General features: G+C 63.1%; 47 protein-coding genes, 1 tRNA gene and 1 pseudogene (1 of these 49 running past the window's edge). 31 read left to right on the top strand and 18 right to left on the bottom strand.

Features of this window, described 5'->3' with window-relative positions:
* Positions 1-111: the start of a hypothetical protein gene (locus J2X70_RS18965; protein ID WP_025874274.1), read on the bottom strand. 171 nt of this gene lie to the left of the window's left edge; 111 of the gene's 282 nt are visible here — the first part of the coding sequence; the start codon lies at positions 109-111; the stop codon falls past the left edge of the window.
* A 178-nt stretch (positions 112-289) separates the two neighbouring features.
* Between J2X70_RS18965 and J2X70_RS18960 the strand changes: the two genes are divergently transcribed.
* Positions 290-625: a Rieske (2Fe-2S) protein gene (locus tag J2X70_RS18960; protein ID WP_049469607.1), complete on the top strand. Its 336-nt coding sequence runs from the start codon at positions 290-292 to the stop codon at positions 623-625.
* Positions 626-1,030: 405 nt separating this feature from the next.
* Here the strand turns inward: J2X70_RS18960 and J2X70_RS18955 are convergent, their stop codons facing one another.
* The 4 genes from J2X70_RS18955 to thiS form a co-directional block, all read right to left on the bottom strand.
* A complete protein-coding gene (locus J2X70_RS18955) occupies positions 1,031-2,878 on the bottom strand; it encodes an SLC13 family permease (RefSeq protein ID WP_025874276.1) in 1,848 nt (615 codons plus the stop codon).
* Positions 2,879-2,905: 27 nt separating this feature from the next.
* Positions 2,906-3,640, bottom strand: coding sequence for a tRNA (guanosine(46)-N7)-methyltransferase TrmB (gene trmB, locus J2X70_RS18950; protein WP_025874277.1), 735 nt, complete (start codon positions 3,638-3,640; stop codon positions 2,906-2,908).
* On the bottom strand, positions 3,640-4,434 hold the full coding sequence (locus J2X70_RS18945; protein ID WP_032975186.1) for a thiazole synthase: 795 nt from the start codon (positions 4,432-4,434) through the stop codon (positions 3,640-3,642). The genes trmB and J2X70_RS18945 overlap by 1 nt, the downstream gene beginning before the upstream one ends.
* Before the next feature lie 132 nt (positions 4,435-4,566).
* Entirely contained in the window at positions 4,567-4,767 is a 201-nt protein-coding gene (gene thiS / locus J2X70_RS18940) for a sulfur carrier protein ThiS (RefSeq protein ID WP_093818795.1), read from the bottom strand.
* A gap of 207 nt (positions 4,768-4,974) precedes the next feature.
* Here thiS and J2X70_RS18935 point away from each other — a divergent pair, with 207 nt between their 5' ends.
* Positions 4,975-6,807 carry an autotransporter domain-containing protein gene (locus J2X70_RS18935; RefSeq protein WP_309911688.1) on the top strand — a complete coding sequence of 611 codons (1,833 nt, stop codon included), beginning with the start codon at positions 4,975-4,977 and terminating at the stop codon, positions 6,805-6,807.
* Positions 6,808-6,913: 106 nt separating this feature from the next.
* Positions 6,914-6,987, top strand: a tRNA-Gly gene (locus J2X70_RS18930).
* A 438-nt stretch (positions 6,988-7,425) separates the two neighbouring features.
* Here J2X70_RS18930 and J2X70_RS18925 read toward each other — a convergent pair.
* A complete protein-coding gene (locus J2X70_RS18925) occupies positions 7,426-7,878 on the bottom strand; it encodes a hypothetical protein (protein WP_309911686.1) in 453 nt (150 codons plus the stop codon).
* A gap of 400 nt (positions 7,879-8,278) precedes the next feature.
* Here J2X70_RS18925 and J2X70_RS18920 point away from each other — a divergent pair, with 400 nt between their 5' ends.
* The 7 genes from J2X70_RS18920 (at position 8,279) to J2X70_RS18890 (ending at position 13,816) form a co-directional block, all read left to right on the top strand.
* Entirely contained in the window at positions 8,279-8,527 is a 249-nt protein-coding gene (locus J2X70_RS18920; RefSeq protein WP_032951630.1) for a hypothetical protein, read from the top strand.
* 93 nt (positions 8,528-8,620) lie between these two features.
* Positions 8,621-9,499 carry a 30S ribosomal protein S6--L-glutamate ligase gene (rimK, locus tag J2X70_RS18915; RefSeq protein WP_309911683.1) on the top strand — a complete coding sequence of 293 codons (879 nt, stop codon included), beginning with the start codon at positions 8,621-8,623 and terminating at the stop codon, positions 9,497-9,499.
* Positions 9,500-9,754: 255 nt separating this feature from the next.
* The gene (locus J2X70_RS18910) at positions 9,755-10,231 is read left to right on the top strand and encodes a hypothetical protein (RefSeq protein WP_025874284.1); all 477 of its coding nucleotides are present in this window, start codon (positions 9,755-9,757) and stop codon (positions 10,229-10,231) included.
* An 88-nt stretch (positions 10,232-10,319) separates the two neighbouring features.
* Positions 10,320-10,793 carry a hypothetical protein gene (locus tag J2X70_RS18905; RefSeq protein ID WP_025874285.1) on the top strand — a complete coding sequence of 158 codons (474 nt, stop codon included), beginning with the start codon at positions 10,320-10,322 and terminating at the stop codon, positions 10,791-10,793.
* A gap of 8 nt (positions 10,794-10,801) precedes the next feature.
* Entirely contained in the window at positions 10,802-11,479 is a 678-nt protein-coding gene (locus J2X70_RS18900) for a response regulator transcription factor (protein ID WP_025874286.1), read from the top strand.
* Positions 11,442-12,812, top strand: coding sequence for a HAMP domain-containing sensor histidine kinase (locus J2X70_RS18895; RefSeq protein WP_080150572.1), 1,371 nt, complete (start codon positions 11,442-11,444; stop codon positions 12,810-12,812). Before J2X70_RS18900 ends, J2X70_RS18895 begins: the two co-directional genes overlap by 38 nt.
* 617 nt (positions 12,813-13,429) lie before the next feature.
* Positions 13,430-13,816 (top strand): hypothetical protein, encoded by a 387-nt coding sequence (locus J2X70_RS18890; RefSeq protein WP_059064914.1) that lies wholly within the window; start codon positions 13,430-13,432, stop codon positions 13,814-13,816.
* A 52-nt stretch (positions 13,817-13,868) separates the two neighbouring features.
* Here J2X70_RS18890 and coaE read toward each other — a convergent pair whose 3' ends face one another.
* Genes coaE through J2X70_RS18875 form a run of 3 tightly spaced genes read right to left on the bottom strand, consistent with a single transcriptional unit; the run spans position 13,869 to position 16,622 of the window.
* Positions 13,869-14,480: a dephospho-CoA kinase gene (coaE, locus tag J2X70_RS18885; protein ID WP_080150569.1), complete on the bottom strand. Its 612-nt coding sequence runs from the start codon at positions 14,478-14,480 to the stop codon at positions 13,869-13,871.
* Positions 14,481-14,491: 11 nt separating this feature from the next.
* The gene (locus tag J2X70_RS18880) at positions 14,492-15,355 is read right to left on the bottom strand and encodes an A24 family peptidase (RefSeq protein ID WP_025874291.1); all 864 of its coding nucleotides are present in this window, start codon (positions 15,353-15,355) and stop codon (positions 14,492-14,494) included.
* 7 nt (positions 15,356-15,362) lie between these two features.
* Positions 15,363-16,622 (bottom strand): type II secretion system F family protein, encoded by a 1,260-nt coding sequence (locus J2X70_RS18875; protein ID WP_301865856.1) that lies wholly within the window; start codon positions 16,620-16,622, stop codon positions 15,363-15,365.
* Between the two features lie 351 nt (positions 16,623-16,973).
* On the opposite strand from J2X70_RS18875, the gene J2X70_RS18870 reads away from it, so the two are divergent.
* The 3 genes from J2X70_RS18870 (at position 16,974) to pilB (ending at position 19,900) form a co-directional block, all read left to right on the top strand.
* Complete coding sequence (locus tag J2X70_RS18870; protein ID WP_080150566.1) at positions 16,974-17,396, top strand: pilin; 423 nt, start codon at positions 16,974-16,976, stop codon at positions 17,394-17,396.
* A 149-nt stretch (positions 17,397-17,545) separates the two neighbouring features.
* Positions 17,546-17,953 carry a pilin gene (locus J2X70_RS18865; RefSeq protein WP_080150564.1) on the top strand — a complete coding sequence of 136 codons (408 nt, stop codon included), beginning with the start codon at positions 17,546-17,548 and terminating at the stop codon, positions 17,951-17,953.
* Between the two features lie 219 nt (positions 17,954-18,172).
* Entirely contained in the window at positions 18,173-19,900 is a 1,728-nt protein-coding gene (gene pilB / locus J2X70_RS18860; RefSeq protein WP_309911679.1) for a type IV-A pilus assembly ATPase PilB, read from the top strand.
* A gap of 454 nt (positions 19,901-20,354) precedes the next feature.
* Here the strand turns inward: pilB and J2X70_RS18855 are convergent, their stop codons facing one another.
* Both J2X70_RS18855 and J2X70_RS18850 read right to left on the bottom strand, forming a co-directional pair.
* The gene (locus tag J2X70_RS18855) at positions 20,355-21,728 is read right to left on the bottom strand and encodes a sigma-54 dependent transcriptional regulator (protein ID WP_025874296.1); all 1,374 of its coding nucleotides are present in this window, start codon (positions 21,726-21,728) and stop codon (positions 20,355-20,357) included.
* A gap of 54 nt (positions 21,729-21,782) precedes the next feature.
* Positions 21,783-23,396: an ATP-binding protein gene (locus tag J2X70_RS18850; protein ID WP_099785194.1), complete on the bottom strand. Its 1,614-nt coding sequence runs from the start codon at positions 23,394-23,396 to the stop codon at positions 21,783-21,785.
* Positions 23,397-23,772: 376 nt separating this feature from the next.
* On the opposite strand from J2X70_RS18850, the gene sucC reads away from it, so the two are divergent.
* The 3 genes from sucC to J2X70_RS18835 all read left to right on the top strand — a co-directional run bounded on the left by sucC (position 23,773) and on the right by J2X70_RS18835 (position 27,696).
* Entirely contained in the window at positions 23,773-24,942 is a 1,170-nt protein-coding gene (gene sucC, locus J2X70_RS18845) for an ADP-forming succinate--CoA ligase subunit beta (protein ID WP_025874298.1), read from the top strand.
* A gap of 21 nt (positions 24,943-24,963) precedes the next feature.
* Positions 24,964-25,839, top strand: coding sequence for a succinate--CoA ligase subunit alpha (gene sucD, locus J2X70_RS18840; protein ID WP_017356169.1), 876 nt, complete (start codon positions 24,964-24,966; stop codon positions 25,837-25,839).
* Between the two features lie 222 nt (positions 25,840-26,061).
* Positions 26,062-27,696 (top strand): NAD+ synthase, encoded by a 1,635-nt coding sequence (locus tag J2X70_RS18835; protein ID WP_309911674.1) that lies wholly within the window; start codon positions 26,062-26,064, stop codon positions 27,694-27,696.
* A 110-nt stretch (positions 27,697-27,806) separates the two neighbouring features.
* On the opposite strand, the gene J2X70_RS18830 is transcribed toward J2X70_RS18835, so the two are convergent.
* Together J2X70_RS18830 and J2X70_RS18825 are read right to left on the bottom strand one after the other, a co-directional pair.
* Complete coding sequence (locus J2X70_RS18830; protein ID WP_309911672.1) at positions 27,807-29,006, bottom strand: lipase family protein; 1,200 nt, start codon at positions 29,004-29,006, stop codon at positions 27,807-27,809.
* 492 nt (positions 29,007-29,498) lie between these two features.
* Complete coding sequence (locus tag J2X70_RS18825; protein ID WP_309911670.1) at positions 29,499-31,967, bottom strand: tetratricopeptide repeat protein; 2,469 nt, start codon at positions 31,965-31,967, stop codon at positions 29,499-29,501.
* Positions 31,968-32,350: 383 nt separating this feature from the next.
* Between J2X70_RS18825 and J2X70_RS18820 the strand changes: the two are divergent.
* The 9 genes and pseudogenes from J2X70_RS18820 to J2X70_RS18780 all read left to right on the top strand — a co-directional run.
* Positions 32,351-32,482 (top strand): annotated as a pseudogene (locus tag J2X70_RS18820) (IS3 family transposase); the annotation flags it as partial.
* A gap of 490 nt (positions 32,483-32,972) precedes the next feature.
* Complete coding sequence (locus J2X70_RS18815) at positions 32,973-33,185, top strand: ribbon-helix-helix protein, CopG family (protein WP_309911668.1); 213 nt, start codon at positions 32,973-32,975, stop codon at positions 33,183-33,185.
* 17 nt (positions 33,186-33,202) lie between these two features.
* A complete protein-coding gene (locus J2X70_RS18810) occupies positions 33,203-33,472 on the top strand; it encodes a hypothetical protein (protein WP_309911666.1) in 270 nt (89 codons plus the stop codon).
* A gap of 226 nt (positions 33,473-33,698) precedes the next feature.
* Positions 33,699-35,015 (top strand): hypothetical protein, encoded by a 1,317-nt coding sequence (locus J2X70_RS18805; protein WP_309911664.1) that lies wholly within the window; start codon positions 33,699-33,701, stop codon positions 35,013-35,015.
* Between the two features lie 27 nt (positions 35,016-35,042).
* Positions 35,043-37,400: a sensor histidine kinase gene (locus J2X70_RS18800; protein ID WP_309911662.1), complete on the top strand. Its 2,358-nt coding sequence runs from the start codon at positions 35,043-35,045 to the stop codon at positions 37,398-37,400.
* Positions 37,401-37,411: 11 nt separating this feature from the next.
* A complete protein-coding gene (locus J2X70_RS18795) occupies positions 37,412-38,512 on the top strand; it encodes a hypothetical protein (RefSeq protein ID WP_309911660.1) in 1,101 nt (366 codons plus the stop codon).
* Position 38,513: 1 nt separating this feature from the next.
* Positions 38,514-39,275, top strand: a complete 762-nt coding sequence (locus J2X70_RS18790) for a hypothetical protein (protein WP_309911657.1) — start codon at positions 38,514-38,516, stop codon at positions 39,273-39,275.
* A 284-nt stretch (positions 39,276-39,559) separates the two neighbouring features.
* Entirely contained in the window at positions 39,560-40,078 is a 519-nt protein-coding gene (locus J2X70_RS18785; RefSeq protein WP_309911655.1) for a 3'-5' exoribonuclease, read from the top strand.
* Positions 40,079-41,557: 1,479 nt separating this feature from the next.
* Positions 41,558-42,673 (top strand): IS1595 family transposase, encoded by a 1,116-nt coding sequence (locus J2X70_RS18780; protein WP_309911653.1) that lies wholly within the window; start codon positions 41,558-41,560, stop codon positions 42,671-42,673.
* Between the two features lie 1,172 nt (positions 42,674-43,845).
* Here J2X70_RS18780 and J2X70_RS18775 read toward each other — a convergent pair.
* Positions 43,846-44,730 carry an outer membrane protein assembly factor BamD gene (locus J2X70_RS18775; RefSeq protein WP_025874301.1) on the bottom strand — a complete coding sequence of 295 codons (885 nt, stop codon included), beginning with the start codon at positions 44,728-44,730 and terminating at the stop codon, positions 43,846-43,848.
* Between the two features lie 113 nt (positions 44,731-44,843).
* Between J2X70_RS18775 and rluD the strand changes: the two genes are divergently transcribed.
* From rluD to J2X70_RS18760, 3 genes are read left to right on the top strand one after another with little or no spacing between them, the layout of a single operon-like run.
* Positions 44,844-45,833, top strand: coding sequence for a 23S rRNA pseudouridine(1911/1915/1917) synthase RluD (rluD, locus tag J2X70_RS18770; RefSeq protein WP_309911651.1), 990 nt, complete (start codon positions 44,844-44,846; stop codon positions 45,831-45,833).
* Positions 45,833-46,600: a peptidoglycan editing factor PgeF gene (gene pgeF / locus J2X70_RS18765; protein WP_309911649.1), complete on the top strand. Its 768-nt coding sequence runs from the start codon at positions 45,833-45,835 to the stop codon at positions 46,598-46,600. Before rluD ends, pgeF begins: the two co-directional genes overlap by 1 nt.
* Positions 46,600-47,025: a thiol-disulfide oxidoreductase DCC family protein gene (locus J2X70_RS18760; protein ID WP_059064896.1), complete on the top strand. Its 426-nt coding sequence runs from the start codon at positions 46,600-46,602 to the stop codon at positions 47,023-47,025. The genes pgeF and J2X70_RS18760 overlap by 1 nt, the downstream gene beginning before the upstream one ends.
* A gap of 74 nt (positions 47,026-47,099) precedes the next feature.
* On the opposite strand, the gene otsA is transcribed toward J2X70_RS18760, so the two are convergent.
* The 4 genes from otsA to J2X70_RS18740 form a co-directional block, all read right to left on the bottom strand.
* Positions 47,100-48,464, bottom strand: coding sequence for an alpha,alpha-trehalose-phosphate synthase (UDP-forming) (gene otsA / locus J2X70_RS18755; protein WP_032975160.1), 1,365 nt, complete (start codon positions 48,462-48,464; stop codon positions 47,100-47,102).
* A complete protein-coding gene (locus J2X70_RS18750; RefSeq protein ID WP_080150638.1) occupies positions 48,461-50,242 on the bottom strand; it encodes a glycoside hydrolase family 15 protein in 1,782 nt (593 codons plus the stop codon). Before J2X70_RS18750 ends, otsA begins: the two co-directional genes overlap by 4 nt.
* Positions 50,243-50,280: 38 nt before the next feature.
* Positions 50,281-51,039, bottom strand: a complete 759-nt coding sequence (gene otsB, locus J2X70_RS18745; protein ID WP_025874307.1) for a trehalose-phosphatase — start codon at positions 51,037-51,039, stop codon at positions 50,281-50,283.
* Between the two features lie 166 nt (positions 51,040-51,205).
* The gene (locus tag J2X70_RS18740; protein WP_309911645.1) at positions 51,206-53,638 is read right to left on the bottom strand and encodes a TonB-dependent receptor; all 2,433 of its coding nucleotides are present in this window, start codon (positions 53,636-53,638) and stop codon (positions 51,206-51,208) included.
* A gap of 240 nt (positions 53,639-53,878) precedes the next feature.
* Between J2X70_RS18740 and J2X70_RS18735 the strand changes: the two genes are divergently transcribed.
* The 3 genes from J2X70_RS18735 to J2X70_RS18725 all read left to right on the top strand — a co-directional run bounded on the left by J2X70_RS18735 (position 53,879) and on the right by J2X70_RS18725 (position 57,080).
* On the top strand, positions 53,879-54,355 hold the full coding sequence (locus tag J2X70_RS18735; RefSeq protein ID WP_309911643.1) for a DUF3574 domain-containing protein: 477 nt from the start codon (positions 53,879-53,881) through the stop codon (positions 54,353-54,355).
* A gap of 36 nt (positions 54,356-54,391) precedes the next feature.
* Positions 54,392-55,252, top strand: a complete 861-nt coding sequence (locus J2X70_RS18730; protein ID WP_309911641.1) for an SH3 domain-containing protein — start codon at positions 54,392-54,394, stop codon at positions 55,250-55,252.
* A gap of 109 nt (positions 55,253-55,361) precedes the next feature.
* Positions 55,362-57,080, top strand: a complete 1,719-nt coding sequence (locus tag J2X70_RS18725) for a thiamine pyrophosphate-dependent enzyme (RefSeq protein ID WP_309911639.1) — start codon at positions 55,362-55,364, stop codon at positions 57,078-57,080.
* The last annotated feature ends 591 nt before the right edge of the window (positions 57,081-57,671 follow it).

Below are 57,671 nucleotides of genomic sequence, written 5' to 3'. Positions count from 1 at the left end.
CAGAATCGCCAGGCCGAGCAGGCCCACGGCAACGCGCACCAGCGGATGGCGCGGCTTGCGCGGGGCAAACAGGGTGCGGAACTGGTTGAAGGCGAAATCGCGATTGAACATGGTGGCTCGATAGGCTGGAAATCAGCGAGCCATGAGTATCGGCAGGTGCCACTGTCATTGAGTGAAAAACTCGTTAAATATAGCCTTGGCTTATTACGGATCAATGACTTGTGTTCATGTCGCAGCTAGTCACATGACCAGGCGTGCGACAATGCGCGATTCCGTCCGAGCCTTCGCCATGACTGCCGCTGTTGCCCTGATCACCCTGGATGCCATTGCCGATGGTGCGTTTGCCGAGGTTGAAGCGGTGGTCGATGGCGATGCCGAGTCGCTGCTGCTGTACCGCGACGGTGAACAGGTGCGCGCGTTCCTGAACATCTGCCCGCACGCGGGCCGCCGCCTGGATTGGGCGCCCGGCCAGTTCCTGAAGAGCCGCGAAGGGCATCTGGTCTGCGCCGCCCATGGCGCCTCGTTCGCGCTGGACAGTGGCGACTGCATCGCCGGCCCCTGCAAGGGCGACCGCCTGCGCGCAGTGCCGGTGGATGTGCGGGATGGACAGGTCTACCTGGCCTGAGGCATCGGTGTGCGGACCAACGGTCCGCACCCACCAAGTTCAGTACCCACCAAGTTCAGAACCCACCACATCAGCGAAACATCCAGGAATCCATCCACGCATGGCGTGGATCTACCGTGCCGACTAAGGTCGACACCTACCAACAGCAGCACAGAACGCCGTTTCCACAGCGCGCGGAAATCTGTCGAAGGCGGGGTGGGTCCGGTTGCAGGGGCGTGAGCCGCATGGATGCGGCGACCGAGCTTACATGGATGTACTTGCAGCGTCCCCCGCAACCGGACCCACCCCGCCATCCCAAGGAATGCAGGCTGTTGCCATTGCCGTTGCCGTTGCCGTTGCCGTTGCCGTTGCCGTTGTCGTTGCCTCTGCGGGTGCAGGGCGCAGCCCTGCCAACAAACCCAACCTTCAGAACATCAGGTTGATCATCACCACCACCACACAGGTGTAGATCAGTGACAGCGGGCCGCCGACCCGCCACATCTCGCGTGGGGTGTAGTTGGCCGGGCCGGTGATCATCGAAATCACCGGGTTCGACGCCGTCATCAGGTTGTTGGACGCCGACAGCGCCACGATCAGCGCGAACGCCGTGGGATTGCCGCCGGCCGCCAGCGCCAGGTTCACCGCGATCGGCACCATCACGATGGTCGCGCCCACATGGCTGATCACCAGCGAGAACACCGTGGTCAGCAGCGCCAGCGCCAGTTCCAGCACCCAGATCGGAATGCCGGTGGGCAGCTTGTCGATGGTATGGCCGGCCACCCATGCCGCTGCGCCGCTGGAATCCATCGCCCAGCCGAGCGGAATCAGCCCGGCCATCATGAACACCGTCTTCCAGTTGATCGAGGCATAGGCCTCGTCCATGCGCAGCACGCCGGTCAACAGCATCCCGGCCACGCCGGTCATCAGCGTCAGCGCCACCGGCAGTTTGCTGGTCAGCGCGATCAGGATGGTCAGGGCGAAGATCGCCATGGCAATCTTGAACTTGTGCGGGCGCTGCTCGCCGGTGGGGTAATCGGTGACCACCACGAAGTCGCGGCTCTTGGCGGCCTGCGCGAGGTCGGTCCAGATGCTGTGGAAGACCAGCATGTCGCCGGCGCGCAGCTGCACATCGCGCACATCCTCGCGGATCACCTGCTTGTCGCGGTTGATCGCCAGCAGGCTGATGCCGCGTTCCTTGCGCAGGCGCAGCTCGCCTGCGGTCTTGCCGATGACGCCGGAGGTCGGCGGCACCACCGCCTCGGAAATGCCAGCGCGGCTGGGATTGAACAAGTCGCCCAGGTGTTTCAGGCGCGAGGACATGCGCAGGAACTGGTTCTGCGCGAAATCGTGGATCTGCTGGCGCGGGCCCATCGCGCCGAGCACGCTGCCCACCCAGATGCGCATTTCCGCCGGCGGTGCCAGGCGGGTGTCATTGCCGGTCTTCAGTGCCAGCAGCAGCGGCGCGTCATGCAGGTTCTCGGCCTCGCCCAGGGTCATGCCGACCAGCGGGCTCTCGGCGGTGACCACCAGCTCGAACACGTCGCCTTCGATGCCGTAGGTCTTGGCGAAGTAGCTCTCGGTGCGGGCCGGCGTGGTGCCGTCGTTGACCAGGCTTTCCTCTTCCACCAGCTTGCGGTCGCCGTAGTAGCGGAAATACAGCAGCGAGGCGATCAGCAGGGCGATGCCGATCGGCAGCGGCGCGAACATGCGCAGCGGCTCGATGGTGGCCAGGCCGGAGGGCAGGTTGTTATTGGCCGAGGCCAGCAGATCGTTCAGCAGGATCAGCGGCGAGTTGCCGACCATGGTCAGCGCGCCACCCATCACGATCGCCGCCGAGATCGGCAGCAGCAGGCGTTGCATGGTCAGTCCGGTGCGCGCGGCCAGACGCGAGGCAACCGGCAGGTACAGCGCCATCACCGACGGGTTCTGCATGAAGGACGAGTTCAGGCCGGCGATGGCCGTGGTCATCATCAGCAGCCGCTGCTCCACGCCATGGCCGCGCCGCAGCAGCCAGGCCGCGAGCCGGTTCAAGGCACCGGTGCGGTCCAGGCCCGCGCCGAGGATGGTGGTGGCGATGATGCTCATCACCGCGTTGCCGGAGAAGCCGCCGAAGATCTCCTCCGGCGCGATCAGGCCGGTCACGCCCAGCACCACCAGCACCACCAGCGCGACCACGTCGGCGCGGATGCGCTCGAACAGGAACATCGCCATTGTGAAGCCGACCAGCCCGAGCACGAGCTTCATGTCAGTGGTCAGCGTCAGCGCGGTATCCATGTGGGGCGCGGCGTCCTCAGGCGTTCATCAGGTGCGGTCGTACAACAGGTCCCAGACGCCATGGCCGAGCTTCTGGCCGCGGGTCTCGAAGTGGGTCTGCGGGCGCCAGTCCGGGCGCGGCACGCTGCCACGCGGACCGGCACGGTTGACCAGGCCGGGGGTGGCATCGAGCACGTCCCACATCTGCTCGGCGTAATCCTCCCAGTCGGTGGCACAGTGCAGGCGGCCACCGGGGCGCAGCTTGCGCACCAGCAGCTCGGCAAAACCCGGCTGGATCAGGCGACGCTTGTTGTGGCGCTTCTTGTGCCACGGGTCGGGGAAGTAGATGCGCACTTCGTCCAGCGCGCCATCGGCGATTTCCTTTTCCAGCACTTCCACTGCGTCGTGGTGGTACAGGCGCACGTGGTCGGCGTTGTCGTCGGCCAGCGCGTTCAGCAGGCGGCCCACGCCGGGCGCGTGCACTTCCAGGCCGATGTAGTCGCGGCTGGGGTCCTGCTGCGCGGCGAAGCGCAGCGCGGCGCCGTTGCCGAAGCCGATTTCCAGCACCTTGTGTGCATCGCGGCCGAAGGTGGCGTCCAGATCACGCGGTTCACCGCTGAAATCCAGGCCGAAACGCGGCCAGCGCTCGTCGAACGCGCGCTGCTGGGCCGGGGTGAAACGGCCCTGGCGCAGCACGAAGCTGCGCACTTCACGGCGGCCTTCGTTGACCGTGAACGGCTTGGGCGGTGCCTTCGAACCGGCGCTGTCGAATGGATTGGTCATCAGCCGATCAACCCATCGATCGGCGAGGACGCACTGGCATAGCGCTTGCGCGGAATGCGGCCGGCCAGGAACGCCTCGCGGCCGGCTTCCACGGCCTTGCGCATGGCGCTGGCCATCAACACCGGGTTGCGCGCGCCGGCGATGGCGGTGTTCATCAGCACGCCGTCGCAGCCCAGTTCCATCGCGATCGCCGCATCCGACGCGGTGCCCACGCCGGCGTCGACGATGATCGGCACCTTGGCGTCTTCGATGATCTGCAGCAGGTTGTACTTGTTCTGGATGCCCAGGCCCGAGCCGATCGGCGCGGCCAGCGGCATCACCGCAGCGCAGCCGATCTCTTCCAGGCGCTTGGCCAGGATCGGGTCGTCGGAGGTATAGACCATCACCTCGAAACCGTCCTTGACCAGCTGCTCGGCGGCCTTGAGGGTCTGCACCACGTCCGGGTACAGCGACTTCTGGTCGCCCAGTACTTCCAGCTTGGTCAGGTTGTGGCCGTCCAGCAGTTCGCGGGCCAGGCGGCAGGTGCGCACGGCATCCTCGGCGGTGTAGCAGCCGGCGGTGTTGGGCAGGATGGTGTAACGGTCCGGCGGCAGCACGTCGAGCAGGTTCGGTTCGCCCGGGTTCTGGCCGATGTTGGTACGGCGGATGGCCACGGTGACGATCCGGGCGCCCGCGGCCTCGGTGGCCAGGCGGGTTTCTTCCAGATCCTTGAACTTGCCGGTGCCGGTAAGCAGCCGCGAGCTGTAGGTCTTGCCGGCGATCACCAGCGAATCGGGGGAGACATGAGCGTTCATGACGCGATTATCGCTTATCCGCCCGAAGATGGGGTCGTCACTTCGACGCCGCCGGGCATGGCCCGGCGCTACCGGAACGGATGCGCAGGGTAGCGCCGGGCCATGCCCGGCGAGCGCGGAGCGCGGGATGCCTCAGCCGCCGCCCAGGGCATGCACGATCTCCACCACATCGCCCTCGGCCAGCACATGCTCGGCATGGAGGCTGCGACTGACGATCTCGCCGTTCACCTCCACCGCCACCCGGCGTTGCAGCAACTGCTCGGCCGCAAGCAGGTCCAGGAGGGTCGCCGAAGCGGGCAGGGTGCGGGGTTCGCCATTGAGCTGGATGTTCATGGGGCCATTGTCGCTGATCGCCGGTTCGCATCGGAACCGTTGCAAGTTGTGCGCTACGCCCGCACCGGCAAAGCCCGCCAGGCCTGGCTCGGGCGACAATCCATGCGGCGGCGCAGCGTGAGCAATTGGCGGCGCAGTGAAACCATTCACCGTGCGCCGGCGTACGTGCGTCGGATCCTCAAACGATATCCCCACAGGAGTTTTTACATGCTGCTCAGCAAACGCCCGATCCGCTCCCTCATGGCGGCCGCGATCGCGCTGGCCGCGCTGCCGGCCATGGCAGGCGAATCCCCGTTCACCCGCACCGTGTTCATCGGTGACAGCCTGACCGACAGCGGCTACTTCCGTCCGCTGCTGCCGGCCGACGTGCGTCCGGTCACCGGCCAGTCCACCACCAACCCCGGTTGGGAGTGGGCACAGTGGGTGGCCGATTACTACGGCACCAACGCCAGCCCGAACGGCAACGGCCAGACCGGCGACAACTACGCTGTCGGCGGCGCCCGGGTCGGCACCGACTTCCGCAACCCGCAGCTGGGCAACGTGCTGGTGCCGTCGTTGAAGACGCAGACCGCCAACTACCTGGCCGCCAACGCTGGCAAGGCGGATCCGCGCGCGCTGTACACCGTCTGGGGTGGCGCAAACGACCTGTTCCAGATCACCAACCCGGCCCAGGCGCCAGCAGTCATCGGCTCGGCGGTCACTGACCAGATCGGTATCGTGGCCAGCCTGAAGCAGGCCGGTGCCGAGTACGTGCTGGTTCCGAACCTGCCCGATATCGGCTCCACTCCGGGCTTCATCGATCGCGGCGCTGCCGCGCGCGTGCAGGGGACGGCGCTGTCCAACGCCTACAACAGCGCGCTTTATGGCGGTCTCAAGCAGGCCGGCATCGATTTCATTCCGCTGGACACCTACACGCTGCTGCGCGAAATCATCGCCAGCCCGGGCATGTACGGCTTCAGCAACGTCACCGGCCGGGCCTGCACCGTGCCGTCGTCGCTGACCTGCAGCCCCTTGGCCTATGTGCGTCCGGATGCGGCAAGTACCTACCTGTTCGCCGATGACGTGCACCCGACCACGGCCGCGCACCAGATGCTGGGCCAGTACGCCATCTCGATCCTGGAAGGCCCGCGCCTGCAGCAGGTGCTGAGCCACTCGGCACAGACCATCGGCCGTTCGCGCGCCGACCAGGTCAGCCTGCACCAGGCCGGCCGCCCGGCCGACGGGATGTCCTGGTGGGGCGGCGTGCGCGGTGACATGCAGCGCTACGACCACGCCGATCTGTACGACGGCCTGGCCCCGGCCGGCCTGTTCGGTGTCGACTGGGCACGTGACGGCATGGTCTTCGGCGGCTTCGCCGGCTTTGGCCGCCTGAATGCCGACTTCGGCAACAGCCGTGGCGATTTCACCCAGAAGGACACCACGGCCGGTCTGTTCGCCGGCTGGTACGGCGACCGCATCTGGGTCAATGGCCAGGTCAGCTACACCTGGCTGTCCTATGACGTGAACCGCAAGGTCCAGCTCGGCCCGGCCACCCGCGAACACGGTGGCTCGCCGGACGGCAGCAACCTGACCGCCGCCCTGAACGCCGGTTACGAGTTCGGCACCGAAGGTGGCTTCCGCCACGGCCCGATCGCCTCGGTGATCTGGCAGCAGGTCAAGATCGACGGTTACACCGAAAGCGCCGATGCCGGCACCCTGGCCACCGCGCTGGGTTACGGCAAGCAGGATGTCGATTCCACCGTCGGCCGTATCGGTTGGCAGGCCCGCTTCGACGGCGGAACCGTCAAGCCGTACGTGCAGGTGACCTACGACCACGAGTTCGAAGACACCAAGCAGGCCAGCGCCTGGGTGCAGAGCCTGCCGGACGTCGGCATGTACCGCGTGCCGGGCATGGACTTCGACAAGAACTATGCAACCGCCATCCTGGGCGCGCGCATGGAGCTGTTCGGCCTGCAGAGCAACATCGGCCTGAGCGCCACCACCCTGCAGAAGCGTGCGCAGGACGCGACGCTGTTTGCCAGCTTCAGCGGCAGCTTCTGATGCACACGACGGCAGGCCTGCGGGCCTGCCGTCACCGTCACGGGCAGGCTGCAAGGGCCTGCCCGTTGCGTTTGAACACGTGCCCCGCATAGACTTGTCGGGCAACGCGGGCGTAGCTCAATGGTAGAGCTGTAGCTTCCCAAGCTACTGACGAGGGTTCGATTCCCTTCGCCCGCTCCATGTCTTCCAGCGGTTTGCGCCAGATCGAGGCGCTCCGCAATAACCGAAGCGCTTCGCAATTCACTGCGCCGAAGTGGTTTTGGACTCTCTTTTCTTTCGCGCGTGGATCCCGGTCGTGGTGACTGATGGATGCTCGGCTGGGCCTGCGCCTCGTGAATGTCCGCCGCCTCGCGGGTCTTATCGAATCCTCAGCGCGATGCGCGCCCGTCAAGGGAAGACTCGCTTCATTCGCGATCGGCCGCGAGTTGTGAGTCTTCGCTGCTCGTTCGGCAGGTTCTTGCAGGTCTTCGGTCGGGTGTAGCGAATCACGTGGAAAGATGAGTGGCCTGCCTCAACTTCAGGTGACCTTGTTGGCAACTACACTCAGCGCACCTGCCGTACTGTTTGGAGTTATGCACTGGCGGCAACTCTGGCTGCAGCGGTAATCCGGAGCGCAGGTCACAACCTTGGACGCTCCGGGGGAAGGATTTCATTGATCGTTTTACCCCCGATTCGTGCAATAACGTACTTGAATCCGACAGTTCCGGAGAGGTACTCGTAAAGCTCCGCCTCGATCTCGCCGATCTTTTCGCCGAAACTCTCACTCAGCTCCGTCGCCCCTTTAGGCAAATAGCCTGAATCCAGATCAATCCAGACTATGCCTGTAGACGGCTCAGGAGTGATCCGGACAAGTACATGATCTTCTTGGCCCGGCAGCCGCGTCTGCTGATCCACAAAACGCTGCAGTTCAGGCTCCAGCTGTCGGAAAATCGACATGCTTTCCGCCACAGAGGGAAGTCGCTGTTGCTGCTGAGGCTGTGTTTGTTGCGTGCTTGCATTGGCGGCGAGTGCTACAGAAAGTGCAAGCCCTGCGACGATACAAGCCAATCTCCCACGTTGCGTAACAGGCATCATGCATCTCCTTTGCTGATGGATCCCCTGCATCCGAGGTTATCAACAATGATCGCGTCGTTTGAAGTCAGGTAACTCCCCGTCTATTGCAGGTAATTCCAGTCGGCGAAGGTGAACGGTGGCCTTTCCATGCGTGCAAGATGCTGGGTAGGGGAATGGCCAAGTGCTGTCGCGGCATTGCCCTACGGCGCCCTACGGCGTCGAGCTGGCTGGAGCGCCCTCCTGACCTCGCACACTCAAAAGTCGCTTGGGCGAGCGATTCAGATGGGCCCGCTTCGTTCGCATCGGCTAGATTCTGTCGGGCCTGATTCAGGCCGAGCGCGGGGCGTTCGTTTCCAACAATCCGCATTTCCCGTGCAGGCAGTGCGCGGTAGCGTCCAGACTCCTTTCAAGTGGAAACATGCGCGTGGAAAGCAGGGATGACGTTGTCACACGGCTGCACAGGATCTTCCTTTCGGCCGGCATCGGCTCAGCCAAACAGGTCGAAGCGGTTCGAGCACTCGGGCGTGCCGGTGGCCCGGAGGCGGCGCGGTTGATCGGGCAGATCTATCAGGACGCCTTCAGTGGGTCGGCCATCCAGATGGCCTGCATCGCCGCGCTGGGCGAAGCGGCACGCACCTGTCCGCCGGTGTTGCCAGGCACGGAGTGAGCTGGGCAGCGCGGCTGCGCGCGGGCCGGGCAGCATCATCCAGACGCAACGCTGCCACGCTATGCTTCGCGCCTGCCGACCGATCCCACTGCGATGAAGCTCGCCATCCTGTCCCGCAACACCCGGCTGTACTCCACCCGTCGGCTGGTCGAGGCCGCGCGCGCGCGCGGCCATACCGTGCGCATCCTGGATCCGCTGCGCTGCTACATGCGCATCGCCGCGGACGGCTTTTCCATGCACTACAAGGGCCGGCCGATGACCGGCGTGGATGCGGTCATCCCGCGCATCGGTGCTTCGGTCACCCGCTATGGCACCGCCGTGCTGCGCCAGTTCGAACTGATGGGCGCACGCACGCCCAATCCGTCCGACGCGATCCTGCGCTCGCGCGACAAGCTGCGGGCGCACCAGTTGCTGGCGGCCAAGGGCATCGACATGCCGGTCACCGTCTTCGGTGACAACCCGGATGACACCGTCGACCTGTTGTCCATGCTCGGCCCACCGCCGCATGTGGTAAAGCTCAATGAAGGCACCCAGGGCCGTGGCGTGATCCTCACCGAGAAGGCCAGCGCCTCGCGCGGCATCGTCGAAGCCCTGCGTGGCCTGTATGCCAACTTCCTGATGCAGGAGTTCATCGGCGAGGCCAAGGGCGCCGACCTGCGTTGCTTCGTGGTCGGCGACCAGGTGGTGGCGTCGATGCAGCGCCAGGCGCCGGAGGGGGATTTCCGCTCGAACCTGCATGCCGGCGGCACGGCGGTGGCGTCCAAGGCCAGCCGGGCCGAGCAGCAGGTGGCGGTACGTTCGGCCAAGGCGCTGGGGCTGGGCGTCTGCGGGGTGGACCTGATCCGCTCCGAGCGCGGCCCGCTGGTGCTGGAGGTGAACTCAACCCCGGGTCTGGAAGGGATCGAGGCCGCCTGCGGGGTGGATGTGGCCGCACGCATCATCGAACATGTCGAGAAGGTCAAAAAATCCTGATATTTCAGTGGCTTGAAATTAAATTCAGGCGGGGTTGGCGGGTTTAACACTGCTTTAATCGCCCCGGGCGTAGCCTTCAACGAACCGCAGCTCTGCCTCTCAGCAGGATCGGTATCGGGATACAACTTCAGGCCCAGGCGGGTGCACCGCCTGGGTCTTTTTTATGCCCTGTGTCCCCCTGCCAAGGGGCCCTTGTGGGCAGGTGGGGACACTCGTAGAGTTGGGCCTTCGTTCCGAAGGATCGGGAGGTTGGCGATGTACCGCACCACGATGATCGTGCTGTTGCTGTGCCTGCCTGGCGTTGCACTGGCCAAGCCGGAAAAGGCGGCTGTGCAGATGGACCGCCAGACCCCGGTGGCCGAGCAGGTCCGCCAGGTCGAAAAAGCCCTGCAGCAGGGCGACTACAACGAAATCTCCGCCGAGGATCGCAGTCAGGTCCAGCAGGCACTGGCGCGGATCACCCAGCGGATGGGCGACCGGCAGACCGTCCAGGAGCTGCCGCCGCAGGTGCAGAACGACGTCTTCAACGATCAGGAGCGGGTCAACAGCATCCTGACGCGCGCCCACGACGACAGCCGCCAGATCTGCTCGTACCAGCGCACCACGGGCAGCAACATGCCCAAGAGCCGTTGCATGACCGTGGCCGAACGGCGCCGCATCGAAGAGAAGGGCAAGGCCCTGCTCAACGACCAGCGCACCTACAGCAACTTGAACCCGGACTCCAAGCTTTAAGGCCGCCTGCACCTGCCGGCCAGCACTTGCTGGCAGAGCGGGCATCCGCATACAGTCGGCGTTCACCTCAGACAGGGATTCGTTTGTCATGAAGCATCCAGTGATATCAGCGGTTCTGGTTTCGGCGTTGGCCCTGGTCGCTGCCTCGGCAGGGGCCAAGAGTGCCGAAGAGGTATTCCTGCCGGGCAAGCCGCTGCTGCAGCAGGTAGAGCGCATCGAGATCGAGCTCAACGATGGCGAAACCTATTCCGAGCTGCGTCAGGAAGAGCGCGGCAAGGTCCGCGAGACCCTGGTTCGCATCCGTGCCGCCGCCGAGCAGTACCCGACCAAGGACGCGATGCCTGAATCGGTACGAACTGAGGTCTTCAACGATCAGCAGGTCGTGAACACCGTTTTGACACAGGCGCGTGAAGATAGTCGTCTAATATGCCGACGTGAGAAGACCATTGGTTCCAACATGTCGTCCACGCAATGCATGACCGTCGCCGAGCGTGCTCGGCAGAAGGACAAGGCACAGCGCGACATGGGTCAGGCCCAGCGCGTCGGTAAATTCGTCAATTAGAGGTGACAGTGAGAATCCTGGTAATCGAAGACAACAGCGACATTGCGGCCAATCTGGGCGACTACCTGGAGGACCGGGGCCACACCGTGGACTTCGCTGCCGACGGAGTGACCGGGTTGCATCTGGCTGTCGTGCACGAGTTCGACGCGATTGTCCTGGACCTCAACCTGCCCGGCATGGACGGCATCGAGGTCTGCCGCAAGCTTCGCAATGAAGCGCGCAAGCAGACCCCGGTGCTGATGCTGACCGCGCGCGATTCGCTGGACAACAAGCTGGCCGGCTTCGATTCCGGTGCTGACGACTACCTGATCAAGCCGTTCGCGCTGCAGGAAGTGGAAGTGCGTCTGAACGCTCTGTCGCGTCGCGGCAAGGGCGTGCAGACCCGCGTGCTGGAAACCGGTGACCTGGAATACAACCTGGACACGCTGGAAGTGCGCCGCCAGGGCAAGCTGCTGCAGCTCAACCCGACCGCATTGAAGATCCTGCAGGCGCTGATGGAAGCGGCCCCGGCCGTGGTCACCCGGCAGGAGCTGGAAACCCGTGTCTGGGGCGAAGAGTTGCCGGACTCCGATTCGCTGCGCGTGCACATCCATGGCCTGCGCGCCGTGGTGGACAAGCCCTTTGAAGTGCCGATGATCCAGACCCGCCATGGCATCGGATACCGCATCGCTACGCCGGAAGCCTGATTCTGTGGCAAGCAAGGGGGAGCGCCGGCGCACGCCTTATCGGCGGCGCCTGCGCAGTCGCATCATCGTTTCGTTCGTGTTGTTGGGCTTCTGCCTGACGACACTGTTCGCGTTCGCCACCAACTGGGCCCGCATGCGGGTGGAAAACCAGCTGGTGGAAGACGTGATGAACCGCAACATCAGCGAGTACGTGCGGCGTTATTACGAAAGCCCGGACCGCAACCCCGACCTGCCGGTGCAGCAGATGCGCGCGCGCCTGATCAAGCCGGACAAGTTCGAAGCCCTGCGCGAGGAGGAGCCGGACTGGTACGAGTTCAAGGACGGCCTGTACAACATGGGCGGTGTGGACGAGCGCGGCGAGCGCTATTCCTACAAGCTGGCCGTGCGCAAGACTCCCGATGCCTGGGCGTTCCTGGCCTACGACATGACCGACAGCGTCCGCGGTGGGCAGCAGCTCAACCGCGCGCTGTTCCTGTCGGTGCTGGTATTCAGCCTGCTGTCGCTGGTGCTGGGCTGGTGGTCGGCCTCCAAGGTGATGAAGCCGGTCTCGGATCTGGCCGCGCGCCTGCGTGCGTACCGTGGCGGTACCAGTGAGCCCGAGCCGTTGGCGCCGCGCTTCCCGGATGACGAAGTGGGCCAGTTGGCACAGGCGTTGGATGACTATTCCTCGCGGCTGACCGAAGTGGTGCAGCGCGACCGTGAGTTCAATGCCGATGTCAGCCACGAGCTGCGCACGCCGTTGGCGGTGATCCGTGGCGCCACCGAGCTTCTGCTGACCCGCCCCGGCCTGGACGAAAAGGTGCTGCAGCGCCTGCAGCGCATCCAGCGCGCCGAGCAGCAGTGCAGCGATCTGATCGGCGCGCTGCTGCTGCTGTCGCGCAACGAACGCGGGCAGGGCAGCAGCAATGTAGCCCGGGTGGCCGAACAGCTGCTGGACGCGCACCGCGCCCAGTTGGGTGGCAAGCCGCTGGAGCTGCACCTGGATGGCGAACGCGATCTGGTCATCGATGCCCCCGAAGCGGCGTTGTCGGTGGCGCTGGGCAACTTGATCGGCAATGCGGTGAAGTACTCGCAGGATGGCGAGGTGCGCGTACATGTGGGCACCAACGCTGTGTCGGTGACCGACAGCGGGCCAGGCCTGAGCGAGGAAGATGCCGCCAAGCTGTTCCAGCGCGGCTACCGCGGTACCCATGCCGGCCACTCGCAGGGTGGCGGTATCGGCCTGTCGATCGTCAGTCGCCTGTGCGATCTGTACGGCTGGCAGGTAAGCGTGCGGCCGGGCGGCGCCCGTGGCGTGATCGCAACGCTGACGTTCTCGCCGAAGCCGCTGTAACCCATTCTGGCTGCTGCTTTGGTGGGTGCCGACCTTGGTCGGCACGAATCCATCCGTCGCTGATGCTGCTTTGGTGGGGGCCGGCCTTGGTCGGCACGAATCCTCCGGTCGCCGATGCTGCTTTGGTGGGTGCCGACCTTGGTCGGCGCAAATCCATCCGTCGCCAAAATCTCCCACTCGGCGCGAAATGTCGCATGCAATGCCAATGCAGCTTCCGCGAAGGCGCGGCGTTTCTGGTCCAGTACGACACCTGCGTGATGCATTCCGCGCCCTGCGCGTGTCGCACCGCACGGTTCCGCAGACGGTTGGCCCGCATGGCGTTTTCGCCTCATGACCGCAATGCATGCAGCTGGCGAGATGGCACGGTCGGGGTCATCGCCCCGGCCGGGATTGGCGTCCTGAATAAACCCGACAACTTGAAAGCTCCAGATGCGCTTTGGCCATCGTGGAAAATGCATCGCATGCCTTCTGCTTCGGCGGGCGGTGCGTGGGGACTCGCAAGAGTCCGCTGGAGTCTTTTTCCTTGCTTTCGAGTTGTTGGGTCTCCGGTACGCCAACCCGCACCGTCCGCCACCCCGCATCCGCGGGTGGCCTTGCCGTCTGCGAGGAGCATTGCCATGTCTGCACGCACTACCTATCCGAACCTGCGCCGCCTGGTTGGCGAATCCGCCGATCAGTTGCCGGCCGACATCGCCGAACGCATCGAAGACGTACTGGCCGAACCCAGCGACCTGCTGCCCGCGCTGATGGCACGCATGGATGGCCGCGACAACGCCGATGGCCAGACCCGGCAGGGCACCGGTCTCACGCCCTCGCAGGCGGTAACCCTGGCCAGCCTCAGCCGTACCCTGGCCGGTCTCAATGCGCTGATCCAGATGCTGCACGCCGCCGAAGCGGCACGCGTGCAGGGCAGCGCGGGCCAGCAACTGCCGCCGGATGTAGTGGAAGGTCTGTTGCTGGCCGCCCGCGAACTGGCGCGCTACGCCCGCCAGCAGCTGGAGTAGATCCACGCCATGCGTGGATGCGCGTTCGCGCGGTGCCGATAGACCTGCAGGATTACCCTGCCGCCAACACCAGGTACCGCGCATGCAACCGCTCGACCTGCGCCTGCAGGTCATCCGGATGGCCATCATTGACGACCACATCATCAGCCAGCGCGAGGCGCTGCGCGCGGGTGGCCTGGGCGGCGATCATCTGGTCCGCCAGCGCGGCGTCGATGCCGTCGCGCTGCATCAGCCGGGCGTGCTGCACGGCTTCCGGGGCATCCACCAGCAGCACCCGGTCCAGCCACGGATAGGCCTGGCGACCGCCCACTTCGGTCAGCAGCGGGATCGCCGCCAGCGCATAGGGGCTGGCGGCCTGCTCGCACTGCTGCTGCATCAGCCGGCGGATGGCCGGGTGGGTGATTGCTTCCAGCGCCGTCCGCTCGGCCGGGTCGGCAAAGATGTGGGCACGCAGGCGCGCCCGGTCCAGGGCGCCGTCGGTGAGCAGCATGTCTGCACCGAAGCGCTCGGCAATCAGGGCGAGGGCAGGGCTGCCCACCGCCACCACCGCGCGCGCGGCCAGGTCGGCGTCGGCCACGACAATACCCAGCGCCTCGAAGCGCCGGGTTACCTCACTCTTGCCCGAGGCAATGCCGCCGGTCAGACCCACCACATACTGGCTCATGGGGACTCCCCTCAGCGCAGCCCGCTCATCACCAGATACTGGTTCAGCAGGGGCTCGCCCCACATGAAGAACAGCCAGCCGGCCAGTGCCAGGTAGGGGCCGAACGGAATCGGTGTCGCCCGGTCACGGCCGCGGCTGTACAGCCAGATCGAGCCGATGAGGGCGCCCAGCACCGACGACATCAGGATGATCGGCAGGATGCCCTTCATGCCGCACCACGCGCCCAGCGCGGCCAGCAGCTTGAAGTCGCCGTGGCCCATGCCCTCCTTGCCGGTCAGCTGCTTGAACAGCCACCACACCGACCACAGCGACAGGTAGCCCAGCAGAGCCCCCAGCAGGGCAGGCTTGGCCGGCATGTACAGGTTGTCGATGCTACCGATCAACCCGAGCCACATCAGCGGCAGGGTCAATTGGTCCGGGAGCAGCTGGGTGCGCAGGTCGATGCCGGACAGGGCGATCAGGAAGCAGGTCAGCACGATCGCACCGAAGCCCTGCCAGCCGAAGCCGAACTGCCACACGCAGGCCAGCACCATCACCGCGGTCAGGGCCTCCACCAGCGGGTACTGGATGGAGATGGGCGCCTTGCAGTGGCGGCACTTGCCGCCCTGGATCATCCAGCTGAACAGCGGGATGTTCTCGTACCAGGCCAGCTTGTGCTTGCAGTGCGGGCAGTGCGAAGGCTCAACGACGATGCCCGGCGGGGGCGGCTCGTAGAAGTCCGGCTCCTCCAGAACCTCGCGCGCATCGCGCTTCCACTGCCATTCCAGCCGCTTGGGCAGGCGCAGGATGACGACGTTCAGGAAGCTGCCCAGAAGCAGTCCCAGGCCGGCCGCGGCGGGATAGCCGAGGCCGGGATGCTGGTCGAGAAATGCCATGTATGTTTTATCCGACGACGGCGCCGAGCTTGAAGATGGGAAGGTACATGGCAATCACCATGCCGCCAACAATGGTACCAATGAACACCATGATCATCGGTTCCAGCAGGCTGCTCAGGGCATCCACCGAATTGTTGACTTCCTGCTCGTAGTACTCGGCCACCTTGAACAGCATGGCATCCAGGGCACCAGCCTCTTCGCCGATGCCGGTCATCTGGATGACCATGTGCGGGAACAGGTTGGTCTGTTTCATGGAAACGTTGACCGGGTAGCCGACAGACACGTCATCGCGCATCCGCAGCACCGCCTCTTCATACACCGTGTTGCCGGTAGCGCCCGCCACGATGCCGAGAGCTTCCACCAACGGCACGCCCGCCTTGAACGTAACGGCGGTGGTGCGGGCGAAACGGGCAATGGCGCTGTTGTGCATGATCTGGCCGATCACCGGCACCTTCAGCACGAACCGGTCCATGGCGTGCTGCATCTTTGGCGAGCGCTTGTAAGCCATGACCGCGCCGACCGCCGTTCCGATCGCAACAATCAGCATCAACCACCACCACGACACCATGAACCGCGACAGGTTCACCACCATCTGGGTGAACGCCGGCAGGTCGGCGCCGAAACTCTTGAACACATCCTCGAACTGCGGCACCACGAATACCAACATGATGCCGCTGACCAGCATGGCCACCACCACCACCATGATCGGGTAGAACAGCGCCTTCTTGATCTTGCCCTTCAGCGCCTCGATGTTCTCTTTGTAGGTGGCCACCGTGTCCAGCACGGTTTCCAGCACGCCGGCGCCTTCGCCGGCCCGCACCAGGTTGCGATAGAGCTCGTCGAACTGCACCGGATGCTTGCTGACCGCTTCGTACATCGAGGAACCGCCCTCGATATCGGTGCGGATGGTGTCCACCATCTTCTTCATGCGCGGGTTCTTGTGCCCGCTGCCGATGATCTCCAGTGCCGACACGATCGGTACGCCGGACTTCATCATCGTGGCCATCTGCCGGCTGAAGAAGGCGATGTCCCGCGGTTTGATTGGCTTTCCGGCAGCACCGAACAACGGCTTCGGCTTCGTCTTCACCGTACCGGGGTTGATGCCTTGGCGACGGAGTTCGGCCCTCAGCAGGTTGGCATTCTTGGCCAACTGCTCGCCCTTCATCTTCACGCCCCGCTTGTCGGTCCCCTCCCAGACAAACGGCTGCAGCTCCATGGTGGCGCGCGCCACCGGTTCTTTCTTGATCGCACTGCGACTGACAGACATGTTGGCTCCCCGGCCCGCCATCCCCAGACGGGCATCCAGTTGCCGATGGTAGCGGGTTCATTGCCGTCTGGGCAGTTGCCGAGCGGGCCGGAATGCAATTTCGTGCCGGCCGCCGACCAAAGGTGACGCACTGCGTCACATTGCCGCGTCCATCGCAGATTCGAATACGGGGGGTTCCCATCCACGAAATTGCTGCCATCATGGGCGCGGGGAAATCCAGGGGGAGGCGTGCCGGGGTTGGCACGCAACCTGCGTTGATCCACCCGCAGGTGCAGGACCCGCTCAGCCGGCCGAAGGTCGGACCGATCCTGTGCACTGACTCAACCACCACTATCTTGGGGATGTACGACTATGAAGAACCAGAAGGGCTTCACCCTTATCGAACTGATGATCGTTGTTGCGATCATCGCGATCCTGGCCGCCATTGCACTGCCGGCTTACCAGGACTACACCTCGAAGTCGAAGGTCACTGCCGCTCTGGCTGACCTGGCCTCGCACAAGACCCAGTTCGAGATGGTCATCAGCGACGGTGGCACCCCGACCGTGGCCAACGCTGGCTTCCAGGCTGCCGAAACCGGTGCTTGCTCGACGATTGCCGTTGCAACGGCCGGTATGACCTGCACCATCCGCGACCCGGGTCGTATCGGCACTTCTTCGACGATCGCCCTGAACTACGCCGAAGCATCTGGCTCGGGTGCAACCGCAGTTGCTGGTGGCTTCAGCTGTGTCACCACTGGTGTTGACGCCAAGTTCAAGCCCAAGGGCTGCAGCTGATCGATTTTTGATTGGGGTACGTCGCATCTAAATATGGGCGACTCCAGTTGTTACACACAAGGCCCGCTTCGGCGGGCCTTGTGCTGACTGATGCATAAGAAGCGGTCGGCACGCAGCAATGGGGATTGCTGGATAAAACAGGGGGAGTCATGAATACGCAAAAAGGCTTCACGCTCATCGAGTTGATGATCGTGGTGGCCATCATCGCTATCCTGGCTGCGATCGCGATGGTGGCGTTCCAGCCGTACATCATCCGCACCCAATTGACCGCCGCGTTGGCCGATATCAGCCCCGGCAAAACGTTGGTGGAAATCGTCGTGTATCAAGGACGATCTGTCAGTGAAGTCACGCCGGAACTCATCGGCGGCTCTCAGAACGCCCACTGCTCGGTAGTCGAAGCCGAACTCAGCGAATCAGGTGTCGGCCATATCAGCTGCACCCTGAAAGGCCACAGCGCCCTGGAAGGCAAAGACCTGATCCTGCGCCGCTCTGCCGAGGGCATCTGGAGCTGCGACGGCAGCGCCTTTGAAGCACGCTATCGCCCAACGGGCTGCTGATCACATTTCAGCCGGCAATGGGATGTTGGGCGACCCTTGACGGGGCTATCATCCCCGGGGGAGTCAGGATCGAGCCTGCCGGGCCGGCAACGCCGGGCAAGGCAGCGTTGCTCATGGATTGGCGATGCCGCTGGCCGATGCTCGCGGCAGGTTCTGCTGCCCTGTGTGGTGCCCTTGGAAGGCGCACCGCGCTGCCAGACCCATGAGCCAAGGATTTCTATGAACGCCGTTACCACCGCCAATCTCGTCGGCATCACCGGCCTGGCCCGCCGCCTCGTCCAGGACGGCGCGCTGGACGAAGTCGCTGCCCGCGATGCCATGGCCAAGGCGGCCGCCGCTCGCCAGCCCCTGCCGACGTGGTTCGCGCAGAACAAGCTGGTCAGCGCCTCGCAGCTCGCTGCCGCCAACGCCGTCGAATTCGGCATGCCGCTGTTCGACGTGTCCACGTTCGACAGCAGCCAGAATGCGATGAACCTGGTCAGCGAAGAGCTGCTGCGCAAGCACAACGTGCTGCCACTGTTCAAACGCGGCGGCAAGTTGTTCGTCGGCACCAGCAACCCCACCCACTCGCTGGACGAGATCAAGTTCCACACCAATCTGGTGGTTGAGCCGATCCTGGTGGACGAGGACCAGATCCGCCGCACGTTGGAGCAGTGGCATGCCAGCCATGACACGATCGGCGATGCGCTGGGTGGCGACGATGACGGCATGGCCAACCTCGATGTTGGCGGTGGCGACGACGACATGACCAGCACCGACAGCGGTATCGACGCCAAGGGCGACGACACCCCGGTGGTCAAGTTCATCAACAAGGTGCTGATTGACGCGATCCGCAAGGGCGCGTCGGACATCCATTTCGAGCCCTACGAAGACGACTACCGCGTGCGTCTGCGCATCGACGGCCTGCTGAAGATGGTCGCGCGCGCGCCGAACAAGCTCAACCAGCGCATCGCCGCGCGCCTGAAGGTGATGGCGCAGCTGGATATCGCCGAAAAGCGTGTGCCGCAGGACGGGCGCATCAAGCTCAACCTGTCCAAGACCCGGCAGATCGACTTCCGCGTCAGCACGCTGCCTACGCTGTTCGGTGAGAAGGTGGTGCTGCGTATCCTCGATGGCAGCGCGGCCAAGCTGGGCATCGACAAGCTGGGTTACGAGCCGGACCAGCAGAAGCTGTTCCTGGAGGCAATCCACAAGCCGTACGGCATGGTGCTGGTGACCGGCCCGACCGGTTCGGGCAAGACGGTGTCGCTGTATACCGCGCTGGGCATCCTCAACGACGAGACCCGCAACATCTCCACCGCGGAAGATCCGGTGGAAATCCGCCTGCCCGGCGTCAACCAGGTGCAGCAGAACAACAAGCGTGGCATGACCTTTGCCGCGGCGCTGCGTTCGTTCCTGCGACAGGATCCGGACATCATCATGGTGGGCGAAATCCGCGATCTGGAAACGGCGGAAATTGCGATCAAAGCTGCGCAGACCGGTCACATGGTGCTGTCCACGCTGCATACCAACGATGCGCCGCAGACCATCGCGCGCCTGATGAACATGGGCATCGCGCCGTACAACATCACCAGCTCGGTGACGCTGGTGATTGCCCAGCGCCTGGCGCGCCGCCTGTGTTCGAACTGCAAGCGCCCGGCCAATCTGCCGGAGCATGCGCTGCTGGCCGAGGGCTTCACCCAGGCGCAGCTGGATGCAGGCATCGAGCTGTATGAGGCGGTGGGCTGCGACGAATGCACCGAGGGCTACAAGGGCCGTACCGGCCTCTACCAGGTGATGCCGATGACCGACGAGATCGCGACCATCGTGCTGGCTGGCGGCAACGCGCTGCAGATTGCCGAGGCTGCGCAGGCGATCGGTGTGAATGACCTGCGGCAGTCGGCGTTGAAGAAGGCGGCCGCGGGCGTGACCAGCCTGGCCGAGATCAACCGCGTTACCAAGGATTGATGCCGTAGATCCACGCCATGCGTGGATGGGGTAACCAGTAGATCCACGCCATGCGTGGATGGCGCGGTACATGAGGTTGCCGGCCAGCGGCCGGCACTACCATTTCGACGCAGAACGGCCGGTTGATCCACGCCATGCGTGGATGGGGTAACCAGTAGATCCACGCCATGCGTGGATGACGCGGTACATGAGGTTGCCGGCCAGCGGCCGGCACTACCATTCCGACGCAGAACGGCAGGTTGATCCAGGCCGTGCCTGGATGGCGGTCAGCGCCCAGTAGATCCACGCCATGCGTGGATGGGCGATGCACGGGGTTGCCGGCCAGCGGCCGGCATTACCATTCCGACGCAGAACGGCCGGTTGATCCACGCCATGCGTGGATGGGCAACCAGTAGATCCATGCCATGCGTGGATGGCGCGGTGCACGAAGTTGCCGGCCAGCGGCCGGCACTACCTATTCCATCCCCAGCTTCTTCAGCTTGTAGCGCAGCGCACGGAAGGTGATGCCCAACTGCGCAGCTGTGCGGGTCTTGTTCCAGCGGTTTTCTTCCAGCGCGCGCTGGATGGCACTGCGCTCGAGCTGTTCGATATACGAGGGCAGGGCGGCACTGCCCGGGTGCAGATCGACTACGGCTTCAGCGTGCGCAGCGCTGCCCGGTGAGCGAGGGGCATGCTGCGGCAGGCGCAGGTCGTCGGCGCCGATACGGTCTTCCTCGGCCAGTGCCAGCGCGCGTTCCAGGATGTTCTCCAGCTCGCGCACGTTGCCGGGGAAGCCGTACTGGGCCAACGCGTCCAGCGCCGACGGCGCCAGCAGCGGGGTGGCGCGGCCGTGGCTGCGGGCCAGCCGCGCCAGGATCGACGCGGCCAGTGCGGGCAGGTCCTGGCGACGCTCGCGCAGCGGCGGCACGCGCAGTTCGATCACATTGATGCGGTAGTAGAGGTCGTGGCGGAAGCGCCCGTCTTCGACCAGCTCGGCCAGATCCTTGTGGGTGGCCGAGAGGATGCGCACGTCCACCGGCTCTTCGCTGGGGGCGCCCACCGCGCGCACCGATTTTTCCTGGATCGCACGCAGCAGCTTCACCTGCATCTGCAGCGGCAGCTCGGCCACCTCATCCAGGAACAGGGTGCCGCCGTGTGCGGCCTGGAACAGTCCCGGCTTGTCGGCATGGGCGCCGGTGAAGCTGCCCTTGCGATGGCCGAAGAACTCGCTCTCCATCAACTCGGTGGGAATGGCGCCACAGTTGACCGGCACGAACGGCCCAGCGGCGCGTGCACCCTGTGCGTGGATGGTGCGTGCAACCAGTTCCTTGCCCACCCCGGATTCGCCCAGGATGTAGACCGGCGCCTGGCTGCGCGCAACCTTGCCGATGGTGGCGCGCAGCACGTCCATCGCCGGCGATTCGCCGAGCAGGCGTGCGGCCTGTTCGGCGGCGGGGCCGGCAACGGGGCGTTCGCTGTTGTTGAGTTCCAGCGCATGCTTGACCAGGCCGCGCAGCACGGTGATGTCCACCGGCTTGCTGACGAAATCGAAGGCACCGGCTTTCAGCGCTTCCACGGCCAGGTCCATGCTGCCGAAGGCGGTGATCATCGCCACCGGCGTGCGCGGGTAGTGCTGGGCGATCTCGCTGACCAGTTCGATGCCATTGCCATCGGGCAGGCGCATGTCGGTGATGCACAGGTCATAGGGATTGCTGGCCAGCAGTTCGCGGGCTTCGGCGAGGTTGGCGGCGGTGCTGATGCGCAGGCCCATGCGGCCGAGGGTCAACACCAGCAGTTCGCGGATATCGCGTTCATCGTCGACGACGAGGGCGCTGCGGGTTTCGTTCATGGGTGGGAAAGATAGCCGAGGGTGTGGAAGGCGACAAATGTTTGACGCACCGAATCAGTGCGGAAGCAGGGTGTGCGGGCCGGGCAGTACCAGGCGGAAGCAGGAGCCGCCGGCGGGGACGGGGATGTAATCCAGCCGCGCCTGGTTGGCCCTGCACAGCTCGCGGGCGATATACAGGCCCAGGCCGGTGCCGTGCTCGGAGGTGGTGAAGAAGGGGCGGAACAGCTGCGCGGCGACGGTCTCGGGGATGCCGGGGCCACGGTCCATCACGTCGATCACCGCACTTCGCTCGTGCTGGGCCACGCGCAGCCGCACGCGCGCGGGCTGCTCGCCGATGCGGCCGTACTTGAGGGCGTTGTGCACCAGCACGGTCAGCACCTGGTACAGGTGGCGCGGGTCGACCTGGGCCGGCACCGAGGTGTCGTTGATGATCGGTTCGATGCTGTCGGTTTCCAGCGTCTGGCCCTGCTTGTACTCCAGCACGAAGCGGCGCACGAAGGCGGCCAGGTCGACGTTTTCCGGGTTGGCGCGTTCGCGTCGGGCCAGGCCCAGCACGCTTTCAACGATGCCGTTGGTGCGCTGGCACTGCTGGTGGATGATCTGCAGCAGGCGGCGGTCGCTTTCGTTGAAGCCGGTGCCTTCCTCCAGCAGCTGCACGGCGTAGTTGATGGCCGCCAGCGGGTTGCGGATCTCGTGCGCGAGGCTGGCCGAGAAGCGCCCCATCGCCGACAGGGTGAGCGATTCGGCGCGGCGCGAGACCACGCTGGAGTCGTCCAGGAACACCAGCACCAGGTCGCTGCCGGCCAGCAGGCGGGCGAAGCGCGGTTGCACTTCCGGCTGGTCGGGGTTGAGCTGCAGCGGCATTTCATCCTGTGCCCAGCCGTTGCGCCAGCGTTGCAGACGCCGGGCAAGTTCGGGGGCGACACTGGCCAGGTCGAGGCGGCCCGAATCACTGTTGCCATCGCGGTCGCCCAGCAGGATCGAGGCAGCTTCGTTGGCCAGGGTGATGCGGTTGTCGGCATCCACCACCACCACGCCGGTGCGCATGCGGCGGATGATCAGTTCGTTGATCTGGAACAGGTTGGCCACTTCGTCGCCACGCTGGTTGGCCAGCTGCTGGTTGCGGCGTGCACGGTTGCCGACCTGGTAGCTGATGAAGGCCAGGGCCAGGTAGCTGGTGGCGAACATCGCCAGTTCGGCCAGGGTGCGGGTGGGATCGCCGCCTTCCAGCACCTTCCACAGGTATTCGGCGGCGGTGGCGACGCTGGCGGCCAGCGCCAGCACCAGGCCCCAGCTGAGCGGCAGCAGGGTGGCGGCGGCGGCGATGTTGAACAGCAGCGACATCGAGATGCCGGCGCTGGCACCGGGCAGGGCGTGCGCCAGCAGGCTGGCGGCGACGATGTCCAACAGCACGCCGCCGACCACGATGGGTCGCAGCCAGCGCTCGTTGCGGCCGATCACCAGCCACAACAGGGACAGCAGCAGATAGGTGGCGCCGACCGAATAGGCCAGGCGCGGGTGGTGGGCTTCGCCGACCATGGCCGACAACGGGCTGTACAGCAGGGCGGCGATGACCGAGGCGATCAGCACCCGGTACAGGGCGAAGAAATACAGCTCACGCCGCGGTATCGATTCGATGCGGTCGATCAATGAAGCACTGGGTGACACGCCGGAACTCCCCTTCTGGCTGCCTGGAACTGGGTCATGACGGCGGTGGGCCGAACCTGCCCGACGTCCCCCGATCGTCGGACCTGCTCGCTGCCCGGTTGCCGGCACCGTGGGTCGAATTTACCGGGCCAGTATAGGGCGCCTGTACCGGGCTGGGCTGCGCAGTCGGCCCGGGCGGGCGTTTGCGGCGTGATCCAGCCCGTGCCGCAACTGCCTGAATGACCATGGAAATCTGGCCGGTTCCGGCCTTTTGTCCATACTTCTTTGCGCCCCGGCGCCGGCTCGGCCACAATAGTGGGCCCGCCGCGGTCCATGCCGGCGCCCCGCCGGGGCCCTGAGGAATTGCGTGCGGTCGTTCCTATTCCCACGGTGACGCATGAATTTCCACGAATACCAGTCAAAACAACTGCTTGCCGAGTACGGCATCCCGGTCCCGGCCGGCAAGGTCGCTGCGACCCCGGACGAAGCTGTTGCCGCTGCCAACTCCCTGGGCCAGGGCCCCTGGATGGTCAAGGCGCAGATCCACGCTGGCGGCCGCGGCAAGGCTGGCGGCGTCAAGTTCTGCAAGACCACCGACGACGTGAAGGCCGCTGCGGCCAAGATGCTCGGCACCAAGATGGCCACCTACCAGACCGCTGGCGTTGAACTGCCGGTCAACCTGGTGCTGGTGACCACCGCTGGCGAGATCGTCAAGGAACTGTACCTGTCGGTGCTGGTTGACCGTGGCACCAAGACCATCACCTACATCGCTTCTTCGGAAGGCGGCGTGGAGATCGAGCAGGTCGCCGCTGAAACCCCGGAGCTGATCCACTCGCTGAACGTCGACTTCGTCGAAGGCGTGCAGGGTTACCACGGTCGTGATTTCGGCTTCAAGCTGGGTCTGACCGCCAAGCAGGCCGGCCAGTTCGCCAACATCATGGTGAACCTGTACCGCCTGTTCAACGAAAAGGACCTGGCGCTGGTTGAAATCAACCCGCTGGCCATCCTGGACGACGGCAACCTGTACGCGCTGGACGGCAAGTTCGACAGCGACGACAACGCCGCGTTCCGCCAGAAGGCCCTGGTCGCCATGCGCGACAAGACCCAGGAAGATCCGACCGAAGTGATCGCTTCGGAGCTGGACATCAACTACGTCACCATGGACGGCAACATCGGCTGCATGGTCAACGGCGCAGGCCTGGCCATGGCCACCATGGACGTCATCAAGCTCAACGGCGGCGAGCCGGCGAACTTCCTGGACGTGGGCGGCGGCGCCAACAAGCAGCGCGTCATCGAAGCGTTCAAGCTGATCCTGTCCTCGGACAAGGTCGAAGGCATCTTCGTCAACATCTTCGGCGGCATCGTCCGCTGCGACATGATTGCCGAAGGCATCATTGCCGCCGTGAAGGAAGTGGGCGTCAAGGTTCCGGTCGTGGTGCGTCTGGAAGGCACCAACGTGGAAGAAGGCAAGCAGCTGCTGCGTGACAGCGGCATGGCCATCATCCCGGCCGACAACATCAACGACGGTGCCAAGAAGGTCGTCGAAGCTGTCAAGAACGCCGCCTGATCCGACACCGAAGGAAATCCAATGTCAGTTTTGATCAATAAGAACACCAAGGTGATCGTGCAGGGCTTCACCGGCCAGCAGGGCACCTTCCACGCCACTCAGATGATCGAGTACGGCACCCAGGTTGTTGGCGGCGTGACCCCGGGCAAGGGTGGCACCACCCATATCGACCTGCCGGTCTTCAACACCGTTGCCGACGCCGTGCAGAGCACCGGCGCCAACGCTTCGGTCATCTACGTGCCGCCGCCGTACGCGGCTGACGCGATCCTGGAAGCCGCTGCTGCCGGCATCAAGGTCATCGTCTGCATCACCGAAGGCATCCCGGTGCTGGACATGCTGCGCGTCAAGAACGTGCTGACCCGTTCGCATCCGGACACCGTGCTGATCGGGCCGAACTGCCCGGGCGTCATCACCCCGGGTGAGTGCAAGATCGGCATCATGCCGGGCCACATCCACAAGCCGGGCAAGATCGGCATCGTGTCGCGTTCGGGCACCCTGACCTATGAAGCGGTCAAGCAGACCACCGAAGTCGGCCTGGGCCAGTCCACCTGCATCGGCATCGGTGGTGACCCGATCAACGGCCTGAACTTCGTCGACTGCCTGAAGCTGTTCAACGAAGACCCGCAGACCGAAGGCATCATCATGGTCGGCGAAATCGGCGGCGACGCTGAAGAAGCCGGTGCCGAGTACATCAAGAACCACGTGAAGAAGCCGGTCGTCGGTTTCATCGCGGGTGCTTCGGCTCCGGCCGGCAAGCGCATGGGCCACGCCGGTGCGATCGCATCGGGCGGCAAGGGCACTGCCGAAGGCAAGTTCGCTGCCATGGAAGCTGCTGGCGTCGTCACCGTGCGTTCGCCGGGCGACCTGGGCGCTGCCATCGCCAAGCTGGTGAAATAAGATCGACTGCCTTCGGCAGACGATTCTGTAGAGCCGGCCGCTGGCCGGCTGCTTGAAACAGAAAGGCCGCCTCAGGGCGGCCTTTCTGCGTCTGGGCATCGGCGACCCGCTGAACCGCATCCACGCATGGCGTGGATCTACTTCAGCACACACCCGGGCGCACCCCATCCACGCATGGCGTGGATCTACAATGTGCGCATTGCAACCACAGGCTGGACCCTCATGGCTTCGATCCGCATCGCGATGGCGCAGTTCGACTTCCCGGTTGGCGATGTCGCCGGCAACACCGAGCGCATCATCGAGATGATCGGCCAGGCGCGCGATGAGTACGGCGCCGGGCTGGTGATGTTCCCCGAGCTGGCAGTCAGCGGCTATCCGCCGGAGGACCTGCTGCTGCGCCCGGGCTTCCTGTACGAGTGCGAGCAGGCGATGACCCGCATTGCTGCTGCGTGCCGTGGCATCACCGCTGTAGTGGGCTGGCCACAGGCCGCCGGTGCGGTGGTCTACAACGCGGCCAGCGTGCTGCGCGATGGCCTGGTGGAGCAGACCTACCGCAAGCGCGAACTGCCCAATTACGCGGTGTTCGATGAGCGCCGCTACTTTGATGTCGACCCGGACGGTGGCAGCTGCGTGTTCGAGGTCGACGGCATCCCGGTCGGCCTGCTGATCTGCGAGGACCTGTGGTTCGCCGAGCCGCTGGCCGATACGGTGCGTGCCGGCGCGCAGCTGGTGGTGGTGCCCAATGCCTCGCCGTACGAGCGTGGCAAGCATGCCCAGCGTGACGCCGTGCTGGCTGCACGTACCCGCGAAAGCGGCGCGGCGATCGCCTACCTCAACGTGGTGGGCGGCCAGGACGCGCTGGTGTTCGATGGTGCATCGGTGGTGGCCGATGGCGATGGCACGGTGCACCCGGCCGCGGCGGCCTTCGTCGACCAGTGGCTGGTGGTGGACTACGACGGCGCTACCCGCCGCTTCCTGCCGCAGGTATGGATGGACGACGGCGACGAGAGCATGGATGCGCTGGCCTGGCGCGCGGTCACCCGCGGCATCCAGGACTACTGCAGCAAGAACGGTTTCAAGAAGGTGTGGCTGGGTCTGTCCGGTGGCATCGACTCGGCGATCGTGCTGGCCATGGCGGTCGATGCACTGGGCGCGGAGAACGTGACGGCGGTGCGCCTGCCGTCGCGCTATACCGCCGGGATGTCCAACGACCTGGCCGCCGAGCAGTGCGAGGCGCTGGGCGTGAAGCTGGAAGCCGTTTCCATCGAGCCGGCGTTCCAGGGCCTGGTGCAGGCGCTGGCGCCGATGTTCGAGGGCACTACGCCGGATGTGACCGAGGAGAATCTGCAGTCGCGCAGCCGTGGCGTGATCCTGATGGCACTGGCCAACAAGTTCGGTGGCCTGCTGCTGACCACCGGCAACAAGAGCGAGTACGCGGTCGGCTACGCCACCATCTATGGCGACATGTGCGGGGGTTACGCGCCGCTGAAGGACCTGTACAAGACCGAGGTGTTCGGCCTGTCCAAGTGGCGCAACACCGTTGGCGGTGCGCCGGTGATCCCGCCGGCGGTGATCAGCCGCCCGCCCTCGGCCGAACTGCGCGAAAACCAGACCGACCAGGATTCGCTGCCGGCCTACGACGTGCTGGACGGCATCCTGTACCGCTACATCGACCAGGAGCAGTCGCGTGCGGAGATCGTCGCCGCAGGCTATGACGCGGCGGTGGTGGATCGTGTGCTGCGGCTGGTGCGGATCAGCGAGTGGAAGCGCCACCAGGCCGCGCCGGGCCCGAAGGTCTCGCGCCGCGCATTCGGGCGTGAGCGCCGCTACCCGATCAGCAACGGCTACAAGAGCTGAGGACCGGTCGCCGGGCATGGCCCGGCGCTACCGATGTTCGATGGATCCATCGGTAGTGCCGGCCGCTGGCCGGCAACCGGGTGTACCGCCCATCCACGCATGGCGTGGATCTACCGGGCTTCGTTGAGCAGCTGCTCCAGGCCGGTGGTTTCGGCGGCCTCGTCAAATTGGCTGTGCCCCAGCCGCGCACGCACGAATGCCAGGCCATCGGCCGCCGCTGCGTCCAGCGTGCCGCGATGGTCGACTGGGTATCGGCGGAACGCCACCGGTTCGCCGCGCAGGGCCAGGCCGACGGCATACAGCAGGGTGGTGAGATAGGGCACGTCGCGATCCTCGCTGCCGTGGCCCAGCATCAACGGCTGGCTGAAGCCCCGCCGTGGCACGCCCAGATAGTCATGCAGCAGCGCCCAGATGCCCGGCACCGAGGTCAACGGTGCGCTGAACATTTCTCCCGTGTTCGCCCCTTCCAGGGTGGCCGCCAGCGGGCCCAGGCACTGCTGGCGCGCCAGCGCGACCCGTGCGTGGCCTTCATCGCTGAGTACGCGTGCGATACGCGGCTCCACCTGCAGCAGGCCATCGAGCAGGTAGGCGTGATAGGCATTGAGCGCGCCCGGATTCGGCGTGCGGCTGTCCGGCTTCATCACCAGCGCGGTCAGTTCGACGGCCGTGGGTGTGCCGGTGGTGAAGCTGCCGCGGTACTGCAGCGAGGGTCCATAGGACGGTGCCAGATGGCCGGCAGTGAGTGCGGCAGCACCACCCTGCGAATGGCCCACCGATACCCAACGCGGTGACAGCGTGGCATTGCCGAGGAAATGGCGGCTGGCCTTGATGAGATCGATGGCGTTGCGCGCGGAGGTGCGCACGTGCAGGTAGGCGTGATCACCCGGGCTGCCCAGGCCTTGGTAGTCGGCGGCGAGAACGGCATAGCCCTGTGCCAGGAACTGGTCGAGGAAGCGGCCATCGCGCTCGGGCTGATAGGGGCCGGATACCGAAGGCGCGCAGTGGTCGGCGATGCCCTGGGTGCCGTGGGCCCAGGATACGACCGGCCAGCCCCCTGCCGGCGCAGGCCCGGCGGGCAGGTAGACCAGCCCGGTCGCCTCGGCCAGGCGTCCGTGATGATCGGGGGTGCGGTAGGCCAGCTTGTAGGCCTGCGCGGCCTTGGAGGGCACCCAGCTGGCGCGGTAGGGCGCGGCCGAGAGCAGGTCACCCGACTCCGCCGCCAGCGCGACAAGGGGACTGGCGGCCAGCGCGAGCAGGGCAGTGACCAGCAGGGTCGGGCGGGGTCGGAACCGCAGGGACGATGAGGACATGTGGCGCTCCATGCAGGCCGGGATGGCCTTTGCGCCGCATTCTGGGAGCTGTCCTGCGCGCCGACTGCGATGGAAGTCGCAGTGATCGCCGGTTCGTAGCATTCCTAGCGGTGACGCCAGGCAAAAAAAAGGCCCCGTGCGGGGCCTCTTTTCTTACTTCTCGCTATTTGGTAGCAAAGGCCCCAAGAAGACCTGGGAGGACGGTATCACGCCCGCCCCGGGGATTTGGCGGTCCTGCTGCTGACTCAAGTGATTGATTAAAAAGTGGAGCTTCTGCGGCAGGAGGCAGGGGAACTGCGTGACTAGGTCGCCACGAGCGGCCGAGCCCGGACAGGGCCAAAAGGAGTCTCCTTGCTATCGAGACTTCGCTCGGCATGCATGAAGCAGGCGGATGAAGGAACACCGCTGCCATCCGTCTAGGCAAGCTAGCTCTCGGTAGCCGCTGAAAGAGCGAAGCGGAGAAGCTTGAACGCTGCTACTGATGAAAGATCTCTATTTTGCCCCGTCCAACTCAATCTTACGGCTCCTGATCCTATACTCAAGATCCAAGAACATGCGCTCGTACCTGCGCGCTTCCTGCATGTTCTTAGAGAAGAAGCGATCCTCTGGAACAAGGGTCCTGATTGCGTGACCAATCAAGCCCTTTCCTTCTCGCATCCGCTCTTGGGCCTCTTTCGCATAGGGCGCGTTCTTCACGACGTAGTACCGCGCGATTGCTCTTCGGAGCTCACAAAGCGACTGTGGCTTTCCCTTGCGGTGCGCGAGCTCCATTTCTTCATCACCCTTCTTTAGCTCACCCAAGCGATACCAGCATAGGGCTAGCGTCAGCGAAGCGTCGGCACTACGAGGGTCCAGCTCGATCGCTCGTTCCGCCAGCTTCCGCGCGTCGTCTGCTCGATGGCAGCGATGCAGCAAGAACCAAGCAAATCGGTCATGGAGCGCCGCATTCATTGGCTCATCCTCCAGTGCAAGCTTGAAGTTATCTTCTGCAGCTACAAGGTCTCCCTGCTGAGCGGCGATCTTGGCTGCCTTAGCGAATGATCCCCGAAAGGCCTCGGCTACGCGATCTTGCCGGTAATTTTGCTCTGCCTTCTGCCGTTGGTTTGCTTGCGAGTCGACCTTCAAGGAAAAGTCATGTATGCGTCTGCGATCAGCTTCGCCGCGCTGCTGAAGTTGCTTCTGGAAATAGCGACCGGCGAGCTCAACGATTTGCAGCTCGTAGCGGCCGCCGTAGTCAGTGACATTTCCGAAGTAAGTCTCGTCGAGCGCCTTTTGGAACTCGACGTGCTGAATGCCCGCTAGAACACATGCGTCACCCACGCTCAAGTTGTCGAGCGGGACAGTGGCAGAAACGAGCACAAGGAAGACCTCCTTCTGGAGCTCGTTGATACGAAGCCATGCGTCGTCGTAGAGAAACTCGAGAAGCTGGTCGTTAGTTTTACGAAAGACTTGTTCGATAGCCTGGTCTATACCCACAGGAGAGCGAGCCAAGTACTTAACCAATGTATCGATTAGCAGTGGCTTGTTGGTCAACTGTTTGGCCGCTCTGCGGAGCGTAGCTTCTCCTGCCTGTCTAATGGCTATGGCACCATATTCATTACCAAGGCGCCTCATAAGAGAAATCGCTTCTGATTCTGATAGCGAGCTTATCTGCAATGGTTCGAACGCAACAAACTCGCGGCGGCGCGAAGTCATTAGCACTCGACCAAGACGCTTACCGATCTGCTTAAGGAAGGAGCTGAACTGGGTCACTTCGTCAGACGAGTTTGCAAGCGTTTCCGTGTTGTCCAGTACCAGTAAAACATCGTCGCGGCCAAATCCTTGAGTATTCAACTCTGACGCGACTCGATCTATAAGTCCCACTCCAGAAAGCTTGAAGTAATCCTTGGTCAGTACAGGCATTAGGACGTACGCCAACTCCCTGACGCAGTCTTCCATGGCGTCTGAAACGCCTCTCAAATTCACGACACCCTGATCAGACCACCGAGTCATCTTGGCAGAGTAATAGCTTATTACTGAGGGTGGCTTGGCGGAAAGTGTCTCGCTCGACTCCAGAATTCTGTTTAGGAACTCAAGCGCTAGCGTAGTCTTTCCAATGCCTCCATCGCCGAAGATGAGGCAATGCCGCAACCCATCGCTATCGTTGATCCAATTGAATAGGGCGTCCATTTCTTCTGAGCGACCTTCAAACACGCTGGTCTGCCGCACAGGAACGTTTGAGAAAACTAGTGCATCCTTTCCATCCACATCCACAGTGCGGATGTCAAATTTCTCTGGAAAGTTGGAGGCAAGCTGCTCAAATACAGATTCATGAGGAAGATCAGCCACAAATGATGCAGAGCGCTCCCAATCTACCGTCTGGCCTTCCAGCTTCCACACTCCTTTGCGCGACACAATAGCTGAAATAACGATTGGCTGGTCGGCATATGTGAGGGGTGTTTGAATCACTAGATTGTACGCACCCACCCGGGTAACTGCCGGCGATTGCGGCGACGCCAAGGGCAGTGCAGGAGCCAGGCAATTAATGCTCCGGTGCAGTAGCGAAGCAAGTCGTGGAACCCACTCCTCGATGTCCGCCTTGCTCACCACACCATGGCCCGGCTTGTTGTTTCGGAAGCTCACCCAAGCTGTCGCGTCCTTGGCGAGAGTTGTGCTTTCCGTGCCGTCCACTTCAAACCAACCGGCGTTATAAGACCTAGCGACGTAGGACCGGATAATTGGCGTGCACTTCTCGAGAACTTCTACGGGCAAGCCGTCGGATGGCTGAGCAAATCGTCGAACCAAAGCGGATATCGAAGCGTCGTCTTCGGCGTCCGGTGTAAGCTCCCTAACAATCTCTAGCGCGGTAATCGCGGCAGCCTGGTATAAGGAGCGCAGCACTGATTGAAGATGCTGGAAGCGGTCCGAATTGCTAGGGAATGTCTCTACTATGGAAAGTTGGTGTTCGAACAAGGCGCGCATTGCTTGATCGGCTGATTTAGAGTGGCGTCGACCATTTGACCACGAAGCGACATAGATTGCTCCATTGACTAGGGGGGGGGGCTTGGGGCGCAGTCATCCTCTTGAAGCGCCCTGGCCAATCAGCGATCACAGTCTGATTGCTAAGGCAGCCTGATCATTGATCTCAGTTGGATGGGCGCGGACGCCCCAAGATGAGTGGAGGCCTATTGTCCTTAGCTAAGTCCGCAGGTGAGGATCGTCTCAGTCCGCATTCGCTTGGACAGGCTTCCGCTCTGGGTCACTGGGAGGTAGCGGCTGGCAGCCGGGAGGTCGCGCTCGGTGTAGCGCACCAAATCGCCATCACCAGCAATGATGACCTGCGACATCTAGGTCCGGGCTGCCAGCGACGAGGCAATTGCCATGACAACGCAGCGATGGAGAGCCTCTTCCAGCTGCCGAAACGGGAGCGGAACAAGCGGAGGAGCTACAGCAATCACGACGAGGCACGTGCTGACGTCTTCCAGTACATCAAGATGCGCTGAAAACGGAGACGCGACAACTCCAACCCCCTTTTCCACCAACCGACTTCAGGAAGGCTAGCCCCGCGTCAGACGGCCGCGTGCAATCTCTAACGCCCACCCAGCGCGGTACTGAGCTAAGCAGCGCCCTGAACCGTTGAGCCATCCGCGAGCTAAAGCCGATGAGCAGGTAGAGAGTGCAGGTGACCCTGAACGAGCTCATAAAAAGCCTCCCCTCACCGCCACGGGAAATCTTAGTCAAATCAACGGTGTGTCGTTTGTGCGTCGAAAGTGTGCCTACGATATGGCGAAAAGGCGTGCATCCCGCTGACTTAGGGTGTACGCTGCACCTGCGGCCCGACTGGACATCGGCCGCCTCCAAATACATATCGAATCTGACTAAATATCTCGGCTAATCTCAATTAATTAATATCTTTCGATAACTAACGCGCGCTAAATTTAAGCCGAACTCAAAAATATACTATCTAAACTATCTCGGAGTCTTCTCATGTCCGTCCGTATGAACATTGTTCTGTCCGATGACTTGAAGAAGGCCCTTGACCAAGTCTCTGCTGAGACTGAGCAGTCAGCCAGCGAGACATTGAGAAAGGCTCTTCACCTCTATCTTGCGGCGCGAGAAAACACTCGAAGTGGTGAGCGAAAGCTCGGCTTCTTTGATGCCAAGACGCGCCAAGTCGATGGAGAAGTCATCGGGCTCTAACCCTAGGAGCCCTTAAGGTGGCAAGCAATAAACTGGATTTGAACGACATCCCTGAGCGGATGTCGGTAGTAATCGAGAAGGTCGAATCCATCGAGGAGTCGAGACATCGTCGGCAGAAGGAGATGCTGACCTTGAGGCTCTGTGCACTTAGTGCGGTGGTCGGCATTGTTGTGTCCCTGTGTATGATCGCACTTGATAGAAATCCTGATACGGTCAAGCTTGCATGGCACTCACTCAACAGCATCCTTTGCCTGATTATGGGCGGAGCCTTCGCCCGCAAGTGCTGATGAAGAATAGACCGACGGATCCTATCGGCCCCGTCGGTCTATTTATTTATAAAATTTGACTAGAGCTCAATGGCGCCGAGCTCGGCTGTAGCGCACCAAGTTAAAGAGTTTTCGCCCGCCGCTGCTTTGCTATCCACAGTCGCGTGGCGCTCGTTAATTGACGCCCAACCTTTATAATCCCGTCGGACGCTATTAATTAATTTTCACACTGTGGTATATTCATCAAATGAAAGATGCACATCTCAAGCGATGCCAGGTCGAAACTCCGCCAGACGTGGTCCGGCTGGTTTGGTCTCTCGTTTCTGGATTGCGAGAAGGCAAGATCTTTGATTCCGTTCTGGATCTTGGTGCGGGTGATGGACGCTTCAGTCATGCATCTGAGTTCTATGCAAAATATACCGGCATCGAGCGTGATCAGTCGAAAGTTGATTCCGCCAAAATTCCGCTAAATGCAAATTTGGTCGTCGCTGACGCGCTGGAGTGGAAATCTAGCGGGTACTCATTATGTATCGGTAATCCACCATATATTCGGCATCACGGCCTAAATAGTCAGTGGAGAGATCTGGCGCTGCGTTCCATATCCGCTGACGGAGGCCCTGCCCTCAAGAAGACGGCGAACGCTTTCGTCATTTTCCTTGCCCAGGCATTATTGCGTACGAGCGAAGATGGGCTTGTCGCCCAGGTAATTCCCTATGAATGGGTTTCTCGACCTAGCGCAGGCGAGCTTCGCGATTTCATTCGCTCCAGGGGGTGGGGGGTCTCGGTGTACCGCTTCGACTCCAACATCTTCCCCACCGTTCTGACCACCGCCTCCATCACCATCATTGATAAGGGATGTAAGACTGGGGAATGGAAGTACGGATCCATCACGAGAGATGGATCGATTCGTTCAACCGGCAAGGCATCAGGCACAACCTCGCACGTAATCAGCTACAGGAACGGCGATCAGGCCTGCAAGGGGATTCGTGGTCTCAGCCCAGGCGGGCAGGACATCTTCGTGCTGACCGAGGAGGAGCGTCTGTTCCACGGGCTGAAAAAGGGCATAGACGTCCGGCCCTGCGTGGTCTCGCTTCGCGCCGTGGATGAAGATATTCAACAGCTGGACAAGAAGACATTTGATGAGCGCTTCGTCGGTCGAGGTGTACGTTGCTGGCTGATTCGTAGCGACAAGGACAAGCTTTCTCCTCAGCTACAGCGCTACGTAGACGGCATTCCGAAGTCGTCATGGGGCAGATACAGTACTTGTACCAATCGGGCCGTATGGTGGCGCTACCGTCCCCATCCTGCGCCTGCACTGCTGCTTGCATCCGGCTTCACTGGCAAGCGCCCCAAAAGTTTGATCAACGATGTCGGCGCAATCGCCGCTGGATCCGTCTATGGCGTGTTGGTGGACGCGTCGATGGGCGCCAAGGTGGTTAACCAAGTCTTCAAGGGTCTGCGGGCCTATGACTTCGACCGTCGATTGGTGCATCATTCCAATGGGCTGAAGAAGGTTGAAGTTCGCCAGCTCAACACAGTTCTAGCCGATTTGCTTCCGGATTGAAGCATCAAAACATCGAGCGCAGGCGCTATGGCAACGAAGGCCGTTCCGAAGAACGTTAAGACCGCCCACTTCCAGATCAGCGCCGCGCTCTTTGAAGAGTTAGGCGAGCGATTGGTCAGTAAGCCGGAGATTGCATTGGCAGAGCTGATCAAGAATAGCTATGACGCTGACGCGTCCTATTGCGAAGTCACCATTGGGACAGATGCTGTCATCGTAGCCGACGACGGGCACGGCCTAACTGAGCACGAATTTCTCAACAACTGGATGGTGGTCAGCAGCACCAACAAGGTGAAGCGGCGCCACTCTCGGCTGTACATGCGTCACATGGCGGGTTCAAAGGGTGTTGGTCGCTTCTCAGCTAGATTCCTCGGAACAGTCCTAGTTGTCGAATCCACGAGCGAGAACCCCAAGACGGGTGCTCGAACGACGCTTAAGGCGACGTTCGACTGGGTAGAGATATCCAAGAAGACAGACGTAGCCAATGTGGCCATCGAGTACACAGTGAGACCGGCAACTCGTGCTGAGCAGGTCGGTACCAGGCTGACAATGCGTCGGCTCCGCGAGCATGTTTCGGACCTGCCTGTTTCAAAGGTGCGCACCGACGTGCTTAAGCTCGTGAAGGCCGATGGCGGCCTTGAGAAGCCAGAATTCGAATTTGATGTTGACCAGGATTCTGCTGAGGACCCTGGCTTCCGCGTCTACTTTGCTGATGCGGACAGCGATGGGGATGAGGTAGAACTGGCTGAGGAGATTCTCGCTAAGTACGTCGCGCGAGCTCGAGTGAGCGTGGCCATCGATGGAACTGTGGACTTCCGTGTGTACTGGAAGGACGAGAAAAGGCCTATCGAGAAGAAGATTTTCCATCTCGACCGAATTGCTAAGCGTTACAGCGCCAAAAGCCTGAAGGCGGCAGATGGCGACAAGGATTCCAGGGGCGTGCCCGTGGAGCTTGCCGGGGTTCCACACTTGCCGTTGGCCGGCACCCTAAACACGCCACTTTTCCTCGACATCCGATTCTTTCCTAACCGTCAAGGCACCTTCGTCGACTTGCCCGTGAACGGAAGAAAGGCCATGACGTGGGTAAAGGAGAACTCCGGCATCGCGGTTGTCGACAACGGCTTTGCCATGTCCGCCTATGCCGATGAGAACAGTGACTGGCTAGCTATTGAGTCATCAAAATCATCGAACGAGCGTAACTGGCAGTCGGTCATCACGCCCATGTTCTACCCGATGGATCCTCAGGTAAGGAAGAATACCCAGCTCAACCCGATGCTCGCTCTTCCCAGAATTCCGCAGTTGATCGGTCGAGTGCACGTGGCAACACGCAAGGGCCCCACGAATTCTGAGACAGAGGATGGTTGCCTGCTGCCCAACATGGATCGCGAGCAGCTTCGCGACAATGGCGCCTATCGCCTGATGTGGCACCTGGTCCGATTCGCGGTTGAGGCACTGGCCCACTTCGATCGTTCGATCCGTGTTCAAGATGAAGAGGCGCGGGAGGAGGAGGCCAGGAAGAATGCTAGGACCGCCTTGGCGGCCACCATCTCAGAGATTCGGTCTTCCAAAGAGATCAACTTCGACCACAAGCGGGTCATGCTGCGCCAACTTGAAGAGGCCGAGGAGCAGCTATCAATTGCGGAGGGCTACGACAAGAGCGTCCGGATGTCGCTTGAGCTCATGTCGACCATGGGCGTCATGGCTGGATTCATGACACATGAGTTCGAGAAGACGCTCGGCGCTATCCAGGAGGTCGGAGAGACCTTGTCGAGGTTGGCAAAGAGGCATCCGGAGCTCAGGGCTGACACAGAGATCATCTTGCGCAATGAGAGAGCGCTGGCCGAGCAAGCCGAGTACATGCGCCTGTTCGTGGGCGCCTCTCGCAAGATGACCATTACGCCATTCAAAGTGCGTGCGCAGCTGACAGTCATAAAGCGCACTGTTGAGGCGCTCGCGTCCGAGCATGGGATCGAAATTGACATCGATGCCAATGCCAAACTCGCTGGCCCCTCGGTGCCGCTGGCGGCCTACCACGGCGTGGCTATGAATCTCATCTCAAATGCCATGAAGGCTCTGGTTGCTCGGTCAACTCCGACTGACCGTAAGGTCAAGATCTACGCTACCAATGACGGGGAGCGACACATCATGGTCTGTGCGGACAATGGAATTGGCATTCCCGACTACCTGAGAGATCGAATCTGGGATCCGCTCTTCACCACAACTGAAAGCGCCGATGACGCGAATCCGCTCAATTCCGGCTTGGGACTGGGGCTGCCTGTCATCAAGAGAGTCATTGAAGGCGTCGGCGGAAGGATTGAGTTGATGAAGATCCCTCCTGCCGGCTTCAACACAGCATTTAGAGCAACATTTCCAGCAGCAAAGGACTGAAGGGGGACAGCATGTGCAATGTACTGATCATTGAAGATCAAGCCGACACAATCGACAAGTTCAAGGGGTATGCAGCTAACACGGGCCTAACATTCTTCTCGCCAGCAGAAGTCGGGCTGACCACGACGCAAATGGATAGGGAAGGCGGCGCCATTGAAGAACAATTGGCCGAGTTCCTAAAAGGAACCATCCGTGACTATGCGATCGACTTGGTGCTTCTTGACTCGGACCTGGCCAGACAGCCTGAGTTGCAAAGCCATTCCAGCTATAAGGCTGCGCTGCGCGATGTAGGTATGCCCGTCTGCAGGTATCAGAAGGGCGGAAGGTCCGTCAATCTGGCGATGCTTCCGCAGCTACAGCGCACGATTCGAGACGGAGCATCCGCCATCTGGATTCCACGTGTGTTTGTGAGCACTGGGCCTGAAGCGGAAGAAAAGCTTGTTCCGCGCCTGAAAGCAATTAGCACGGCTTTCAAGAGCATTGAGGCGGCACTGGATGCCCAGCCGAAGCTATTGGAGAAGCAGCATAGCCCCACGGACGTTCTAGCTGCGGTACTGGGCGACGGGAACCTATCCTATGAATTTTTGGGCTACGCTGGCCAGAATCTCACGTTCTTTGCGAAGCCAGAGGAGGACTCTGAAGAGCACTTGATCTCAGAGACCAAACGCTATGCCACGCAGCTGGGTTACTGGCTGTTCAACTACATCCTTATGTTCCAAGGTCCGATTCTCAGTCAGTCGGCAGCCGCAGCGTTCCTCAATGTCGAGCCCGACGAAGCTATTCACTGTGACCCTTTTAGGCATCTGTTGGATGAGGCGCGCTACGACGGGCCCTTCTCAGAGGTAGAGCCCTACTACTGGCGGACGAAGCTTGTGGACCTTGCGGCCACTGCGGGCGGAGACATCATCAATCACGAACGGCTTCAGGGGGCAAAGCTAACTCGAGTGGATCAGGATCCTGATGCCGTGCAGGCATTCGTTTGCATGATCTCTGGGGAAGCCATCACCCAGGACCAGGCAGCTCCAAATCCCGACTGGGTTCCGACCGGCGCAAGTGAGGCAAGGATCAAGGAAGAAGTACTTGACGAACTTGGTCCACTGGCGGGCATTTGAGATGACTGACTTCGCAAAATTCAGACGCCAAGTTGACGAAGTGCACAAGGCTGCCACTACTGTCATAGAGAGCCGCAACGCACGAGTTCGTTGGCAGAAGCTCAAGGAACAGGACAAGGGGGAGGAAGGCAAGTGCATTGGCTTCGAGCATCCTTCTGTTCTTTGGGATGTTCCTCTTCGAAAGACCAGCGTGGAAAGTCGCATCAAGCGAGCAATAGTCATGGATGGTCACTTCTACTTCACTGGAGATGTCTTCTACAGGGGAGGCGTGAATCTAGAGGTCTATGAGACTCGACGGCAGTCGGACGGCATGGTGAACATGAATCTTCTGGACACGATGCATTTCGACTTTGAATACAACGCGATGCAGACTGCTTATCATCCGATGTTTCATGTCCAGTTCGGGAAGGTCAAGAGATTCGACGAGGACTTCATCAAGAAGACTGTCTGCGAACTGGGCAGCATCGAGCATGAAAAGATGAACTTGGATCGTGGATTGAATACGCCGATGCGTGATGTGCGAATTCCCACGCCGCAAATGGACTATATGTCCGTACTGGCAATGGTGATTGCTGACTACTTCTGTGAAGGCCGAAGTCCAGCTGCTGTGAGGAACGGCTTCGTCAAATTGCTTCGGCAGGTGATGAACGCCAGCAATCCTGCACGTTCAAGCAGACAGTCTCATAGCTTGGAACAGCGCTGGACACAATGTACAAGGGGACCGTTCTGCGCCTCCCATTGGTATGAAGAAAGCCACCGGTAGCCAGCGACGCCGTAAGTACTAGGCGGGTGACCGCCTGGTACTGGTAGCTCCGAGGGTGTGGCCATGGCTGGAGTCCAGCTTGACTTGACCTTGGCAGACCTGGCCGAACGCGGTTCGCGTGAAGTCGGTACCTGCCGGCCCCGCAAGAACGCAGCCGTGATCGCCTTCGCAGTGTAGGCTTGCGCGAATCATTGGCACAGCTGTGCCCCCCATAAACGGGGAGCTCATGCCCCGTTGGCTTTGGCACAATGGTCACTCTTGCTAGATCGGACACAAAGCAGTCCATGCGCTTCTTCCTCGACACCGAGTGGGCCGATCAAGCGGGACGCGAGCTGGTTAGCTTGGCTCTCGTGTCTGAAAATGGCGAGCATCGATTCTACTCTGAGGTTGCGACTCTGCCAGAGCAGCCGACGGACTTCGTTCGCCGAGTGGTGTATCCGTTGTTAGATCGAGGGTGCGCCGCTAAGACACCCTTTGAGTTCGCGAAAGGCCTGCGCGACTTCCTTGCCGAGTTTGAAAGTCCGTTCGTACTAGCTGACTATCGGACCGACTTTACGCTGTTCCGATACGCGCTTGACGGATTCGACTTGCCGGCGGACACCTTGCAGGCTATGCCGTCCGTTCCGTCGGTAGTTACGACGCTGGTGCTTCGGGAGGACGTGCGTAGCGGAATCGAAAGGTACTTCAGCAACAATCCTGCCTTGGCCCAGCGCAAGCATCACGCTGCGGTCGACGCGGATGCATTTCGCTGGGCCTTCATTGATGCGCTAGCAGGAAGTGACAGCGCGAGTCAGGCTCACTGAGCATCCTGGCAAACGGTCCGATTTAGGATGCAGCTCCCGCATCTTCAGGCATCTCGGGGTTTCAAGGGCCAACTGCGCGCTCTTTACCTGTGCCATCAGTGAAAAGATATGTCAAAAGCACTCGGTCCCTAAAGCAGGGAATCAGGGAACTGATGGCAGCTCTATATGGCAATGCCCAAGGGGGCTCGACTATGGTGCATGCCATGCGGTTTGTGGCCTTAAAAAGCTCGGAATGCGTGGTTCCCAGACTCAGCAGTTCCGCCTCCCACATGAGACAGACCAGAGCTAAGAGCCCCCAGATGTCCCCTCTGGCCTCCAGCTCCGCCGTTTCATAGCGAGTGGACGCGTAAGAAAAGGGGCCATCCTCTTCGGGGAAGTCCCACCGCCATGAATTGGCCCCTACCTGGCTCAAGCGCTCATCGATCAGCGCTGTCACCCGTTTCCGAGTGGGTGCGTCAGGCCCAAGTAGTGAGGCGGCGTCGAACAACCAGATTGAGTTGGGAAGCGATTTCGCTGGCTCTCTGCGTCGCCTGTCTGGCAGGCCTGCAACTCGAAGGGCCGATGCTCGGGTCGGACTTGCTTTGCCGTTCAGCCATTTGGAAACGAGTCTGCTGTCGGCGCTGTCGTCCGCCATGTAGTCGATGGAGAAGCGGTAGGGCGTTACCCCTGATCTAGACAAGCAGTAGTCGAGCCACATGCTCCCACGTAGGGCCCGCCAGTTCACCGTATAACTGCCGCTTGGCTTCTGGGGACTCGACATGCAGGGGGCGGCTTGGGGGAAAAAATGAGGGAATTCTCTTGCATCCCGATTATTCCCCCACGCACATCAGTCACGCAAGCGACACTACGTGCAACTTCGCTCTACAGGCAGTCACGCTGTGACACGTCGCTCTAATCGCCAAGCCGAGATTGACCAGCGAGCGGCTCGGTTGACTCAGCAGTTTGGAGAACTCCTTTCCATTGCCGATCTGGCAAGCGCTCTGCGGTATCCGAGCGCAGCCGCAGTAAGGCAGGCTAGGCGTCGGGGAAGGCTGCCAGTAGAGATGCAGTTGCTATCCGGTAGGCGCGGATGGTTCGCCACTGCACGCGCGGTAGCGGAGTACCTGTACCAAGTTGATGCGCAGGGCCATGCCAATGCTGCCGGAAAGGATGGCACCTACGGCATAGACGAAGCGGCCGTTGCCGACCATGAGGCCTAGGACTAAGAGGAGAGAGCAAACATGCCGTAAGCACCGGATCAAAAACCCGGGAGCCAGATGCACAAAAGCCTAGGGGCCCTTGCAGGGGCAGTCCTAGGCTTCTGTGGGGTGCAGATCTTGACGGGCCTGCACGCCCAATTATGCATTTCCGCTCGATGGATGCAACTGCCTAGCCCTGAATCGGCCGGGCGGAAGGACATCGTGTGCCCGGCCGCTGGCTAAGCCAGCTCATACCCCGCGGCACGCCGTGGGGGCCGAGACCGCTTTTGGGGCTATCCACATGGCTAAAACGAACTTCTTGCACTCCAAGGAGGCGCATAACTATGCCGGTATTTGCAGAGATCTGACTGAAGACGAAGCAGAAGCACTGTTCGCTCAACTGCGCTGGGGTAGCGAAACTGAACAGGGGTGCCCGGACTGCGGCACCTTCCGCCGGCACTACCGCCGAAAGGCAAAGCGGCGCTGGCGCTGCGCCGATTGTGGCCATGAGTTTAGTGCCACCAGCCGCACTGCCTTCCATGCGCGGAAGCTTTCCTATCGGCGGCTTCTCGGCCTGCTCCTATTCTTTGAGAGCGGCGCTAAGGGACGGTCGTTGGCTGAGTCCGCGCGGGAGCTCGGTATCCAGATCAAAACTGCACAAACCAATTTCGGCAAGATCCGAGAGGTGCTAGTCAATACGATGGACCTTACGCCCCTGCATGGCATCGTCCACATGGACGGTATCTACTTGGGCGGCAAGCCACGTCGGCCAAATCGACGAATGAAAATGCCCAAGGACGCACTGAAGGTTCGATATGGCAAGAAGGTGCCTGACGATCCGTCCAAGCCATGGCTGTCCGCAGGCATGACGCGCGGGAACTGGTACAAGCGAATGAACAAACGGGTTGTGATCTCGCTCTGCCAGACAGGTGCCAAGGGAGACGGGTCCAAGCGCGTATTGGCATTCGCCTGCAATGCCGAGAACGAGGCCAATGTTGTCGCATTAGCCCGACGCTTCATCCAACGAGGATCTCTTATCATGTCCGACGAGAGCCCCGCTTACAACCGACTGAGCAGCTGGTTCGAGCACTACTGTGTGCAGCATTCCCACGAGTACTCCACATCCGAAGGGGTAAGCAACAACGCTGCAGAGACCTGGAACAGCAGGATACGACGGCACGAGTACGGCGTAACCCACGGCTTCCGTCCTACCTATATCCAGGATTACGCCTGCGAGATGGTCTGGCGGGAAAATTACCGCCGGGCCTGCCAGAGATCGCGAGTACACGCCCTGCTTAAGGGGATGGTGCAGTCCGAACGGTCATCTTGGTGGCGGGGCTACTTCCAGGGCAATCACCGCGGTGCAGAGCTCGGCATCGACTACTTCTTGGCCAAGGGCAGCTTGGCCGTCGCGTGACCGAAGCTATGATGGCCGAGGAGGATCTTCGATCCATGATGACAAATACTCAGCTCAACCGGATTCCCAGTGTGGAGCTTCAGCTCCTAACCTGGCTTAGGCTACTCGAGGGGAAAGCAGTGCCGCAGCGTGTGGACCTAAAGAGAGGGGGCTTCAAGGTCCATGTGCACTCTGCTGTCCACAATTTGGATGGATTTGGCGAACGCGTTCGTGTACTCAATATTGCTAGCGTCGTCGCTAACCCGCGGTACGAGGGCCGAGGCTGGTTCACGGGATTCCTAGACCTATGCGATGAGCTCAACCCGTGGGATGCGACGTATGTCGCCAGTGTCGTGAATCCCCGCCTGCCTGACTTCCTGCGAAGGCGAGGCTTTATCGAGCAGCAATGGGCTCAGTTTTACAGGCCTTCCAAGACGTGGCGGGCTCACAACGACTGGTCACCTGAACGCGCCGCTTCAGCGCAGACCATCGCAGACGCCGCCCACGTGGAAGAGCTGTACAGCCGAAAACTCGCGTCCTTCTGGGCGAGAGGCGGCACAAATGACGTTGAAAAAAGCAGCGGATAGCTCAGGATAAGAGTATTCCTCGGCCCTATCCCGCGTTGCTATCGCTCTTCCAATAGTAGACGCCAGCGGGTGTGATTCTGTCGGCGGTCAGTGGTGCCTTGAGTGAATTCGCGCTCCGCAGCTCCTCGCAAGACCAGGGAGGTTAGGCGTTTCCGGAATGATCGACGGACCCGCTCATACAACTGACGGTCGCAATTCTCATGAGTATGCCCCGTGAGGCGTTCGACCAGCTCACCTGTGGTCAGCCAATCTCCAGCCATTCTCAATGTGGCGTACAGGTTGCGAGTTAGGTCCCCGTGCCTAAAGCAGGGTCGATTCACGCGGGGACGGACGGCAGCAATTTTGCCCACGTCCACCGGGACTTCGTGCATACCCAGAGATGTCTCGATGGCAAGGAGGCTTCGTTCTGCCTTCTCCAAGCGTTGTCGGTGCGCGATGACCTGGGCATCCAATTCGGCCGCCTCCCGGTGCAGCAGCTCAATCTCGCCCTGCAACCGGGAGTGCTTTACGATCAACCACTTAAGTGAGGAAGGGGTGCGCCAAGTCATGGGAGGACTGTATAAAGTCCTCCCAGACTTTTCATGGGGCAACTGCTACCAATTAGCGTTACTTCTTTTCCATTCGCGCGTTGCGCTGGCCGGTGGCGGCGGACTTCTCGCCGGCAAACGGGTTCAGCTTGCGGATCATCCACGGGTACTTCGGCCACTTGCCTTCCAGCCACGGGTGATCCGGCTGGTTCAACTGCAGGACGCGGCGGGCGTCGTCGGCCAGGGTCTTGTTGCCCAGGTGGGTGTAGGACTCGGCCAGCACCGCCACGGCATCGTTCTGGAATGCGCTCTGCGGGTAGTTTTCCAGCAGGTAGTTGGCGCGACCGGCAGCCGAGACCCAGGCGCCGCGACGCACGTAGTACAGGGCATTGTCGAGTTCGTGCTGGGCGAATACGTCACGCAGCACCAGCATCCGCTGGCGCGCATCGGCGGCGTAGCGGCTGTTGGGGTAGCGGTCGACCACGATGTTGAAGTCTGAATACGCCTGATGCGGCGTGGACAGATCGCGGCGGCTTGCGTCCAGTGACCATACGCGACGCAGGAAAACCGTATTGCGGTTGGAGTTGGCCAGGCCGCGCAGGTAGTACAGGTACGCGATGTTGCGGTGCGTCGGGTAGGTACGGATGAAGCGGTCGATGCTGGACACCGCGTCATCGTGCTTGCCGGCCTTGTACTGGGCATAGGCCGATTCGATCATCGCCTGCTCGGTGTACGGGCCGTAGGGATACTGTGCCACCAGGCGACGGAAGCTGGCTTCAGCGCCGCTCCAGTTGCCGCCTTGCATCAGCTTGTGGCTCTTTTCGTAGAGCTGTTCGACCGGGGTGCCTTCATCAGGGCGATCGCCCTTGGTGCCGCGGTTGCAGCCAGTGGCGACGATGACCAGCACCAGCAGGAGGGCGGTCAGGCGGACGGGCGCGGAGAGCAGGACGGAGCGTCGGATCATGGGGTCAATGCGGGACGCGGCTGGAATACGAAGGGTCGATGATAGCCTAGTGTCCTGTCCAGCGACTGAAACCGGCTCGCCGGGACCCCAAAATTTCAAAGATGCCCCCTGCCATGTCTGAACAACCCTCCGAATCGGCCCGCCAGGCCGTTGTCCCCGACACCTCCGCCGGCCGTCGTTTCGACGCGGTCGTGGCCGAGCTGTTCCCCGAATACTCCCGCTCCCGCCTGACCGAGTGGATCAAGGCTGGCGACGTCCTGCTGGACGGCGCGCAGGCACGCCCGCGCGACGCGCTGCGCGGCGGCGAGGTGGTCACCCTGCAGGTGGTGCTGGAAACCCAGACCACCGCCGAGCCGGAAGACATCCCGCTGGACGTGCTGTTCGAGGACGAGCACCTGCTGGTGATCAACAAGCCGATCGGCCTGGTCGTGCACCCCGGTGCCGGCAACCACAGCGGCACCCTGGTCAATGCGCTGCTGTACCGCGACCCGTCGGTGGCGGTGCTGCCGCGCGCGGGCATCGTGCATCGCCTGGACAAGGACACCAGCGGCGTGATGGTCGTGGCCCGCACGCTGGAAGCGCAGACCGCACTGGTCGAGCAGCTGGCCGCCCGTGACGTGCACCGCCAGTACCTGGCCGTGGTGATGGGCGCGCTGGTGGCCGGTGGTACCGCAGATGCGCCGATCGATCGCCACCCGCGCGACCGCCTGAAGATGGGCGTGCGCGAGGATGGCAAGGAAGCGGTGACCCATTACCGCCTGCGCGAGCGCTTCCGTGCGCATACCGCGCTGGAATGCCGGCTGGAAACCGGGCGTACCCACCAGATCCGCGTGCACATGGCGCACCTGCGCCACCCGATCGTGGGCGATCAGCTGTACGGTGGTGCGCTGAAGCTGCCCAAGGGTGCCAGCGACGAGCTGGTGGCCGCGCTGCGCGGCTTCAAGCGCCAGGCCCTGCATGCAGAGACCCTGGAGTTCGTGCATCCGATCAGTGGTGAGCCGGTGCGCAACACCGCGCCGGCGCCGGCCGACATGCTGCACCTGATGAAGGTGCTGCGCGAAGACAGCGCGGCCTTCGCCGAGCGCGAACGGGACCGCTGGTAATGACTACCGCGCTGCCGCTGCTGCAGGCTGATTGGCCGGCGCCCCAGGGCGTGCATGCACTGACCACGCGCCGGCATGGCGCGGGTATCTCGCCAGCGCCGTTCGCCCAGTTCAACCTGGGCAACCGGCATGCGGCCGACGGTGACACCCCGGCCAACGTCGAGCACAACCGGCAGCTGCTGCAGCAGGGCCTGGCACTGCCATCGGCGCCGCATTGGCTGCGCCAGGTGCACAGCAGCACCGTGCTGCGTTTCGGCGCGCCGCCGGTGGAGGGCGCCAGCGAACCGGTGGCCGATGCCGCGGTGACCTCGGTGCCCGGCGTAGTGCTGGCGATCCTCACCGCGGACTGCCTGCCGGTGGTGTTCGCCGCTGTCGATGGCAGCGAGGTGGGCGCCGCCCATGCCGGTTGGCGTGGCCTGGCCGACGGCATGCTGGAGGCCACCGTGGCCGCCATGCAGACGCCACCGGCGCAGCTGCGCGCGTGGCTGGGCCCGGCAGCGGGACCGGCCGACTACGAGATCGGCGAAGAGGTGTACCACGCCTTCGTCGGCCACGACGCGGCCGCTGCGGCGGCCTTCGTGGCGACCCGCCCCGGTCACTGGAAAGTGGATCTGTTCGCGCTGGCGCGACAGCGCCTGCAGGCCTCGGGCATGGAGCTGGGCAACATCCACGGCGGCACGGTCTCGACCATGGCCGATGCGGATCTGTACTCGCACCGTCGCGACCGCCGCACTGGCCGGATGGCGACGCTGGTGTGGATGGACTGATGCGGGGGGATCGCGCTGCGGGTGTAGAGCCTGGCGGCGTGATCGTCTTCGATGGCGTCTGCGCGTTGTGCAGCCGCTGGGTGCGTTTCCTGCTGCGGTTCGACCGGCAGGAACGCTTTCGCTTCGCGGCGATGCAGGGCGCGCAGGGCAGCGCGATGTTGCGCGCGCATGGCCTGGACGCGCACGACCCAACCTCGTTCCTGCTGTTGGACGGGCAGGGCGCGTGGACCGATACCGATGCGATCCTGCGCGTGCTGGCGGCACTGGGTGGTGGCTGGCGCCTGGCTGCCGTACTGCGCGTGCTGCCACGCGGCTGGCGCGATGGCGCCTACCGCGTGCTGGCACGCAACCGCTATCGCTGGTTCGGGCGCCATGACGCCTGCTTCCTGCCGACGCCGGCACAGGCGGCGCGCTTCCTCGATTAAGCGCCGCCGGGCGTGGCCCGGCGCTACCCCGTGCCCGGATCAAAGTAGCGCCGGGCCATGCCCGGCGTGGGCGGTCAACCTTCCAAGGCTTCGAGGTAGCTGCGGCGCCAGTGGTTGATGTCGTAGGTGCGCAGGTGTTCCATCATCGCGTGCCAGCGTTCCTTGCGCCGGTGCAGCGACATCGTCGCCGCAGTGGCGATGGCATCGGCCACGCCGTCCAGATCGTGCGGGTTGACCAGCAGCGCCTGCTTCATTTCATCGGCGGCGCCGGCCAGCAGGGACAGCACCAGCACGCCGGGATCTTCCGGGTCCTGCGAGGCAACGTATTCCTTGGCGACCAGGTTCATGCCATCGCGCAGCGGGGTCACCAGGCCGACAGCGGCGGCACGATAGAAGCCGGTCAGCGTGGCGTGGGTGAAGTTCTGGTTGACGTAGCGCAGCGGTGTCCAATCCGGCTCGGCATGGCCACCATTGATGTGGCCGGCGATCTGCTCCAGCTGGCTGCGCAGTTGCCGGTATTCGGTGACATCGCCGCGCGAGACCGGTGCGATCTGCAGGTACGTGAGCGAGCCGCGCTGGTCGGGATGGCGCTGCAGGTAGCGTTCGAAGCCGAGGAACCGTTCGGGCAGGCCCTTGGAATAGTCCAGGCGATCCACGCCGATGGCGAGCTGGCGGTCGCGCAGGCTGCTGCGCAGGTTCTTTACGGCCGCCTTGCTGGCTGCGGTGCTGGCCTGCCGGGCGATCAGCTCGGTGTCGATGCCGATGGGGAACGCCGCGGCTCGGAAGTGACGTCCGCCGGGCGCTTCGAGCTTGCCGTTTTCCAGTACCCGGCCACCGCCGAACAGGCGCAGGTAGGTCTGGAAGCGATCGGCATCGCGCTGGGTCTGGAAGCCGACCAGGTCATAGGCATACAGCGCCGAGAACAGCCGCAGATGGTCGGGCATGGCCTGCAGCAGGTCGGCCGAGGGCATCGGGATGTGCAGGAAGAAGCCGATGCGGCAGCCGATGCCGCGCTCGCGCAGCATCGCGCCGAGCGGAATCAGGTGATAGTCGTGGATCCAGACGATGTCGTCTTCGCGCAGCAGCGGCGCCAGCTTGTCGGCGAACAGTGCATTGACCCTGTGGTAGGTCTCGCGGGTGCCGCGGTCGTAGTCGACCAGGTCCAGGCGGAAGTGCAGCAGTGGCCACAGCGTGCGATTGGCGAAGCCGTTGTAGTAGCCGTCCACATCGCGCTTGGCCAGGTCCATGGTGACGTACTGGATGTCACCATCGCGCTGCTCGTGCAGCGCGCCACTGGCCTCGCGCACGCTCTTGCCACTCCAGCCGAACCACAATCCGCCGCGTTCCTTCAGCGCCGCCAGCAGGCCCACGGCGAGGCCACCGGCACGGTTCTCGCCGGGCACAGCCACGCGGTTGGATACGATGACAAGACGGCTCATGAAGCCTCCTGCCAGGACCGCGACAGGCGCATCGCCGCAGTGATCAGGCCGACATGCGAGTAGGTCTGCGGGAAGTTGCCCCAGGCTTCACCACCGTCGAAGGCAAGGTCTTCCGACAGCAGGCCAAGATGGTTGCGTTGCTGCAACAGTGATTCGAACATGTCGCGCGCCTCATCCATGCGGCCGATGGCGGCGAGCGCATCGATGTACCAGAACGTGCAGATGGTAAAGCTGGTTTCCGGCTCGCCGAAATCATCCGGCGCGATGTAACGGTACAGCGCGTTGCCGTGCTTGAGGTCGCGGCCGATGGCCTCGACGGTGGCGACGAAGCGTGCGTCGTTGGCGTCGATGAAGCCGATGTCGGCCAGCAGCAGCAACGAGGCATCCAGGCGATGGCCATCGAAGGTATCGGTGAAGTGGCCGAGCTCCTCGCTCCAGGCTTTTTCCATGATGCGTGCGTGGATGGTATCGGCACGCTCGCGCCAGTACTGTGCACGGTCATCACGCTTCAGGCGCACGGCGATCTTGCACAGGCGATCGCACGCCGCCCAGCACATCGCGCTGGTGTAGGTATGCACTTCGGTGCGGCCGCGGAATTCCCACAGGCCGGCATCAGGCACGTCGTGCAGTGCGAACGCCTGTTCACCCAGCGGTTCGAGCCGGGCAAAGGTGTGGCTGTCACCCGGATCCTGCAGGCGACGGTCGAAGAACAGCTGGGTGGAGGCCAGCACCACGCTGCCGTATACATCGTGCTGGCGCTGTACCCAGGCCAGGTTGCCGCGCCGCACCGGGCCCATGCCGCGGTAGCCGGACAGGCTGGGCACTTCGTCCTCGTCCAGCTTGGCTTCGAAGCCGATGCCGTACAGCGGCTGCAGGGTGCCGTCGGTGGTGGCCAGGTTGAAGATGTAGCCGAGGAACTGCTCCATCGTGCGGGTGGCGCCCAGACGGTTCAACGCGCGCACCACGAAGGCGGCATCGCGCAGCCAGCAGTAGCGGTAGTCCCAGTTGCGCACGCTGCCGGGCGCTTCCGGAATCGAGGTGGTCATCGCTGCGATGATCGCGCCGCTGTCCTCGTACTGGCAGAGTTTGAGGGTGATCGCACTGCGGATCACCGCGTCCTGCCATTCCAGCGGGATGGACAGGTAGCGCACCCATTCGCGCCAGTAGTCGCGGGTGCGCTGGAACGCTTCCTGCACGTAGCCGCTGATGGAGCGGTTGAGCGATTCATCCACGCCCAGGATCAGGTGGATGGGATGGTTGAGCACGAACGGCAGGCCATCACGTACGAAGCGCACCGGCACGTCGGTGGTCAGGCGCAGCACATGCTCGGGCAGGATCCAGCGCACGTGGTTGCTGCCCCAGGTGGACTCGGGCACGCGCGCGCCCCAGTCGGCCAGAGGTCGTGCGCGGATCACGATGCGCGGGCTGCCGGACAACGGTCGCACCTGGCGGATGAGGCTGACCGGCCGGTAGAAACGGTCGTTCTGGCGCCAGCGCGGGGCGAAATCGAGGATTTCCAGCGCGCCGCCATGCGCATCGCGCAGCACGGTGCGCAGGATCGCGGTATTGGTGAGGTATTCCTGTTCGCTGCCGGCGAAGTCCTCCAGCTCGATGGCGAAGTCGCCGCCGGTCTGCTGGTTGGGGCTGAGCAGGGCACAGAAGGTCGGGTCGCCGTCGAAGGTCGGCAGGCAACTCCAGACAACACGGGCGTGCTTGTCGATAAGGGCGCCGAAGCTGCCGTTGCCGACCACGCCCAGATCAAGATCGGGTTGGGTCATCACGCGGTACATCTCGGTTGCGGCCGTGGGGGCCGGGGTCAATACGCATTCTCACGCAGCCAGGCGTGCACGCTGCGTATGTCGGGCAGCGCGAACACCGCTGCACTGGGTTCACGTTCGCCGATCAGCACGCTCCAGCCATGCAGGCCATTGGCCGCATCGAAGCCGAATTCATCGGTCAGGTCATCGCCGAGGAACACCGGCAGACGACCACGGAACGGCAGGTACTGCATCAGCCGACGTACGGCTCTGCCTTTGTTGGTAGCCACCGGGACGAATTCGACGACATGGTCGCCCGGCTGCAGGCGATAGCTGGCACGGCCGCGAACGTGGCGGTCGGCGAAGGCGCGCACATCGTTGGCTGCATGCGGTGCGCCACGCCAGTGCAGGGCCAGGCCTACGCCCTTGTTCTCGACCAGCACGCCGGGGTGGCCATGGGCGAAACGCATGGCTTGTTGATGAAGCGCATGCAGCCAGTCGGCGGTGTCGTCAGCATGCTCATCGCGTATCACGTGCCCGTCCTGCGCACGCAGTTCGTGGCCATGCAGGCCCGCAGCGGGAAGCTTGAGCGGCGCGAACAACTGGTCCAGCTGTTCAAGCGGGCGACCACTGACCAGTGCCACGGCACCTTCCAGTCGATCGCTGATGCGGCCGATGGCTTCACGCACATCGGGGAGAAGCTGCACGGCGTCGGGGCGTGCAGCGAATTCGATCAGGGTGCCATCCACATCGAGGAACAACGCGCAGGCGTCGTCCAGCAATGGAGGTGGCGGACGCAGGGGGAGCGGTTCAGCCATGACGACCACCATGCCAGCGGCGGCGTGTACGCCGGGTCGAGGTCAGGCTACGGCTGGTGCGGACCAACGGTCCGCACCCACCCGGTGGGTGCCGGCGCACCCACCCGCAGCGATCCATCGCGTCCCGGTGGGTGCCGACCGTTGGTCGGCACGTTGTTCGCAGCAATCAGAACGTGTAGCGCACGCGACCGTAGTAGTACGCACCGTTGCTGCCGATCGGCGACAGCACGTCGTAGGGCAGGTTGCCGAAGTAGTGGATGTCCTCGTTGGAGCGATCCGGGTAGTTGTCGGTCAGGTTCTGCCCACCGATGGCCACGCTCCACTGCGGGGTGATGCGGTATTCCACTTCCGCATCCAGCTGCCACTCGGCCTGGTAGGTCTGGCGCGGAATGTAGCCATTACCGAAGTTGAATACGCGGGTCGCGCTGCCGTAGCGGTTCACCCGGCTGCTCAGCGACCAGCGGTCGTTGCTCCAAGCGGCTGAGAAACTGCCACGGGTGCGCGGGGTGGCGTCGGTCAGCGTATTGGTCTCTTCGATGCCGAACAGCACGTAGTCCGGGTCCAGCGCCTGCAGCTGCGCCGGTGTGGCCAGCACGTTCTTCAGCGTGGTCTTGGTGTAGGCGTAGGTGCCGGTCAACAGCAGCTGGCCATCGCCCAGCGACTGCCGCCAGTTGCTCACCAGCTCGGCGCCGCGGGTGCGCGTGTCGGCGGCGTTGACGAAGAAGCTGGCGCTCTGCAGGCCGCCGACGCCGTAGTTGGTGGCCACGTAATCGGTCAGCGCATCGCCGGTGATGCTCTCGGACAGTGCGATGCGGTCGTCGATGTCGATCTGGAAGAAGTCCAGCGACAGATCGAAGTGCTCGCCGATGCGGCTGGTGAAGCCGAGCGAGGTGTTCAGCGACTTCTCCGGCTTCAGGTCCTGCGCACCCAGGCCACGGGCGATGGGGTTGTTGACCGAGAGCAGGCGGCCCTGCACCAGCTGGCCGCCGGCGTTGTAACCGGTGGAGGTGGATTCGTAGCCGATCTGCGCCAGCGACGGTGCGCGGAAATTGTTGGAGATCGCGCCGCGCAGGGCGAATGCCGGGGTGAACTCGTAGCGCAGTCCGAGCTTGCCAGTCAGTTCGCCGCCGAAGTCATCGCTGTGCTCGTAGCGCGCGGCCAGGTCGGTGGAGAATTTTTCGCCGAACTGGCTGGACAGGCTGGCGTAGACGCTGGCCACATCGCGCGACAAGGTCGCCGCGTCCTGCGGAGTCAGGCCACCGCCTGCCTGCGAGCCGGTCGGACGATCGGTGTACGGGCCGGCGGCGTAGCTGGCCGGGTCGCCTGGACGGGTCTGGTAGCGTTCGTGGCGGGCTTCGGCGCCCAGGCCCAGGGTGTGGCTGATGCTGTCGCTCTGCGAGAACACGCGGCTCAGGTCGACGTTGCCCACGGTCTGCGCGTACTCGTAGTCCGCGGTCTTGAAGCGGGTCGGGCTGGTCGGGCCCAGCGAGGCATTCAGCGAATCGCGCAGACGATAGGTGAAGTCGTTCTGGCCGTAATCCAGGCTGCCGTCATAACTCCATTCACCCCACTGCCCACGGATACCGGCCACCGCCTGCACGTCGCGGTTCTCACCTTCGGAGATCGGCCGGTAGCCATTGGGGTAGACCTCCTTCCAGTTGGCATCGCCATCGGGATAGCGGAAGTAGTTCGCGCCTTCGGTATCACGCTGGTTGAAGGTACCGAACGCATAGAACGTCGCGGTCTTGCCCACCGGAATCTCGGTGTTCAGCCACAGATTGATGTCCTTGCTGGCGCCATCGCCGAGCACGTAGTTGCGCTTGCCCTGCAGTGCAAGATTTGCCTCGGTCTGGTCCCACGGCGGAATCTGGTCGAAGCCGGCGCGGTTGGTGCCATTGCGCTTCTTGTATTCCAGGCCGACGCGCAGGAAGCCGCCGTCTTCGCCCAGCGAGGTGCCGACCTTGGCACTGAGGTTGCCCGTCTGGCCGTCGGTGAGGGTGCGGCCGATCGGCTTGAGGTCGGTGTGGTTGGCGCCGTAGCTGGCTTCGATCTCGCCGCCGTCGCCGCCGTTGTCGAGGATCACGTTGATCACGCCGGCCACGGCATCGGAGCCGTACAGCGCACCGGCGCCATCGCGCAGTACTTCGATACGCTTGATGGCGCTGACCGGGATTGCGTTGAAGTCGACCGGGGTGGTGCCCTTGCCGATCTTGCTGTCGGTGTTGACCAGCGCGGTGTGGTGGCGGCGCTTGCCGTTGACCAGCACCAGCACCTGGTCCGGCGACAGCCCGCGCAGCTGCGCGGCGCGCACGTGGTCGGCGCCGCCGGAGTTGGACTGGCGGGGGAAGTTGAACGAGGGCAGCAGGGCCTGCAGGGCGCTGCCCAGCTCGCCATTGACCACGCCGGCCTTGCGGATGTCCTCGGCGGTCAGCACGTCCACCGGTGACGTGGATTCAAGCACGGTGCGGTCGGCGGCGCGGGTGCCGGTGACGATCACCGTGTCCAGGTTGGTGGCGGCGTCCTGGGCCGAAGCCAGGGCGGGGGACAGGGCGAGCGCGATGGCGAGGCCGAGCGGCGACGCGGACAGGCGGGGGGACATGCGGACTCCAGCAGCAACGACGTGGGGAAGGGGGGGAGAGATAGTTTCACTTACATCCATCCGGATGAAGCGATATATTATCTTGGCGTGAGGAGGCGGTGCGATGCAAGTCCCGTCTCCCATTGCATCACTTCATGCCCTGCCGGCATGAGGGCATTGGTTGCAGCCGCAACCGAGGCGCAGGTGTACCCTCCGTGCCCCTTCGTCGTGCTTTTTCCCCTTCCCGGAGTGCTGTTCCCGATGAAACACCTTGGCCTTGTCTTCGCCGTGCTGCTGGCCACCAGTGGCTGCGCCAGCCTGTCATCGAAGGCGCCCAGCGCCTATGCCACCACCGCCGACCTGCAGGGCGACGCCGCGCGTCCGTCCAGCGGCCACGGCTGGGTGCGCAGCGAGCTTTATTTCGGCGTGGGCGAAGAGCAGGGCGCTGGTGACCGCCCGCAGGCCGACACCATCAGCGATGCGCAGTGGCGCGCGTTCCTGGACAAGGAAGTGACGCCGCGCTTCCCGGACGGCCTGACCGTGTTCGATGCCTACGGCCAGTGGCTGTTCCGTGGCGATGCCTCCCCGAACCGCCTGCGCACCAAGGTGCTGGTGGTGCTGCACGAGGACAGCCCGCAGCGCCGCGCCGACATCAAAGCGATCCGTCTGGCGTGGAAGCAGCAGACCAAACACCAGTCGGTACTGTGGTCGCGGCAGGCGGTTGACGTATCGTTCTGACCTGGACGCGCCACTGTGGCGCTGCAGGGAATGACGATGACACCCAGGGAAGTGCTGATGGCGGTGATGCTGGCCGGTCTGTTGGCGCCGGCGGCACAGGCGCAGGACGAGGACCGGGGCCTGCTGCGGTTTTCGCCGGCAGCGGGCGTGCAGGCGTCGGTAGAGGTACAGGAGGACGGCATGCTAGCCGTGCTCCTGCAGCCGGCAGGGAAGCGGCAGCGCCTGCCTGGCGCGCCGGACGCCGAGGGACATTCGCGCCTGAGCGCAGAGGATCTCGATTTCGACGGGCGTCCCGAGCTGGTTGCGCGCGCGGCGGTGGGCATGGTCAATGAGGCCGTTGCGGTCTATCGCTTCGACGTGGGCGGCGGTGAGTTCCGCGCACTGAAGGCGGTGACCCATGGACACGACCAGTGCGGTGACCTGATGGGCCTTACCGCCGACGCCGCCACGCGCACGCTGACCGCCAGCTGCCGCAGCGGACCGATGTGGTACACCGACGTGTATCGCTTCAACGGACCGCAGCTCTATCTGTACCGCGGTGAGAGCGTGTTGATGCTGGGCGATACGCTGAACCGTGCGCTGCACTGGGAAGAGACCGAGAACCAAGGGCCACTGGCGGTGTGGCGCACCTACGATCCCTCCGGCAAGGTGCTGGAAAGCGCCATCGGCGACGGGCTCGGCGCACCAGCAAGCGGTGCGCCGCTGGTGGGGCTGATGGCGAGCGTGCTGCCTGCGCGCCTGTTCCTGTTCGACCGCCCTGGTGCATCGAGCACGCAGCGCTACCTGGTGCAGGGTGATCGCGTGGAGATGCTGGATGAGCAGGATGGTTGGGTGAAGCTGCGTTATCGCAACCCGAAGCGCGGCGCGGTGACGGGGTGGATCAACGTCAACGATTGACGGCAGCCCTGCCCGGAGTTTGCACGACAAGGCGATCGGCCTCTTGCCCACGGGAGCATCACTTCATCGGGACTAGCCTCGGGGTTCCCCCTTGCAAGGCTGTAGTCCCATGAGCAAGCGCGTTGCCGAGATCGTCGTCGATACCCTGCAGCAGGCGGGCGTCCGCCGTTGTTATGGCATCGTCGGCGACACCCTGAACCATGTCACCGACGCACTGCATCGCAGTGAGATCGAGTGGGTGCATGTCCGCCATGAAGAGGTCGCGGCGTTCGCGGCCGGTGCCGATTCATTGATCAGTGGCCAGCTGACCGCCTGCGCGGGTTCGTGCGGTCCTGGCGGTCTGCACTTCATCAACGGCATCTTCGAGAGCAACCGCAACCGCGCGCCGATGGTGCTTATCGCCAGCCAGGTGGTCACCAGCGAACTGGGCATGGAGTTCCCGCAGGAAGTGGATTTCAAGGCGGTGTACGGCAGCTGCACCGTGTTCTGCGAGCAGGTGTACAGCCCGGCCCAGGCACGGCGCGTGGTGGCGCTGGCCTGCCAGGCGGCGATCAGCCGCCGCGGTGTGGCGGTGGTGATCCTGCCGGCCGACATCAGCGAAGCGGAAGTGAAGCACGATGTGCCGTTCTCGGTGCATTACACCCAGCCGGTGCTGCGCCCCTCTGAGGCCGAGCTGCAGCACATCGCCGAACTGCTGGGGCAGGGCAAGCGTATCGGCATCTATGCCGGCGCCGGTTGCCAGGGGGCACATGCGCAGCTGCTGGAACTGGCGCGGCGCCTGCAGGCACCGGTGGCGCACACATCGCGTGCGAAGGACTTCGTCGAACCGGACAACCCGTACAACATGGGCATGACCGGAGTCTTCGGCATCGAATCCGGGTTCCACACGTTGATGGAGTGCGACACGCTGCTGCTGCTCGGCGCGGATTTCGCCTGGGGCCAGTTCTATCCGGACAAGGCCACGATCATCCAGGTCGACCGCGACGGCAGCCACCTCGGTCGCCGCCATCCGGTGAACCTGGGCGTGGTCGGTGATATCGCACCGACGCTGGACGCGCTGCTGCCGATGCTGCCCCCGCGCGAAGACAGCAGTTTCCTGGACGAATGCATCGAGCACCGCGACAAGGCGCTGAAGAAGCGCGAGCAGGAGGAACAACCCGGCGAAGGCGAACTGATCCATCCGCAGCACCTGACCGCGCTGCTGTCGAAGTACGCTACCGACGATGCGCTGTTCACCGCGGATGGTGGCTCGCCGATGGTGTGGGTGCTGCGGCATATCCGGGTGAATGGCCGGCGCCGCACGCTGACCAGCCTGCTGCACGGCACGATGGCCAACGCGATGCCGCAGGCGCTGGGTCTGCAGAAGGCCTTCCCGGGGCGGCAGGTGATTTCGTTGTCCGGCGATGGTGGGTTGGCGATGTTGCTGGGCGACCTGCTGACCGCGGTGCAGGAGAATCTTCCGATCAAGGTGGTGGTGTTCAACAACGGCTCGCTGAATTTCGTCGAGCTGGAGCAGAAGGTGGAGGGGCTGCTGGACAACTACACCGACCTGAAGAATCCGGATTTCGGCCGGTTGGCCGAGGTGATCGGTTTCCATGGCCGCACGGTCACCCGCAGCGAGGACCTGGAAGAAGCGGTGCAGGATTTCCTGGCCCAGCGTGGGCCGGCGCTGCTGGATGTACACACCAGTCGCGCGGAGCTGGTGATGCCGCCGCAGATCGAGGCCAAGCAGGTGGCGGGCACGGCGTTGTATGCGGCCAAGGCAGTGCTGAGTGGTCGCATCGACGACGTGAAGCATCTGCTGGTGGACAACTTCCTGAAGAAGTGAGGGTTGGGGTCTGATGCAGGGCTGCGCCCTGCACCCGCCGAATCAACGTCAACGTCAACGTCAAAAGCGGGGTATCGGTGGGATGGCGGGGTGGGTCCGGTTGCGGGGGACGCCGTAAACCCCCAGACCGGCCCAGCCGCTGGCGGCTGTGCGTTCGGGCGCTTGCGAAGCAGTGCTTCGCAAGCAAAGCGCCCTCACCCTTGGGGGCTTGGCCGCGGCATCCATGCCGCGGACACCCCCGCAACCGGACCCACCCCGCCTTCGACAGATTCCCACGATCTGTTGGAATGGCATGGTCTGTTGTTCGTGGGGGGCGACCTTGGTCGACACGGTAAATCCACGCAATGCGTGGATGTCTGTCGGTAGTGCCGGCCGCTGGCCGGCAACCACGCAGATGCCTGCGATCCGGCGCCTGAGAGCGCAGCGACCGGCTTCTGCTTTTTTTTTGATCTTTTGATTCTCTTCCGTGGTTGGCGTCCGCAGGAAACTGTCAGGGGCCGGGCGGGGGGGGGGGGGGGCCCCCGCGGGGGGGGGGGGGTGTGGGCCACCCAGCCCCCACGCAGGGGGGTTAGGCGTGCGAGCGCCGCCCCC

The sequence above is a fragment of the Stenotrophomonas sp. 1337 genome, from assembly GCF_031455455.1.
GTDB lineage: Bacteria > Pseudomonadota > Gammaproteobacteria > Xanthomonadales > Xanthomonadaceae > Stenotrophomonas > Stenotrophomonas indicatrix.
This window is presented reverse-complemented; position numbering and strand designations above follow the sequence as displayed.

Bases quoted from the DNA above. Each gene is read 5' to 3' on its own strand.
- J2X70_RS18960 (WP_049469607.1), top strand. From the start codon at position 290: ATGACTGCCGCTGTTGCCCTGATCACCCTGGATGCCATTGCCGATGGT.
- J2X70_RS18955 (WP_025874276.1), bottom strand. From the start codon at position 2,878: ATGGATACCGCGCTGACGCTGACCACTGACATGAAGCTCGTGCTCGGG.
- trmB (WP_025874277.1), bottom strand. From the start codon at position 3,640: ATGACCAATCCATTCGACAGCGCCGGTTCGAAGGCACCGCCCAAGCCG.
- J2X70_RS18945 (WP_032975186.1), bottom strand. From the start codon at position 4,434: ATGAACGCTCATGTCTCCCCCGATTCGCTGGTGATCGCCGGCAAGACC.
- thiS (WP_093818795.1), bottom strand. From the start codon at position 4,767: ATGAACATCCAGCTCAATGGCGAACCCCGCACCCTGCCCGCTTCGGCG.
- J2X70_RS18935 (WP_309911688.1), top strand. From the start codon at position 4,975: ATGCTGCTCAGCAAACGCCCGATCCGCTCCCTCATGGCGGCCGCGATC.
- J2X70_RS18925 (WP_309911686.1), bottom strand. From the start codon at position 7,878: ATGCCTGTTACGCAACGTGGGAGATTGGCTTGTATCGTCGCAGGGCTT.
- J2X70_RS18920 (WP_032951630.1), top strand. From the start codon at position 8,279: ATGCGCGTGGAAAGCAGGGATGACGTTGTCACACGGCTGCACAGGATC.
- rimK (WP_309911683.1), top strand. From the start codon at position 8,621: ATGAAGCTCGCCATCCTGTCCCGCAACACCCGGCTGTACTCCACCCGT.
- J2X70_RS18910 (WP_025874284.1), top strand. From the start codon at position 9,755: ATGTACCGCACCACGATGATCGTGCTGTTGCTGTGCCTGCCTGGCGTT.
- J2X70_RS18905 (WP_025874285.1), top strand. From the start codon at position 10,320: ATGAAGCATCCAGTGATATCAGCGGTTCTGGTTTCGGCGTTGGCCCTG.
- J2X70_RS18895 (WP_080150572.1), top strand. From the start codon at position 11,442: ATGGCATCGGATACCGCATCGCTACGCCGGAAGCCTGATTCTGTGGCA.
- J2X70_RS18890 (WP_059064914.1), top strand. From the start codon at position 13,430: ATGTCTGCACGCACTACCTATCCGAACCTGCGCCGCCTGGTTGGCGAA.
- coaE (WP_080150569.1), bottom strand. From the start codon at position 14,480: ATGAGCCAGTATGTGGTGGGTCTGACCGGCGGCATTGCCTCGGGCAAG.
- J2X70_RS18880 (WP_025874291.1), bottom strand. From the start codon at position 15,355: ATGGCATTTCTCGACCAGCATCCCGGCCTCGGCTATCCCGCCGCGGCC.
- J2X70_RS18875 (WP_301865856.1), bottom strand. From the start codon at position 16,622: ATGTCTGTCAGTCGCAGTGCGATCAAGAAAGAACCGGTGGCGCGCGCC.
- J2X70_RS18870 (WP_080150566.1), top strand. From the start codon at position 16,974: ATGAAGAACCAGAAGGGCTTCACCCTTATCGAACTGATGATCGTTGTT.
- J2X70_RS18865 (WP_080150564.1), top strand. From the start codon at position 17,546: ATGAATACGCAAAAAGGCTTCACGCTCATCGAGTTGATGATCGTGGTG.
- pilB (WP_309911679.1), top strand. From the start codon at position 18,173: ATGAACGCCGTTACCACCGCCAATCTCGTCGGCATCACCGGCCTGGCC.
- J2X70_RS18855 (WP_025874296.1), bottom strand. From the start codon at position 21,728: ATGAACGAAACCCGCAGCGCCCTCGTCGTCGACGATGAACGCGATATC.
- sucC (WP_025874298.1), top strand. From the start codon at position 23,773: ATGAATTTCCACGAATACCAGTCAAAACAACTGCTTGCCGAGTACGGC.
- sucD (WP_017356169.1), top strand. From the start codon at position 24,964: ATGTCAGTTTTGATCAATAAGAACACCAAGGTGATCGTGCAGGGCTTC.
- J2X70_RS18835 (WP_309911674.1), top strand. From the start codon at position 26,062: ATGGCTTCGATCCGCATCGCGATGGCGCAGTTCGACTTCCCGGTTGGC.
- J2X70_RS18830 (WP_309911672.1), bottom strand. From the start codon at position 29,006: ATGTCCTCATCGTCCCTGCGGTTCCGACCCCGCCCGACCCTGCTGGTC.
- J2X70_RS18825 (WP_309911670.1), bottom strand. From the start codon at position 31,967: ATGCGCGCCTTGTTCGAACACCAACTTTCCATAGTAGAGACATTCCCT.
- J2X70_RS18815 (WP_309911668.1), top strand. From the start codon at position 32,973: ATGTCCGTCCGTATGAACATTGTTCTGTCCGATGACTTGAAGAAGGCC.
- J2X70_RS18805 (WP_309911664.1), top strand. From the start codon at position 33,699: ATGAAAGATGCACATCTCAAGCGATGCCAGGTCGAAACTCCGCCAGAC.
- J2X70_RS18800 (WP_309911662.1), top strand. From the start codon at position 35,043: ATGGCAACGAAGGCCGTTCCGAAGAACGTTAAGACCGCCCACTTCCAG.
- J2X70_RS18795 (WP_309911660.1), top strand. From the start codon at position 37,412: ATGTGCAATGTACTGATCATTGAAGATCAAGCCGACACAATCGACAAG.
- J2X70_RS18790 (WP_309911657.1), top strand. From the start codon at position 38,514: ATGACTGACTTCGCAAAATTCAGACGCCAAGTTGACGAAGTGCACAAG.
- J2X70_RS18785 (WP_309911655.1), top strand. From the start codon at position 39,560: ATGCGCTTCTTCCTCGACACCGAGTGGGCCGATCAAGCGGGACGCGAG.
- J2X70_RS18780 (WP_309911653.1), top strand. From the start codon at position 41,558: ATGGCTAAAACGAACTTCTTGCACTCCAAGGAGGCGCATAACTATGCC.
- J2X70_RS18775 (WP_025874301.1), bottom strand. From the start codon at position 44,730: ATGATCCGACGCTCCGTCCTGCTCTCCGCGCCCGTCCGCCTGACCGCC.
- rluD (WP_309911651.1), top strand. From the start codon at position 44,844: ATGTCTGAACAACCCTCCGAATCGGCCCGCCAGGCCGTTGTCCCCGAC.
- pgeF (WP_309911649.1), top strand. From the start codon at position 45,833: ATGACTACCGCGCTGCCGCTGCTGCAGGCTGATTGGCCGGCGCCCCAG.
- J2X70_RS18760 (WP_059064896.1), top strand. From the start codon at position 46,600: ATGCGGGGGGATCGCGCTGCGGGTGTAGAGCCTGGCGGCGTGATCGTC.
- otsA (WP_032975160.1), bottom strand. From the start codon at position 48,464: ATGAGCCGTCTTGTCATCGTATCCAACCGCGTGGCTGTGCCCGGCGAG.
- J2X70_RS18750 (WP_080150638.1), bottom strand. From the start codon at position 50,242: ATGACCCAACCCGATCTTGATCTGGGCGTGGTCGGCAACGGCAGCTTC.
- otsB (WP_025874307.1), bottom strand. From the start codon at position 51,039: ATGGCTGAACCGCTCCCCCTGCGTCCGCCACCTCCATTGCTGGACGAC.
- J2X70_RS18740 (WP_309911645.1), bottom strand. From the start codon at position 53,638: ATGTCCCCCCGCCTGTCCGCGTCGCCGCTCGGCCTCGCCATCGCGCTC.
- J2X70_RS18735 (WP_309911643.1), top strand. From the start codon at position 53,879: ATGAAACACCTTGGCCTTGTCTTCGCCGTGCTGCTGGCCACCAGTGGC.
- J2X70_RS18730 (WP_309911641.1), top strand. From the start codon at position 54,392: ATGACACCCAGGGAAGTGCTGATGGCGGTGATGCTGGCCGGTCTGTTG.
- J2X70_RS18725 (WP_309911639.1), top strand. From the start codon at position 55,362: ATGAGCAAGCGCGTTGCCGAGATCGTCGTCGATACCCTGCAGCAGGCG.